Annotated in this window: 55 protein-coding genes (1 of these 55 cut by a window edge); 27 read left to right on the top strand and 28 right to left on the bottom strand. The window is 59.1% G+C overall.

Annotation, left to right across the window (positions count from 1 at the left end; all coding sequences use genetic code 11):
* Positions 1 to 707 (bottom strand): YgcG family protein (locus tag FPT12_RS22440; protein WP_145020179.1); only part of this gene is annotated, 707 nt, incomplete at its 3' end.
* A 101-nt stretch (positions 708 to 808) separates the two neighbouring features.
* Complete coding sequence (locus FPT12_RS22445) at positions 809 to 1,417, bottom strand: LemA family protein (protein WP_145020183.1); 609 nt, start codon at positions 1,415 to 1,417, stop codon at positions 809 to 811.
* Between the two features lie 240 nt (positions 1,418 to 1,657).
* Between FPT12_RS22445 and bglX the strand changes: the two genes are divergently transcribed.
* Positions 1,658 to 3,949, top strand: coding sequence for a beta-glucosidase BglX (bglX, locus tag FPT12_RS22450; RefSeq protein ID WP_145020186.1), 2,292 nt, complete (start codon positions 1,658 to 1,660; stop codon positions 3,947 to 3,949).
* 128 nt (positions 3,950 to 4,077) lie between these two features.
* On the opposite strand, the gene FPT12_RS22460 is transcribed toward bglX, so the two are convergent.
* The 4 genes from FPT12_RS22460 to FPT12_RS22475 all read right to left on the bottom strand — a co-directional run bounded on the left by FPT12_RS22460 (position 4,078) and on the right by FPT12_RS22475 (position 7,328).
* Complete coding sequence (locus FPT12_RS22460) at positions 4,078 to 5,235, bottom strand: phosphatidylserine/phosphatidylglycerophosphate/cardiolipin synthase family protein (RefSeq protein WP_145020188.1); 1,158 nt, start codon at positions 5,233 to 5,235, stop codon at positions 4,078 to 4,080.
* Between the two features lies 1 nt (position 5,236).
* On the bottom strand, positions 5,237 to 5,827 hold the full coding sequence (locus tag FPT12_RS22465) for a YceI family protein (protein ID WP_145020191.1): 591 nt from the start codon (positions 5,825 to 5,827) through the stop codon (positions 5,237 to 5,239).
* An 83-nt stretch (positions 5,828 to 5,910) separates the two neighbouring features.
* A complete protein-coding gene (locus FPT12_RS22470) occupies positions 5,911 to 6,237 on the bottom strand; it encodes an amidase (RefSeq protein WP_145020194.1) in 327 nt (108 codons plus the stop codon).
* Complete coding sequence (locus FPT12_RS22475; RefSeq protein WP_145020197.1) at positions 6,234 to 7,328, bottom strand: serine hydrolase; 1,095 nt, start codon at positions 7,326 to 7,328, stop codon at positions 6,234 to 6,236. The genes FPT12_RS22470 and FPT12_RS22475 overlap by 4 nt, the downstream gene beginning before the upstream one ends.
* 272 nt (positions 7,329 to 7,600) lie before the next feature.
* Here FPT12_RS22475 and olsB point away from each other — a divergent pair, with 272 nt between their 5' ends.
* Both olsB and FPT12_RS22485 read left to right on the top strand, forming a co-directional pair.
* A complete protein-coding gene (olsB, locus tag FPT12_RS22480) occupies positions 7,601 to 8,356 on the top strand; it encodes an L-ornithine N(alpha)-acyltransferase (RefSeq protein WP_145020200.1) in 756 nt (251 codons plus the stop codon).
* Positions 8,356 to 9,150, top strand: a complete 795-nt coding sequence (locus FPT12_RS22485; protein WP_054596059.1) for a lysophospholipid acyltransferase family protein — start codon at positions 8,356 to 8,358, stop codon at positions 9,148 to 9,150. Before olsB ends, FPT12_RS22485 begins: the two co-directional genes overlap by 1 nt.
* 99 nt (positions 9,151 to 9,249) lie before the next feature.
* Here the strand turns inward: FPT12_RS22485 and FPT12_RS22490 are convergent, their stop codons facing one another.
* Positions 9,250 to 9,837, bottom strand: coding sequence for an ACP phosphodiesterase (locus FPT12_RS22490; RefSeq protein WP_145020202.1), 588 nt, complete (start codon positions 9,835 to 9,837; stop codon positions 9,250 to 9,252).
* A gap of 154 nt (positions 9,838 to 9,991) precedes the next feature.
* Between FPT12_RS22490 and FPT12_RS22495 the strand changes: the two genes are divergently transcribed.
* The 5 genes from FPT12_RS22495 (at position 9,992) to FPT12_RS22515 (ending at position 14,214) form a co-directional block, all read left to right on the top strand.
* A complete protein-coding gene (locus tag FPT12_RS22495) occupies positions 9,992 to 10,297 on the top strand; it encodes a helix-turn-helix transcriptional regulator (protein WP_054596057.1) in 306 nt (101 codons plus the stop codon).
* 301 nt (positions 10,298 to 10,598) lie between these two features.
* A complete protein-coding gene (locus FPT12_RS22500) occupies positions 10,599 to 11,765 on the top strand; it encodes an MFS transporter (protein ID WP_145020205.1) in 1,167 nt (388 codons plus the stop codon).
* A 22-nt stretch (positions 11,766 to 11,787) separates the two neighbouring features.
* Positions 11,788 to 12,837, top strand: a complete 1,050-nt coding sequence (locus tag FPT12_RS22505; protein WP_145020208.1) for an alkene reductase — start codon at positions 11,788 to 11,790, stop codon at positions 12,835 to 12,837.
* A gap of 315 nt (positions 12,838 to 13,152) precedes the next feature.
* Positions 13,153 to 13,677, top strand: coding sequence for a hypothetical protein (locus tag FPT12_RS22510; RefSeq protein WP_145020211.1), 525 nt, complete (start codon positions 13,153 to 13,155; stop codon positions 13,675 to 13,677).
* A gap of 96 nt (positions 13,678 to 13,773) precedes the next feature.
* Positions 13,774 to 14,214, top strand: a complete 441-nt coding sequence (locus FPT12_RS22515) for a hypothetical protein (RefSeq protein ID WP_145020214.1) — start codon at positions 13,774 to 13,776, stop codon at positions 14,212 to 14,214.
* Between the two features lie 206 nt (positions 14,215 to 14,420).
* Here the strand turns inward: FPT12_RS22515 and emhR are convergent, their stop codons facing one another.
* Positions 14,421 to 15,053, bottom strand: a complete 633-nt coding sequence (gene emhR, locus FPT12_RS22520) for an efflux system transcriptional repressor EmhR (protein WP_145020218.1) — start codon at positions 15,051 to 15,053, stop codon at positions 14,421 to 14,423.
* 267 nt (positions 15,054 to 15,320) lie between these two features.
* Between emhR and emhA the strand changes: the two genes are divergently transcribed.
* The 3 genes from emhA to adeC are packed head-to-tail and all read left to right on the top strand — an operon-like array spanning position 15,321 to position 21,106.
* The gene (emhA, locus tag FPT12_RS22525; RefSeq protein ID WP_145020220.1) at positions 15,321 to 16,478 is read left to right on the top strand and encodes an efflux RND transporter periplasmic adaptor subunit EmhA; all 1,158 of its coding nucleotides are present in this window, start codon (positions 15,321 to 15,323) and stop codon (positions 16,476 to 16,478) included.
* Positions 16,479 to 16,481: 3 nt separating this feature from the next.
* Positions 16,482 to 19,649, top strand: coding sequence for an efflux RND transporter permease subunit EmhB (gene emhB / locus FPT12_RS22530; RefSeq protein ID WP_145020223.1), 3,168 nt, complete (start codon positions 16,482 to 16,484; stop codon positions 19,647 to 19,649).
* Positions 19,646 to 21,106 (top strand): AdeC/AdeK/OprM family multidrug efflux complex outer membrane factor, encoded by a 1,461-nt coding sequence (adeC, locus tag FPT12_RS22535; RefSeq protein WP_145020226.1) that lies wholly within the window; start codon positions 19,646 to 19,648, stop codon positions 21,104 to 21,106. The genes emhB and adeC overlap by 4 nt, the downstream gene beginning before the upstream one ends.
* A gap of 72 nt (positions 21,107 to 21,178) precedes the next feature.
* On the opposite strand, the gene FPT12_RS22540 is transcribed toward adeC, so the two are convergent.
* The 4 genes from FPT12_RS22540 to FPT12_RS22555 form a co-directional block, all read right to left on the bottom strand.
* On the bottom strand, positions 21,179 to 23,152 hold the full coding sequence (locus FPT12_RS22540; protein WP_145020229.1) for a DUF692 family multinuclear iron-containing protein: 1,974 nt from the start codon (positions 23,150 to 23,152) through the stop codon (positions 21,179 to 21,181).
* Between the two features lie 16 nt (positions 23,153 to 23,168).
* Complete coding sequence (locus tag FPT12_RS22545; protein ID WP_145020232.1) at positions 23,169 to 24,329, bottom strand: HEXXH motif-containing putative peptide modification protein; 1,161 nt, start codon at positions 24,327 to 24,329, stop codon at positions 23,169 to 23,171.
* A gap of 14 nt (positions 24,330 to 24,343) precedes the next feature.
* Positions 24,344 to 24,820: a GNAT family N-acetyltransferase gene (locus FPT12_RS22550; protein WP_145020235.1), complete on the bottom strand. Its 477-nt coding sequence runs from the start codon at positions 24,818 to 24,820 to the stop codon at positions 24,344 to 24,346.
* A 113-nt stretch (positions 24,821 to 24,933) separates the two neighbouring features.
* The gene (locus tag FPT12_RS22555; RefSeq protein WP_054596042.1) at positions 24,934 to 25,191 is read right to left on the bottom strand and encodes an Os1348 family RiPP precursor; all 258 of its coding nucleotides are present in this window, start codon (positions 25,189 to 25,191) and stop codon (positions 24,934 to 24,936) included.
* 622 nt (positions 25,192 to 25,813) lie between these two features.
* On the opposite strand from FPT12_RS22555, the gene FPT12_RS22560 reads away from it, so the two are divergent.
* Together FPT12_RS22560 and FPT12_RS22565 are read left to right on the top strand one after the other, a co-directional pair.
* The gene (locus FPT12_RS22560) at positions 25,814 to 27,076 is read left to right on the top strand and encodes an OprD family porin (RefSeq protein ID WP_145020238.1); all 1,263 of its coding nucleotides are present in this window, start codon (positions 25,814 to 25,816) and stop codon (positions 27,074 to 27,076) included.
* 150 nt (positions 27,077 to 27,226) lie between these two features.
* Positions 27,227 to 28,126, top strand: a complete 900-nt coding sequence (locus FPT12_RS22565; RefSeq protein WP_145020241.1) for a polysaccharide deacetylase family protein — start codon at positions 27,227 to 27,229, stop codon at positions 28,124 to 28,126.
* 57 nt (positions 28,127 to 28,183) lie between these two features.
* On the opposite strand, the gene pcaC is transcribed toward FPT12_RS22565, so the two are convergent.
* The 11 genes from pcaC to pcaR form a co-directional block, all read right to left on the bottom strand.
* A complete protein-coding gene (gene pcaC / locus FPT12_RS22570) occupies positions 28,184 to 28,576 on the bottom strand; it encodes a 4-carboxymuconolactone decarboxylase (protein WP_145020244.1) in 393 nt (130 codons plus the stop codon).
* Positions 28,577 to 28,586: 10 nt separating this feature from the next.
* The gene (gene pcaD, locus FPT12_RS22575) at positions 28,587 to 29,387 is read right to left on the bottom strand and encodes a 3-oxoadipate enol-lactonase (RefSeq protein WP_145020247.1); all 801 of its coding nucleotides are present in this window, start codon (positions 29,385 to 29,387) and stop codon (positions 28,587 to 28,589) included.
* Between the two features lie 12 nt (positions 29,388 to 29,399).
* Complete coding sequence (locus FPT12_RS22580; RefSeq protein WP_145020250.1) at positions 29,400 to 30,761, bottom strand: 3-carboxy-cis,cis-muconate cycloisomerase; 1,362 nt, start codon at positions 30,759 to 30,761, stop codon at positions 29,400 to 29,402.
* 49 nt (positions 30,762 to 30,810) lie between these two features.
* A complete protein-coding gene (locus tag FPT12_RS22585; RefSeq protein WP_145020253.1) occupies positions 30,811 to 32,106 on the bottom strand; it encodes an MFS family transporter in 1,296 nt (431 codons plus the stop codon).
* 117 nt (positions 32,107 to 32,223) lie between these two features.
* Positions 32,224 to 32,790, bottom strand: a complete 567-nt coding sequence (gene pcaG / locus FPT12_RS22590; RefSeq protein WP_145020255.1) for a protocatechuate 3,4-dioxygenase subunit alpha — start codon at positions 32,788 to 32,790, stop codon at positions 32,224 to 32,226.
* A gap of 1 nt (position 32,791) precedes the next feature.
* Complete coding sequence (gene pcaH / locus FPT12_RS22595) at positions 32,792 to 33,496, bottom strand: protocatechuate 3,4-dioxygenase subunit beta (protein ID WP_145020257.1); 705 nt, start codon at positions 33,494 to 33,496, stop codon at positions 32,792 to 32,794.
* Between the two features lie 39 nt (positions 33,497 to 33,535).
* Positions 33,536 to 34,741 carry a 3-oxoadipyl-CoA thiolase gene (gene pcaF, locus FPT12_RS22600; RefSeq protein WP_178098854.1) on the bottom strand — a complete coding sequence of 402 codons (1,206 nt, stop codon included), beginning with the start codon at positions 34,739 to 34,741 and terminating at the stop codon, positions 33,536 to 33,538.
* Entirely contained in the window at positions 34,738 to 35,520 is a 783-nt protein-coding gene (locus FPT12_RS22605) for a CoA-transferase subunit beta (protein ID WP_178098856.1), read from the bottom strand. The genes pcaF and FPT12_RS22605 overlap by 4 nt, the downstream gene beginning before the upstream one ends.
* Positions 35,517 to 36,374 (bottom strand): CoA transferase subunit A, encoded by an 858-nt coding sequence (locus FPT12_RS22610; protein WP_019692197.1) that lies wholly within the window; start codon positions 36,372 to 36,374, stop codon positions 35,517 to 35,519. The genes FPT12_RS22605 and FPT12_RS22610 overlap by 4 nt, the downstream gene beginning before the upstream one ends.
* Positions 36,375 to 36,657: 283 nt before the next feature.
* A complete protein-coding gene (locus FPT12_RS22620) occupies positions 36,658 to 38,004 on the bottom strand; it encodes an MFS transporter (protein WP_145020269.1) in 1,347 nt (448 codons plus the stop codon).
* A gap of 186 nt (positions 38,005 to 38,190) precedes the next feature.
* Positions 38,191 to 39,033 (bottom strand): pca regulon transcriptional regulator PcaR, encoded by an 843-nt coding sequence (pcaR, locus tag FPT12_RS22625; protein WP_054596029.1) that lies wholly within the window; start codon positions 39,031 to 39,033, stop codon positions 38,191 to 38,193.
* 401 nt (positions 39,034 to 39,434) lie between these two features.
* Between pcaR and FPT12_RS22630 the strand changes: the two genes are divergently transcribed.
* The 3 genes from FPT12_RS22630 to FPT12_RS22640 all read left to right on the top strand — a co-directional run bounded on the left by FPT12_RS22630 (position 39,435) and on the right by FPT12_RS22640 (position 41,797).
* The gene (locus FPT12_RS22630; RefSeq protein WP_145020272.1) at positions 39,435 to 39,740 is read left to right on the top strand and encodes a hypothetical protein; all 306 of its coding nucleotides are present in this window, start codon (positions 39,435 to 39,437) and stop codon (positions 39,738 to 39,740) included.
* A gap of 4 nt (positions 39,741 to 39,744) precedes the next feature.
* A complete protein-coding gene (locus tag FPT12_RS22635; protein WP_019692194.1) occupies positions 39,745 to 39,945 on the top strand; it encodes a hypothetical protein in 201 nt (66 codons plus the stop codon).
* A gap of 376 nt (positions 39,946 to 40,321) precedes the next feature.
* Positions 40,322 to 41,797 (top strand): inorganic phosphate transporter, encoded by a 1,476-nt coding sequence (locus FPT12_RS22640; protein ID WP_145020274.1) that lies wholly within the window; start codon positions 40,322 to 40,324, stop codon positions 41,795 to 41,797.
* Positions 41,798 to 41,980: 183 nt separating this feature from the next.
* On the opposite strand, the gene ccoM is transcribed toward FPT12_RS22640, so the two are convergent.
* From ccoM to FPT12_RS22645, 3 genes are all read right to left on the bottom strand, one after another.
* Entirely contained in the window at positions 41,981 to 42,097 is a 117-nt protein-coding gene (gene ccoM / locus FPT12_RS28230) for a cytochrome c oxidase subunit CcoM (RefSeq protein WP_007926603.1), read from the bottom strand.
* Between the two features lie 145 nt (positions 42,098 to 42,242).
* Entirely contained in the window at positions 42,243 to 42,404 is a 162-nt protein-coding gene (locus tag FPT12_RS27710) for a hypothetical protein (protein WP_007906621.1), read from the bottom strand.
* A gap of 147 nt (positions 42,405 to 42,551) precedes the next feature.
* Positions 42,552 to 42,893, bottom strand: a complete 342-nt coding sequence (locus FPT12_RS22645; RefSeq protein ID WP_145020277.1) for an aspartate-semialdehyde dehydrogenase — start codon at positions 42,891 to 42,893, stop codon at positions 42,552 to 42,554.
* Positions 42,894 to 43,155: 262 nt separating this feature from the next.
* Between FPT12_RS22645 and rapA the strand changes: the two genes are divergently transcribed.
* On the top strand, positions 43,156 to 46,002 hold the full coding sequence (gene rapA / locus FPT12_RS22650) for an RNA polymerase-associated protein RapA (RefSeq protein WP_145020280.1): 2,847 nt from the start codon (positions 43,156 to 43,158) through the stop codon (positions 46,000 to 46,002).
* A gap of 377 nt (positions 46,003 to 46,379) precedes the next feature.
* On the top strand, positions 46,380 to 48,557 hold the full coding sequence (locus FPT12_RS22655) for a hypothetical protein (protein WP_054596021.1): 2,178 nt from the start codon (positions 46,380 to 46,382) through the stop codon (positions 48,555 to 48,557).
* A gap of 311 nt (positions 48,558 to 48,868) precedes the next feature.
* Here FPT12_RS22655 and FPT12_RS22660 read toward each other — a convergent pair whose 3' ends face one another.
* Positions 48,869 to 49,174, bottom strand: a complete 306-nt coding sequence (locus FPT12_RS22660; RefSeq protein ID WP_145020282.1) for a DUF2288 domain-containing protein — start codon at positions 49,172 to 49,174, stop codon at positions 48,869 to 48,871.
* A gap of 347 nt (positions 49,175 to 49,521) precedes the next feature.
* On the opposite strand from FPT12_RS22660, the gene FPT12_RS22665 reads away from it, so the two are divergent.
* The 9 genes from FPT12_RS22665 (at position 49,522) to FPT12_RS22705 (ending at position 57,252) form a co-directional block, all read left to right on the top strand.
* Entirely contained in the window at positions 49,522 to 50,649 is a 1,128-nt protein-coding gene (locus FPT12_RS22665; protein ID WP_145020285.1) for a branched-chain amino acid ABC transporter substrate-binding protein, read from the top strand.
* Between the two features lie 231 nt (positions 50,650 to 50,880).
* Complete coding sequence (gene livH / locus FPT12_RS22670) at positions 50,881 to 51,804, top strand: high-affinity branched-chain amino acid ABC transporter permease LivH (protein ID WP_145020287.1); 924 nt, start codon at positions 50,881 to 50,883, stop codon at positions 51,802 to 51,804.
* Positions 51,801 to 53,057, top strand: a complete 1,257-nt coding sequence (locus tag FPT12_RS22675) for a high-affinity branched-chain amino acid ABC transporter permease LivM (protein WP_145020290.1) — start codon at positions 51,801 to 51,803, stop codon at positions 53,055 to 53,057. Before livH ends, FPT12_RS22675 begins: the two co-directional genes overlap by 4 nt.
* Positions 53,054 to 53,821 (top strand): high-affinity branched-chain amino acid ABC transporter ATP-binding protein LivG, encoded by a 768-nt coding sequence (gene livG / locus FPT12_RS22680; protein ID WP_054596017.1) that lies wholly within the window; start codon positions 53,054 to 53,056, stop codon positions 53,819 to 53,821. Before FPT12_RS22675 ends, livG begins: the two co-directional genes overlap by 4 nt.
* On the top strand, positions 53,822 to 54,523 hold the full coding sequence (locus FPT12_RS22685) for an ABC transporter ATP-binding protein (protein ID WP_145020292.1): 702 nt from the start codon (positions 53,822 to 53,824) through the stop codon (positions 54,521 to 54,523).
* Between the two features lie 234 nt (positions 54,524 to 54,757).
* Entirely contained in the window at positions 54,758 to 55,066 is a 309-nt protein-coding gene (locus FPT12_RS22690; protein WP_123582497.1) for a DUF2282 domain-containing protein, read from the top strand.
* Positions 55,067 to 55,088: 22 nt separating this feature from the next.
* On the top strand, positions 55,089 to 55,982 hold the full coding sequence (locus FPT12_RS22695) for a DUF692 domain-containing protein (RefSeq protein ID WP_145020295.1): 894 nt from the start codon (positions 55,089 to 55,091) through the stop codon (positions 55,980 to 55,982).
* Complete coding sequence (locus tag FPT12_RS22700; protein WP_145020298.1) at positions 55,979 to 56,752, top strand: DNA-binding domain-containing protein; 774 nt, start codon at positions 55,979 to 55,981, stop codon at positions 56,750 to 56,752. Before FPT12_RS22695 ends, FPT12_RS22700 begins: the two co-directional genes overlap by 4 nt.
* Positions 56,749 to 57,252, top strand: coding sequence for a DoxX family protein (locus FPT12_RS22705; protein ID WP_145020301.1), 504 nt, complete (start codon positions 56,749 to 56,751; stop codon positions 57,250 to 57,252). The genes FPT12_RS22700 and FPT12_RS22705 overlap by 4 nt, the downstream gene beginning before the upstream one ends.
* Here FPT12_RS22705 and FPT12_RS22710 read toward each other — a convergent pair.
* Positions 57,243 to 57,550: the 3' portion of a LysR family transcriptional regulator gene (locus tag FPT12_RS22710; protein ID WP_145020304.1), read on the bottom strand. The gene runs 607 nt beyond the window's last position; the window shows 308 of its 915 coding nt (coding positions 608-915); its start codon lies off the right edge, out of view; it ends in the stop codon at positions 57,243 to 57,245. The two genes, FPT12_RS22705 and FPT12_RS22710, sit on opposite strands and share 10 nt — an antisense overlap.

Consider the following 57,550-nt stretch of genomic DNA (forward strand, 5'->3'; position numbering starts at 1 on the left):
CCGCTGAAGCCACCGCCCCCTCCCGAGCCGCCGCCAAAGCCTCCGCCGCCAAACCCGCCGGAACCTCCGCGACCGCCGCCACGGGGCAGGACGCCGAGCATCTGCATGATAGAAATCGTCAGGATAAACAGCACCGCCAATAACACGAATACTGTCGGATGACGCCCGATAAAGTCGCTGCCCTGATCACCGCCCGAATCATAAATCGTCGACGGTTCATCCAGTGGGCTGCCGCCCAGTACCACCAGCATCGCGGCAACGCCGTCACTGATGCCTTTGCTGAAATTGCCGGACTTGAATGCCGGAGTGATCACCTGATTGATGATCACCGAACTTTGCGCATCGGTCAGCCGATCTTCCAGGCCATACCCGACTTCGATCCGCAGCTTGCGCTCGGCGCGAGCGACGATCAGCAAGGCGCCGTTGTTCTTGCCCTTCTGTCCGATGCCCCAGTAACGCCCCAGCTGATAACCATAGTCGTCGATGCTGGTGCCTTGCAGGTCCGGCAGCGTCACCACCACCAACTGCTCGCCGGTGGCCTGTTCGTGGGCCTGGAGTTGCTGAGTCAGTTGCTCGCGCACCGCAGGCTCGATCATCTGGGCGTTATCCACCACCCGACCGGTCAACGCCGGAAACTTCAGCTCGGCCTGAGTGGTGATGGCAAAGATCCAAAGCATCACCACCAGGCTGATTTTCAAAACGCGCATTGGCACCTCATCCCTAATGGCTCATGCCTCATGGCTCTTTCCTCATGATTCATGGGGTGGTATCCCGACAGCACTGAAAACCCGCCGGGAACCTGCGCTGATCAGAACTTCACTTGCGGCGCCTTGTCGGCACCCGGGCTGGTGGCCTCGAAGGTGTCGCGCAACGGCAGGTCGCTGTACAGCACGCTGTGCCACAAACGGCCTGGGAACGTCCGCAGTTCAGTGTTGTAGTTCTGCACCGCCAGGATGAAATCCCGGCGCGCCACGGCGATACGGTTTTCGGTGCCTTCAAGTTGCGATTGCAGCGCCAGGAAGTTCTGGTTCGCCTTCAGATCCGGATAACGCTCGGACACCACCATCAAACGACTGAGGGCGCCGCTGAGCTGATCCTGGGCCTGCTGGAACTGTTTGAGTTTTTCCGGGTTGTCGAGGGTGCTGGCATCAACCTGGATAGAGGTCGCCTTGGCCCGCGCTTCGACCACCGCCGTCAGAGTCTCCTCTTCATGCTTGGCGTAACCTCTGACCGTTTCCACCAGATTGGGGATCAGGTCGGCGCGACGCTGGTACTGGTTCTGCACTTGCGACCAGGCCGCCTTGGCCTGCTCGTCTAGGGTCGGTATGGTGTTGACGCCACAGCCGGCCAGAACCGTGCTGAGCAACATCAATACTGCTATTTGCCAGCCCGAACGATAGCGCTGTTGTACATTCATGCGAGTGATGCTCCCTTGCCCATTACCCTGGAAATATTCCTGCGCGCCTTCAACTCGAACTCTTGGGGCATAATCTGCCGCCGCCACTGGATTGCATCGGGCCAATCGGCTAAAAGATGCCCAGCGCTGAAAGAGTTTAGAAGTTTGCGGCATTTAGTCGAACAACAACAGACGCCCCCTAATTTTTGGCTGACCGGCGCGTAACCACTGCGTCCGTTTAGGCTTTTGAGATCACTATTCATGAAGAAGCTGTGTTTGCTGGGCCTTGCCATCGGCCTGGCCAGTCACTCTGTATGGGCCGACACAACGCCTGCACCGATTGAAAACAAGGACGCTTTCGTCAGCAACCTGATGAAGCAGATGACCCTTGAAGAAAAGATCGGCCAATTGCGCCTGATCAGCATCGGCCCGGAAATGCCCCGCGAGCTGATCCGCAAGGAAATCGCCGCCGGCAACATCGGCGGTACGTTCAACTCGATCACTCGCCCGGAAAACCGTCCGATGCAGGACGCGGCCATGCGCAGCCGGTTGAAGATCCCGATGTTCTTCGCCTATGACGTGATCCACGGCCACCGGACCATTTTCCCTATCCCTCTGGCCCTGGCCTCGAGCTGGGACATGGACGCCATCGGCCGTAGCGGGCGCATCGCCGCCAAGGAAGCCGCCGCCGACAGTCTCGACATCACCTTCGCGCCGATGGTCGACATCTCCCGCGACCCACGCTGGGGCCGCACCTCCGAAGGTTTCGGCGAAGACACCTACCTGGTCTCGCGCATCGCCAAAGTGATGGTCAAGGCCTATCAGGGCGAAACCCCGAGCGCGGCCGACAGCATCATGGCCAGCGTCAAGCACTTCGCCCTGTACGGCGCGGTCGAAGGCGGTCGCGACTACAACACCGTCGACATGAGCCCGGTGAAGATGTACCAGGACTACCTACCGCCGTACCGCGCCGCCATTGATGCCGGCGCCGGTGGGGTGATGGTTGCGCTGAACTCGATCAACGGCATTCCGGCCACCGCCAACATGTGGCTGATGCAGGACCTGCTGCGCAAGGAGTGGGGCTTCAAGGGCCTGGCGGTCAGCGACCACGGGGCGATCTTCGAGCTGATCAAGCATGGCGTGGCCCGCGACGGGCGTGAAGCGGCGAAGCTGGCGATCAAGGCCGGCATCGACATGAGCATGAACGACACCCTGTACGGCAAGGAACTGCCAGGGCTGCTGAAGTCCGGCGAAATCCAGCAGAGCGACATCGACAACGCCGTGCGTGAAGTGCTCGGCGCCAAGTACGACATGGGCCTGTTCAAGGACCCATACCTGCGTATCGGCAAGGTCGAGGATGATCCGGCCGACACCTACGCCGAAAACCGTCTGCACCGCGCCGAGGCCCGTGACGTTGCACGTCGCAGCATGGTGTTGCTGAAGAACCAGAACGAAACCCTGCCGCTGAAGAAGACCGAGAAAATCGTTCTGGTCGGCCCGCTGGCCAAGGCACCGATCGACATGATGGGCAGCTGGGCTGCCGCCGGCAAACCGGAACAGTCGGTCACCTTGCTCGATGGCATGACCCGTGCCCTGGGTGATCAGACCAAGCTGACCTACGTCCGTGGCGCCAACATCACCGAGGACAAGAAAGTCCTCGATTACCTGAACTTCCTCAACTTCGACGCTCCGGAAGTGGTGAATGACCCGCGTTCGGCGCAGGTCATGATTGACGAAGCGGTGAAAGCGGCGCAGCAGGCTGATGTGGTGGTGGCGGCAGTCGGAGAATCCCGTGGCATGTCCCACGAATCGTCGAGCCGTACCGATCTGAACATCCCGGCCAACCAGCGCGACCTGATCAAGGCCCTGAAAGCCACCGGCAAACCGCTGGTACTGGTGCTGATGAACGGCCGTCCGCTGACCATTCTCGAAGAGAAGGACCAGGCTGACGCGATTCTCGAAACCTGGTTCACCGGCACCGAAGGCGGCAACGCGATTGCCGACGTGCTGTTCGGCGACTACAACCCGTCGGGCAAGCTGCCGATCAGCATCCCGCGTTCAGTGGGGCAGATTCCGACCTACTACAACCACCTGAGCATCGGTCGCCCGTTCACTCCAGGCAAACCGGGCAACTACACTTCGCAGTATTTCGATGACACCACCGGTCCTCTGTATCCATTCGGCTACGGTCTGAGCTACACCAGCTTCAGCCTGTCGGACATGGCCCTGTCGTCGACCACGCTGAACAAGTCCGGCAAGATCGACGCCAGCGTGACCGTTAAAAACACCGGCAAGCGCGACGGCGAAACCGTGGTGCAGTTGTACATTCAGGACGTGGTCGGTTCGATGATTCGCCCGCTCAAAGAACTGAAAAACTTCCAGAAAGTGATGCTCAAGGCCGGCGAACAGAAAGTCATCCACTTCACCATCGACGAGGACGACCTGAAGTTCTACAACGCCCAGCTCAAATATGCAGCAGAACCTGGCAAGTTCAACGTACAGATCGGCCTCGATTCCGAGGACGTGACGCAGCAGAGCTTCGAGTTGCTTTAAATGAAGTACCTGTGGGAGCGAGCTTGCTCGCGATGAGGCCATAACATTCAACATCTCTGTTGACTGTTATATCGCCATCGCGAGCAAGCTCGCTCCCACACTGTTTTTTGGTGTTTGGGGGATTGTGTTCACCCCCGCCGATCCAGCAGATTCACCACCATCCGATCCACCCATCCCCACACCCGCTGCTTGACCCGTCGCCACAACGGTCGACGTTGCCATTCCTCAAGACTGACCCTTTGACTCAGGGCAAAGTCCTTCTCGAAACTTGCCGCCACCGCCAGACTCAGCGCCGGATCGTGGGCTTCCAGGTTGGCTTCCAGGTTGAAGCGCAGATTCCAGTGATCGAAATTGCATGAGCCAATGCTCACCCAGTCATCGATCAGGACCATTTTCAGGTGCAGGAAACACGGCTGGTATTCGAAGATCTTCACCCCGGACTTGAGCAAGCGCGGGTAATAACGATGCCCGGCGTAGCGCACCGACGGATGATCGGTACGCGGCCCGGTCAGCAGCAGGCGCACATCGATACCCCGCGCAGCAGCCTTGCGCAATGAGCGGCGGACTTTCCAGGTCGGCAGGAAGTAAGGCGTGGCCAGCCAGATTCGCTGCTGACCGCTATTCAATGCACGAAACAGCGATTGCAGGATATCCCGGTGCTGCCTGGCGTCGGCATACGCTACCCGGCCCATCCCCTCACCCATCGACGGCACCCGTGGCAGACGTGGCAAACCGAAGTGCGACACAGGTTTCCAGGCACGGCGGTGACGGTTGGCAATCCATTGACGGTCGAACAGCAACTGCCAGTCGAGCACCAGCGGGCCGCCGATTTCCACCATCACTTCATGCCACTCACTGGTTTCGCAACCTGGGGTCCAGAACTCGTCGGTAACGCCCGTGCCGCCGACCACCGCCAGCGTCTGATCGACCAACAGCAACTTGCGGTGGTCCCGATAAAGGTTGCGCACCCAGCGCCGCCAGCTCAGGCGATTGTAGAAACGCAGCTCCACGCCGGCCTCGATCAGGCGTCGCCGCAGACTCAGGGTGAATGCCAGGCTGCCGTAGTCATCGAACAGGCAACGCACGCGTACACCGCGCGCGGCGGCTTGCACCAGCGCCTGAACCATCGCCTCGGCACAGGCGCCCGCCTCCACCAGGTACAGCTCCACGTCAACCTGTTCCTGTGCAGCGGCAATCGCTGCCAGCATCCGTGGAAAAAACTGCGGCCCGTCGATCAACAGCTCATAGCGATTGCCTTCACGCCAGGGAAACACTGCACCGCTCATGTCAGCGCGCCGTAAAAATCAGCACCGCACCCACCGGCACCGACGAACTGATGGCCGACAGGCCGGCGACTGTGCGCAGGTTTTCCAGCCCTGGCAGCAGATCGAAATCCTCCGCTTTAATGACCAGCGGTTCCAGGGTCACCACTTGAAAACGCCGATCATCGAGGCGTGTCGCCAGCAACTCGGCGTTGTAAGCGTGCTCTTTGCCGTGAAGGCTGACCGTCAATGGCAAACGCAATTCGAGTTGCGCGCCGGGGGCCAGATCCTTGATCGGCCGCAGATCGATCTGCGTACTGATCAGCGCTTCAGGGAACGTCTTGATCTCGAACAGCTCTTTACGCATGCGCTCATCGCGCAGCGGAATGCCGCTGTTGACCGACTCCAGTTCGACCTGCACTTGCGCCTGGCCGTTGGCGTCGACCTTGCCATGCAGTACCAGAAAGCGCTGAACTTCGGAGAGGTTGGCGTTCTTGGTGGAGATAAACGACAGACGTGAAGACTCGCCGTCCAGATACCAGTCGGCGTGGGCTGGCGAGGTAACGAAAGCCAACGGCAGCAAGGCCAGGGCTGTGCAGCAAAACCGCTTGAACATAAACACTCATGGGCAAGTAAACCTGAGCCGAACCTTAGCCTGAGTGAACGCGCTTGCAAACCGCACAAGGCAAAAGACCGCCCCTATGGAGTCAACCGACACCCCTGACGAGCCCCGAGCCACGCGGCGATATGACTGCGCCCCATGCCGCTGACCGTCACGCGTTTGTTTGCAGCGTCATCGAGAAAACCGCTGATGGGCACGTACTGCGTCACATAGCCCTGGCAATAATCCGCCGGGTTGTTCTCGACATACCGGCACGAGCAATACTCCTTGGCGGTGTAGGCACTGATGATGTCGGGGAACGCCGACAACGCAACTCGCTCCTGCCACATCCAGCCAAGCAGCACAGCGATCAACAACAGCAACAAGCTGAGTCGTGGTCGACGGCGAATAAATCTGAAACTCATGGCTGCACCTTCTGCGCAAATGCCGCCAGTGCCAGTCTGAGCAATTCGTTGTGCTGGTAACTGCCGTCGCGATCATCGCCATAGCGCACGATCACCAGATTCTCACTGGGCACCACGTACAGCGCCTGCCCCCAATGGCCGAGTGCAGCGAAGGTGTCATCGGGTGCGTCCTCCCAGGGTCTTTCGGCGCCGTCGACCGCACGATTGAGCCACCAATGCCCGCCGGGAACGGCTTCATCCTGATTGGCCTTGAAGCGAATGAACGGTTGGCGGTTGAACTCGACCCAGTCCTTTGGCAGCAACTGCCGGTTACCCCAGCGACCGTCGCGTTGCATCAACAGGCCGATCCGCGCCAGATCGCGAGCCGTCATATAGGCGTAGGACGAGGCAACAAACGTCCCCGTGGCATCGGTCTCCCAAACGGCGCTGCGAATCCCCAGGGGGCCAAACAACGCGGTCCATGGATAGTCGGCGTAGCGCTGCGCACCGACCATGGTCTTCAGCGTTGCGGCCAACAGATTGCTGTCACCGCTGGAATAACGAAACGCCTGACCCGGCGGGCTGAACTCGTCTTGGCCGGCAGCGAACGCGGCGATGTCCTGGCGTCCATGGGTGTAGAGCATCGCCACTACCGAAGAATTCAGCGGCGCATATTCATAGGTTTCCTGCCAGTCCAGCCCCGAGGCCCAATGCAGCAAATCCGCGACGGATACATTCGGATGGATCTGCAAGGGTGGATAAAACTTCGCTGCCGGGTCCTGCAATTTGAACAAGCCTTCGCCATAGGCTACGCCCAGCACCGTGGCCATCAGGCTTTTACTGACGGACCAGGTCAGGTGCGGTGTGTCGGCTGTGGTTGGGCCGGCGTAGCGTTCGTAGATCAATTGCCCGTCACGAATCACCAGCAAGGCATCGGTGCGAACGCCGGTGCGGCCGCCGTCGTCGCGCGGTGCAAAGGCGTAATCCTCCAAGGCCTGAAGCGCCGGACCGCTGATTTTCGGGCCAGGCGACCATTGCTCGGCGGGCCAGTTTTCCGCCAGAACCGGAAGGCTGACCAGCAACATGAACAGCAGAGGCAGGCGTTTGAACACGACAGACACTCAAAGGGATTAACTCTCTGAGCCTAGTCGAGTCAGATGACAATTTTGAAGTTTTGGTTGTTTGTGAAATGGCCCGTGTAGAGGCCCGTCAATACACCGCAAATGCCTTGGCCAATCGCCGGGCCCATGCGCCTCAGGGGCTGTCACACAAGCATCACCAAAGCTTCATGGCGATGACACCGGGGCTACATAGCCTGACTTTGCACAACAAAGTCGATCGACTGCAACCCAAGACGGGTGAGCAGCCCGTACGGAGATTCGCAATGACTCAGATCGCCCGCATCAGCGACACCGGCAATGAACGCCGCCTGCAAGCCGAACGCCTGATCGGCGCCGAGGCGTTGCAGGAAGCCCAGGCCCTGCGCTTCAACGTTTTCAGCGGCGAGTTCAACGCCAAGCTCAAAGGCGCAGAATTGGGTCTGGACATGGATGACTATGATGTTCACTGCGCCCACATTGGTGTGCGTGATTTGAATAGCGGACGCCTGGTAGCAACCACGCGTTTGCTCGACCATCAGGCCGCCAGCAGCCTGGGGCGTTTTTACAGCGAAGAAGAGTTCAGCCTGCACGGCCTGGTCCATCTGCAAGGGCCGATCCTGGAGATCGGTCGCACCTGCGTCGACCCGGCCTACCGTAACGGCGGCACCATCGCCGTGCTCTGGGGCGAGTTGGCCGAAGTGCTGAATCAGGGCGGCTACAGCTACCTGATGGGTTGCGCGAGCATCCCGATGCAGGACGGCGGCATTCAGGCCCAGGCGATCATGCAGCGCTTGCGTGAACGCTATCTGTGCACCGAGCACCTGCGCGCCGAACCGAAGAAACCGCTGCCGACCCTCGATATCCCTTCCAACGTGATCGCTGAAATGCCGCCACTGCTCAAGGCTTACATGCGCCTGGGCGCGAAGATCTGCGGCGAGCCGTGCTGGGATGAAGACTTCCAGGTGGCCGACGTGTTCATCCTGCTCAAGCGTGACGAACTGTGCCCGCGTTACGCCAAACACTTCAAGGCGGCAGTCTGATGAGCCGGCTGCGGGTGTACGCGCGGATCGCGCGAGTGCTGCTGGTGGTCGCGCTGGGCTTGAGCATGGCCAGCGTGTTCGGGCTGTTCGAGCGCATGGGGGTGGCCAACTCGATGGTGCGGCGCCAACGCTGGTCGCGGTTTTTCATGACCCGGCTGAGCAACGCCCTGCCCTTTCGCGTAACGGTCCACGGCGAATTGCCGCAAAAGCCGATGCTCTGGGTCAGTAACCATGTGTCCTGGACCGACATTCCGCTGCTGGGCATGCTCACGCCCTTGTCCTTCCTGTCCAAGGCCGAAGTGCGTACCTGGCCGGTCGCCGGCTGGCTCGCGGCCAAGGCTGGCAGTCTGTTCATTCGTCGGGGTTCGGGTGACAGCCAACTGATCCGCAAACAGATGAGCCGCCACCTTGAGCAAGCCCATCCGCTGCTGATGTTCCCGGAAGGCACCACCACCGATGGCCGTTCGTTGCGCACCTTTCATGGTCGCTTGCTGTCCGCGGCCATTGACGCAGACGTGGCACTGCAACCGGTGGCCGTTCGTTATCTGCGCGATGGCCAGATCGACCCGCTCGCCCCGTTCATTGGCGATGACGACTTGCTCTCGCACTTGATGCGCTTGTTCGCCAACGATCAGGGCGACGTCGAGATCCATCTGCTCAAACCGATTGCCTGCCACGGTCAGGAACGCGCGGCGCTGGCGTTTGCGGCGCAACAAGCGGTGCAGAAGGCGTTGTTTGGTGACGTGGCAAAACCTGCGGAACCACGGCGCGCTGGCGAACTGATTGCCGCATGATCCCGATCCTGTAGGAGCAAAGCTTGCTCGCGATGGCGTCACCTCGGTCTATCTGATGACCGCGTCATCGTTCATCGCGAGCAAGCTTTGCTCCTACGGTTACGGATTCAGGCGCTCCAGATGGTCTTGTGCAAAATCCTGAAGCTGCGGATAGAACAACCGAAAGTCCTCGCTCAACGGCTCATACAGCCGCCGCAATTCCTCCATCGCCGCAGCCAGTTCTTCAGGCCGCGACAGGCGCCGTGAAATCCCCCGCAGCACCTGGTCCAGCACCGCAAACTCCCGATAAGAACCAAGCCAGTCATTCGCCTCCATGTGCGGGGCAATCTGCGCCAGTCGCCCCGGCAACTGCGGTTCGGCAGCCAGCACCCGGTACACATCCGAAGTGAACTGTTCCAGCGGCTGGTCCGCGTAAAGCCTCCAGTCCCGCGCCAGGCAATGGTCGAAAAACACATCGAGCACGATGCCGGCATAACGCCGTCGCGTCAGCGTAAATCGCGACAACGCCAAGTCGACCAACGGATGGCGGTCGGTAAACACGTCGATGCTGCGATGCAGCTGAATGGCCGCTTCGATCTCCGGATTGAACTGCCCTTGCAGCCGACCCTTGACGAAATCGCCATACAAACTGCCGAGCATTTGACCGGGGCGCTGGCCACCGAGATGAAGATGTGCGAGATAGTTCATGCCGCGTAGCTTAGCACTGCGCCCTCAATATCGTTATAACCCGATATACAGATTTAGGCTGTCATCAGATCAAAATCATATTTGTATATCGCGAAATACCGATTTAAAGTTCGCCTCATCGCGATATAACGTTTTACCCAACCCGAGCACTGCCATGTCCACCATTGACCTCGACGAAATAATAAAAGCCCTGGCGCACCCGGTACGGCGAGAAATCCTGCATTGGCTCAAAGACCCGACCGTCGAATTCCCCGACCAATCCCACAGCAACGAGCACGGCGTCTGTGCCGGGCAGATCGATCAACGTTGCGGTTTATCGCAGTCCACTGTTTCCGCCCATCTGGCGACCCTGCAACGCGCCGGCCTGATCAGCAGCCGCAAAGTCGGCCAGTGGCATTTTTTCAAACGCAACGAGGAAACCATTCAGGAATTCCTCCGCACCTTCAGCAAAGAGCTCTGACCCTTAGGGGGCGTTCTCAATTAGTTTCCACACCGCGCCGGGTCTGCTGTTGTGCAGGGCAAGGCGCGAGAAGCGTGGTTTGGTCGTTCCAAACAAGCTTCGAGCAACACAGCCCTGCACAACAGCAGGCCCGGCCCTTCGGGTTGAGCCTTAAAGCGGGCCATGCTGCGTTGCAGGCCTTGGAAAGGGAACAACCATTCCCAGCGGCCTGCGCCTTGCCTGGCCCGCTTTAAGGAACAACGCGGCGGGGAAACTAATTGAGAACGCCCCCTAACGTCAGTACGCCGATAAGGAATCAACAATGCCCCTCTCGCTACTCATTCTGGCCCTCAGCGCCTTCGCCATCGGTACTACCGAGTTCGTCATCATGGGCTTGCTGCCCGATGTGGCGGCCGACCTTGGTGTGTCGATCCCTGGCGCCGGCTGGCTGGTGACCGGCTATGCCCTGGGTGTCGCCGTCGGTGCACCGTTCATGGCAATGGCCACCGCCAGACTGCCACGCAAGGCTGCACTGGTCGCGTTGATGGGCATTTTCATCGTCGGCAACCTGCTCTGCGCCCTGGCCAGTGACTACCAAGTGCTGATGTTCGCCCGAGTCGTCACCGCCCTGTGCCATGGCGCGTTCTTTGGTATTGGCTCAGTGGTGGCCGCAGGTCTGGTGCCTGCCAACAAGCGGGCTTCGGCCGTCGCACTGATGTTCACCGGCCTCACCCTGGCCAACGTACTCGGCGTACCGCTGGGCACCGCGTTGGGTCAGGAAGCCGGCTGGCGTTCGACCTTCTGGGCAGTGACCGTGATCGGCGTGGTCGCGCTGATCGGTCTGATCCGCTTCCTGCCCGCCAAACGCGACGAAGAAAAACTCGATATGCGCGCCGAACTGGCGGCCCTCAAAGGCGCCGGGATCTGGCTGTCGCTGAGCATGACCGTCCTGTTCTCCGCGTCCATGTTCGCCCTCTTCACTTACGTCGCACCATTGCTGGGCGACGTCACCGGGGTTTCGCCCAAAGGCGTGACCTGGACGCTGTTGCTGATCGGCCTCGGCCTGACCGTGGGCAATATCATCGGCGGCAAGCTGGCTGACAAGCGCCTGGCCGCAACGCTGATTGGCGTGTTCATTTCGATGGCCGTGGTCTCGACCGCGCTGAGCTGGACCAGCGTCGCCGTGATTCCGACCGAAATTACGCTGTTCCTCTGGGCCACCGCCGCCTTCGCCGCTGTACCGGCGTTGCAAGTCAACGTGGTGACCTTCGGCAAAGCCGCGCCAAACCTGGTGTCGACCCTGAACATTGGCGCTTTCAACCTTGGCAACGCCTTGGGTGCCTGGGTCGGCGGTAGCGTCATCGCCCATGGTTTCGGCCTGGCCAGCGTGCCCCTCGCGGCCGCTGCGCTGGCGATCCTGGCGCTGCTGGTAACCCTGATTACTTTCCGTCAGAGCGGCAATGCCGAGCTGGCCCCTGCTACTAACTAATCATTAACGAGGGTTGTATCTCATGACGACTATTTTCGATCCGATCAAGCTGGGCGACCTGGAACTGGCGAACCGCATCATCATGGCGCCGCTGACCCGCTGCCGCGCCGACGAAGGCCGTGTGCCTAATGCACTGATGGCTGAGTACTACGTGCAGCGCGCCTCTGCCGGCCTGATCCTCAGCGAAGCCACTTCCGTCACGCCGATGGGCGTCGGCTACCCGGACACTCCAGGCATCTGGTCCAACGACCAGGTGCGTGGCTGGAGCAATGTGACCAAAGCAGTCCACGGTGCTGGCGGCAAGATCGTCCTGCAACTGTGGCATGTCGGCCGGGTTTCCCACCCTTCCTACCTGAACGGCGAAGCGCCGGTTGCACCGAGCGCTATTGCAGCAAAAGGTCATGTCAGCCTGGTTCGCCCACTGGCCGACTACCCAACACCACGCGCACTGGAAACCGCTGAAATCGCTGACATCATCGACGCCTACCGCGTCGGTGCGGAAAACGCCAAGGCTGCCGGTTTCGACGGCGTGGAAATCCACGGTGCCAACGGCTATCTGCTCGACCAATTCCTGCAAAGCAGCACCAACCAGCGCACCGACAACTACGGTGGCTCCCTGGAAAACCGTGCCCGCCTGTTGCTTGAAGTGACCGACGCAGCCATCGAAGTCTGGGGCGCGGGTCGAGTCGGTATGCACCTGGCACCACGCGCCGACTCTCACGACATGGGTGACGACAACCTGTCCGAGACCTTCACCTACGTCGCTCGCGAACTGGGCAAGCGCGGCATCGCATTCATTTGCTCCCGCGAGAAAGAAGCCGGCGACAGCCTCGGCCCACAACTGAAAGAAGCCTTCGGCGGCCCGTACATCGCCAACGAACGCTTCACCAAGGACAGCGCCAACGCCTGGCTGGCCAGCGGCAAGGCCGACGCCGTGGCATTCGGTGTGCCGTTCATTGCCAATCCGGACCTGCCGGCACGCCTGAAAGCGGATGCACCGCTTAATGAAGCGCGTCCCGAGTTGTTTTATGCCAAGGGATCGGTCGGTTATATTGATTATCCGACGATGTAAATTCGTCAAAACCAAAAAGCTCCGTTTCGAAAGATTCGGGGCTTTTTTTATTTGAACGCTCTTATGTAGTTCTATCTATGCCGGCCACCTCAAAGCAATAATATTTAGAAAGTAACATTCACTACCCAACCGTCACGCCAACATCGATACTCAACCTGCCGCACTACAAACAAACCCAAACCAAACATTTCGTCAATTACAGCAGTGAAACCGGTGATAGGCCGCCGTTCAACTTCGAGATCCTGATCACTCTGGATTGATTGATCACCCTTACTCTCTTCAGCAATACAAATCTTTATTACAGGAATAAACATCATGGACGAAACCGAATACGCCAATACCGCGAGCGACTTCCCGAATATCATTAAAGAAGCCAAGGAAGAAGAAACAGGTGTCTGGGATAACGTTAAACGCGTCACCTCTCACAGCCACGTCATGATTTACTTCTACAACGGCACTGCAGAAACATTCAATCTCACTGCTTCCAGCTGGGACACCGGCGCAGATCCGATAGAACGATATGCCATCGCCCCTTGGGATTATCTATCGTTCGTATTGAGGGAGGAAACACCCATATTTGCCAAAGGCCGAACGTCGACGCAAGCGAAACATAGCTTTACCTACAAAAGCGAAAACCATACTTTTGAGTTTTCAACACTTCTCAAAGTAAGAAAGGACTACTCTGCCTTTTCCTTTTCACCGGAAACCTTTCCGGTCAGAGAAAATAAAATCAGATCTATCGGCACGTCCCCTCTGCGTTGTTCCTCCAGAATAATTCGAATTGTCGACAGCAAGCCTTATCACTACGGCGTTGTAATCAGTCTGGGAGGAGAGTACTGATTTCTGACCAACGAAAGCACGGTTCGTACTCTGCTATCGACTCAATTGACTACACAACCGTGTCATCGATTTCACCTCCCAAGGAAGTGCAAAGCCATGGATGCCTCAGGCAAAAATACGCTCACAGCCACGCTGATCATCATCAATTTGTCGTCCTCCACTTTCTGGCGGGACGACCTCTCGGCAGAGCCAACGCACCCCGGCTTTCCCACCAAGCTGCTGGCCAACAGTCAAACGATACTGACGTTCCAGGGCAGCCCGCATCTGCCGCAGAACATCAACATCGACTATGACATAAAAAAAACAGTGTTCAGCGCACAAGCCATCTATACCAATTACAAACAGGCGTTCCGGCTGCATACCGCTTTTTTATATTGCTGGCGCAGAAGGCTCGGCTATCGAGCCCCGGAAACCGAGTTTTTTTGGGAGCACGAAGCATGCTCTATCGGGCAAGTGAAAATTGAAAGTCACTCGGCGCTGACAAAAAAAAGCACTGCTTATCCCTACCCCTATTGCATGACAGCTTACATAGGGTAATGAGAGCAGACTGCCCGCTTGGCGTTTCCTGCTGGCGAACGCCAAGGGCATTGACAGTGCGTTGCTCCGCTTGATTGGCATGCTTGATACAAAACTCCTACAAAATACGTAGGTCACTACCTATCAACCCACACCATCAACCTATATAAAGGCTGGCCTTGCCACGAAGAGTGTTGACACAATCTGTGACGATTACACATTTTGTTTCATTTGCGCAGGCTGGGGCTCAAGCGCAGCATGTCCAACCCTGTATCGACCCAACGCTCGGCTTCGGTGTGCAGTTGAAAGCTGTCGGGAGCCAACAGCCACTGATACAGGATGCCATCAATGTAAGCATGCAGGCTGATGGCCGCGCGGGCCGTGTCGAGGTTTTCCGGCATCTGCCCCCGATTTACTGCATTACTCAGGGCCAGCGCGATTCGCACATTGCAATCGAGACTGACCGTTTGGCGCTGCTGGCGCAGGTCGCACATTTCATCGGTGAATTCGCACTTGTGAAACAGAATCTCATTGATGCGTCGGGTTTTCGGGTCCAGGGCAACTTGATGAAACAAATGAATCAGCAATTTGCGCATGCAGCCCAGCGGATCCTCTTCCTCTTCACTTTCGCTCGCCTTGGCCATCTCATCCAGCGGCTCATGCAGCGTATCCAGCATGGCCTGCAACAGATCGGCCTTGTTGCTGAAATGCCAGTAGATGGCCCCACGAGTCACGCCAGCCAGGGTAGCGATATCCGCCAGCGTCGTGCGCGCCACGCCCCGCTCGTAAAAGGCTTTTTCCGCGGCTTCGAGTATCTGGCTGCGGGTTTCTTGAGCTTCCTCTTTGGTGCGACGGACCATGGCAATAAAACCTCAATCAGGAATGCTTCAGCGATGTCTGTGCACCCTCTGAACAAATGTGGGGCGAGCTCTGTAGGAGGCTCGTCCCCGGCCTACAATTCATACCTCGCGTTGACTTTTGTAACCGGATAGTTACTCCGCGAAGCTATTTACAAACAACCATGAACGTAAGTATATTCATTAGCAAGCTACTTATCCACTCAGCACAGTTTTTTTACTTTTCCACTTTTCTTGTGCGCAATTTGCGCGCCTGACCCGAGGATCTTCATGCAATTCAAGCCAGCTGTTACCGCTCTGGTTACTGCCGTCGCCCTGGCATCGCTGCTCAGCGGATGTAAAAAGGAAGAGGCGGCCCCTGCCGCTCCACCCCCTCAGGTCGGCGTCGTAACCCTTCAACCTCAAGCCTTTACCCTGACATCCGAGCTGCCGGGCCGCACAACGGCCTACCGCATCGCGGAAGTTCGCCCACAGGTCAATGGCATCATTCTCAAGCGCCTGTTCAAGGAAGGCGGTGAAGTGAAGGAAGGCCAGCAGCTTTACCAGATCGATCCTTCGGTCTATCAGGCCACCCTGAACAGCGCACAAGCCAACCTGCAATCGACCAAGTCGATTTCCGATCGCTACAAGCAATTGGTCAATGAGCAAGCCGTAAGCCGTCAGGAATACGACACCGCGGTGGCCAACCGCCTGCAATCGGAAGCCGCCCTGAAAAGCGCAGAGATCAATGTGCGCTACACCAAGGTTTACGCACCGATTTCCGGTCGCATCGGCCGCTCTTCGGTCACCGAAGGCGCGCTGGTCAACAATGGCCAGGCCGACGCCATGGCCGTGATTCAGCAACTGGACCCGATCTACGTCGACGTTACCCAGTCTTCGGTCGAACTGCTGGAGCTGCGCCGCGAACTGGAAAGCGGTCGTCTGCAAAAGGCCGGCGAGAATGCTGCCATGGTCAAGCTGACCCTCGAAGACGGCAGCCAGTACAAGCAACAGGGCAAGCTCGAGTTCTCCGAAGTGTCGGTTGACCAGACCACCGGTTCCGTGACCTTGCGCGCAGTGTTCCCGAACCCTGATCACACCTTGTTGCCGGGCATGTTCGTTCACGCCCAGCTGCAAGCCGGGGTGAACGCCGCAGCGATTCTCGCGCCGCAACAGGGCGTGACTCGCGACCTCAAAGGGACGCCGACCGCTCTGGTGGTCGGTGCAGACAACAAGGTCGAGCTGCGTCAGCTCAAGGCCAGCCGCACGGTCGGCAGCCAATGGCTGATTGAAGATGGCCTCAAGGCCGGCGATCGGCTGATCACCGAAGGTCTGCAATTCGTCAGACCTGGCGTCGAAGTCAAGGCCACTGAAGCGACTAACGTTGGCGCAAAGAACCCAGCCCCCGCACAGGCAGCTAACACTGCCGCTGGCGGTAAAGGGGAGTAAACCATGTCGAAATTTTTTATCGACCGTCCGATTTTCGCCTGGGTGATTGCCCTGGTGATCATGCTGGTCGGGGCTTTATCGATCCTCAAGTTGCCGATCAACCAGTACCCGAGCATCGCCCCGCCGGCGATCGCCATTTCCGTCACCTACCCAGGTGCTTCTGCACAAACCGTGCAGGACACCGTGGTGCAGGTGATCGAGCAGCAGCTCAACGGTATCGATAACCTGCGTTATGTGTCCTCGGAAAGTAACTCCGACGGCAGCATGACCATTACCGCGACCTTCGAGCAGGGCACCAGCTCTGACACCGCGCAGGTTCAGGTCCAGAACAAACTGAACCTGGCCACCCCGTTGCTGCCGCAAGAAGTGCAGCAACAAGGTATCCGCGTGACCAAGTCAGTGAAAAACTTCCTGATGGTCATCGGCGTGGTCTCGCGCGACGGCAGCATGACCAAGGACGACCTGTCCAACTACATCGTTTCCAACATGCAGGACCCGATCTCGCGGACTGCGGGTGTCGGTGACTTCCAGGTGTTCGGTGCCCAGTACGCGATGCGTATCTGGCTCGATCCGGCCAAGTTGAACAACTTCAACCTGACCCCGGTCGATGTCAAAACCGCCATCGCTGCGCAAAACGTCCAGGTTTCCTCCGGTCAACTCGGCGGCCTGCCCGCCCTGCCTGGTCAGCAACTGAACGCCACGATCATCGGCAAGACCCGCTTGCAGACAGCCGAGCAGTTCAAGGAAATTCTGCTCCGGGTCAACAAGGACGGCTCGCAGGTTCGCCTGTCTGACGTTGCCGATGTCGGCCTCGGTGGCGAGAACTACAGCATCAGCGCCCAGTTCAACGGCAGTCCGGCTTCCGGTCTGGCGGTGAAACTGGCCAACGGTGCCAACGCCCTCGACACCGCCAAAGCCCTGCGCAAGACCATCGACAACCTCAAGCCATTCTTCCCGGAAGGGATGGAAGTGGTGTTCCCGTACGACACCACTCCGGTGGTGACCGAGTCGATCAAGGGTGTGGTTGAAACCCTGGTCGAGGCGATCGTACTGGTGTTCCTGGTGATGTTCCTGTTCCTGCAAAACTTCCGCGCCACGGTCATCACCACCATGACCGTACCGGTGGTGCTGCTGGGTACCTTCGGGATCCTCGCGGCGTTCGGTTTCAGCATCAACACCCTGACCATGTTCGGTATGGTGCTCGCCATCGGCTTGCTGGTGGACGATGCCATCGTCGTGGTGGAAAACGTCGAACGGGTGATGAGCGAAGAAGGACTCTCGCCCAAGGAAGCCACCAAGAAATCCATGGGCCAGATCCAGGGTGCACTGGTCGGTATCGCACTGGTGCTGTCGGCGGTACTGCTGCCGATGGCGTTCTTCAGCGGTTCGACCGGGGTGATCTACAAGCAGTTCTCGATCACCATCGTTTCGGCCATGGCGTTGTCGGTCATGGTTGCCTTGATCTTCACCCCGGCGCTCTGCGCCACCATGCTCAAGGCAATTCCAAAAGGCGAGCATGGCGTTCCGAAACGCGGCTTCTTCGGCTGGTTCAACCGTAACTTCGACCGTAGCGTCAAAAGCTACGAGCGCGGTGTCGGCAACATGCTCAAGCACAAGGCGCCGTACCTGCTGGCCTACATCATCATCGTCGTCGGCATGATCTGGCTGTTCACCCGCATTCCAACGGCGTTCCTGCCGGAAGAAGACCAGGGCGTACTCTTTGCCCAGGTCCAGACCCCGGCCGGTTCTACCTCCCAGCGCACCCAAGTGGTCGTGGACGAGATGCGTGAATTCCTGCTGCGTCCTGGCAAGGACGGCGGTGAAGGCGATGCGGTGAACTCGGTGTTTACCGTGACCGGCTTCAACTTCGCCGGCCGTGGCCAGAGTTCAGGCATGGCGTTCATCATGCTCCGGCCATGGGCTGAGCGGAACGCCGACAACAGCGTGTTCAAGGTTGCGGCCCGTGCCCAACAGCACTTCTTCACCTTCCGTGACGCGATGGTGTTCGCGTTCGCGCCACCGGCGGTACTGGAGTTGGGTAACGCCACCGGTTTCGACGTGTTCCTGCAGGATCGCGCCGGCATCGGCCACGACAAGTTGATGGCTGCCCGCAACCAGTTCCTCGGTATGGCGGCGCAGAGCAAAGTGCTGTCGCAGGTCCGTCCGAACGGTCTGAACGACGAACCGCAATACCAGCTGGAAATCGACGATGAAAAGGCCAGTGCCTTGGGCATCACGATGACCGACATCAACAACACGCTGTCGATCGCGCTGGGCAGTAGCTACGTCAACGACTTCATCGACCGTGGTCGAGTGAAAAAGGTTTACGTACAAGGCCAGCCGGGTGCTCGCATGAGCCCTGAAGACCTGAAGAAATGGTACGTACGCAACAGCCAGGGCGCCATGGTTCCGTTCTCCGCGTTCGCCAAGGGCGAGTGGATCTACGGCTCGCCGAAGCTGGCGCGTTACAACGGCGTAGAAGCGATGGAAATCCTCGGGGCTCCAGCGCCTGGTTACAGTACCGGTGAAGCCATGGCCGAAGTCGAAGCCCTGGCCCAGAAGCTGCCGGCCGGTGTCGGTATTTCCTGGACCGGTCTGTCGTATGAGGAACGTCTGTCCGGCTCGCAAGCTCCGGCGCTGTACGCTTTGTCGTTGCTGATGGTCTTCCTCTGTCTGGCGGCGCTGTACGAAAGCTGGTCGATTCCGATTGCGGTGATGCTGGTTGTACCGCTGGGGATCATCGGTGCCCTGCTCGCCACGAGCCTGCGCGGTCTGTCCAACGACGTGTATTTCCAGGTGGGCCTGTTGACCACCATCGGTCTGGCGGCGAAAAACGCCATTCTGATTGTCGAATTTGCCAAGGAACTGCATGAACAAGGGCGCAGCCTGACTGACGCAGCCATCGAAGCGTGCCGGATGCGTTTGCGACCGATCATCATGACCTCGCTGGCGTTCGTCCTCGGCGTGGTACCGCTGGCCATTTCCACCGGCGCAGGTTCGGGTAGCCAGCATGCGATCGGTACCGGGGTTATCGGCGGTATGCTGACGGCCACCGTACTGGCGATCTTCTGGGTCCCACTGTTCTTTGTCACTGTGTCGTCGATGGGTCAACGCAAAACTGCGGATCAGGATGACGTCGCTATAGAAACTTCTAAAGAGGCTGGCCAATGAGCAAGTCGCTACTCTCCCTAGCCATCGCCGCGTTCGTGCTCGGTGGCTGCTCGCTGATACCGGATTATCAGCAGCCTGCCGCACCGATTGCGTCGCAATACCCGCAAGGTCCGGCGTATTCGCCGGCCCAGGCCGCAAGCCAGGCCGCCGCCGAACAAGGCTGGAAGCAGTTTTTCCGTGACCCGGCGCTGCAGCAGCTGATCCAGACCGCTCTGGAAAACAACCGCGACCTGCGTGTCGCGGCGCTGAACATCGACGCCTTTGCGGCCCAATACCGCATTTCGCGCGCCGACCTGTTCCCGGCCGTCTCGGCGACCGGCACCGGCAGCCGTCATCGGATCCCGGCGCGTGCCTCGCAGACCGGTAAAGAGAGCATCAGTGCCAGCTACTCGGCCACCGTGGGCGTCAGCGCCTATGAGCTCGACCTGTTCGGTCGTGTTCGCAGCCTGAACGAACAAGCGCTGCAAAACTACTTCGCCACTGAAGAGGCACGCCGCAGCACCCAGATCAGCCTGGTGGCCAGCGTGGCCAACGCCTACCTGACCTGGCAGGCCGACAAGGAACAGCTGAAACTGTCCCAGGACACCCTCGCCACCTTCGAAGAAAGCTACCGGCTCACCGCCCGCAGCAACGAAGTCGGCGTCGCTTCGGCGCTGGACCTGAGCCAGTCGCGTACGGCCGTGGAAACTGCCCGGGTCCAACAGGCGAAATTCACTCGCCTGGTTGCCCAGGACGAAAACAGCCTGGCGCTGCTGTTGGGTACCGGTATACCGGCCAACCTGGCCACGGGCCAACCGTTGTCCGATGACCTGCTCAGCGAAGTACCGGCCGGTCTACCGTCCGACCTGCTGCAACGTCGCCCGGATATCCTTGAAGCCGAACACAAACTCAAGGCTGCCAACGCCAACATCGGCGCGGCGCGGGCAGCGTTCTTCCCGAGCATCAGCCTGACCGCCAATGCCGGCACCCTGAGCCCGGACCTCTCCGGTCTGTTCAAGGGTGGTTCGGGGACCTGGCTGTTCCAGCCACAAATCAACCTGCCGATCTTCAATGCCGGTAGCCTGAGCGCCAGCCTGGATTACTCGAAAATCCAGAAAGACATCACGATCGCGCAGTACGAGAAGTCGATCCAGACCGCCTTCCAGGAAGTCTCCGACGGACTCGCCGCACGCCTGACCTTCAACGAACAGTTGCAGGCCCAGCGTGATCTGGTGGCCGCCAACCAGAACTACTACCGCCTGGCCGAACGTCGCTACCGCATCGGTGTCGACAGCAACCTGACCTTCCTCGACGCCCAGCGTCAGTTGTTCACTGCGCAACAATCGTTGATCACCGACCGCCTGTCGCAACTGATCAGCGAAGTGAACCTGTACAAGGCTCTGGGGGGTGGCTGGAACGCGCAAACCGCGAAGAACGAGCCGGTGAAAGAAGAAGCACCGAAGCTGAAGATGTTCTGATAACACCCGCAAAAACGAAGCCCACCATTTGGTGGGCTTTTTGTTGTCCATGAAAAAACGCGCGCCTCGGTATCACCCTCCAACTCCATTGACCAGAAACACCGGCTCCTCCAGATAGTTGAGCCCCAGCCGGTTTTCGAACAGCTCATCGCGTAATGCCGCGGTGGTGAAACAGCGTAGGCCCAAGGCGGTGGCCACCAGCGAAAAAGTCTGACTCAGATGCCCGGCATCCATTAGTGCCACTCGCAGAGCCCGGCTGAACTCGTACTTCCAGGCCATCCGCTCGACCCGCGCCGTGGACACAAACACTGCCGCTGCGTCCTTGATCCACGGCTGCTCGCCACAGGCCTCGCAGATCCAGGCTCGCGGGTCTTCCCGGGACAGCAGCTCAAGCCCGTGACGGCGGACCGAGTAGTGGTAAAGACCGCGTTCAAAACCTTGCACATTCATCAGCACCGCATACACCTCGGTACCCTGCAGCGAACCGCCGGCCGGTGAGGTTTTCTTCAGGAAATAATCCCCCATGCGGTTCTGTTCCATGACGGTCGCGCCCCAGGTGTAGTAGAGCAACAGGGACAGTTGCTGCGCGCTCAACGGCCAGTCGCTGAAGGCTCGCGACGTGCGGCGCTCGCACAGCGAGTCGAGCAATGTCGATTGGGCGATTGTGCAGGAAGGCGCGAGCAGCGGATTTTCCAGGGCCACGAAAGGATGGGAGAAATAATCCTTGAACGCCGACGGCTGATGTCGCGCCAAGGCCTTTTGCTCAAGCTGCGCTTCCAGATCGCTGACGCTGATGTAGGGCGTGTGCGACCCAGTGCGGGTGCTCAGGTAAAACTCCAGCGCCGCGTCCCAATGGGCCCAAAGGCTGGCCGGATGGCTGCGCCCAATGGAAGCGCCAGTGTCAGATGGCGTCTCGACCGGCTGCAGGACACCCTGGCTGATCAGTTCCCGCAGGAACGCCAGGTTGTCGTCCTGCTCGGGACTCTGCAAAACCCCCGGCAGCAACAAGGCACTGCTCAGCGTCTGGGGACTCAGGAAGTGACGCAGCAACGGCAGAAACATCGCACCAAATTCCAGACTCAGGTCCCACTGCCGATCCCGAATAAAAAATGACGCCGAGCCGACACTGAGCCAGGTGCTTTCCCTGAGTTTGAGCAGGGTTTGTGCACCCTCCGACTGTGTTTCTTGTTCGCCCGGCTGATCGCGCCCCTGCCAGAACAACGCCCTGGGTCTCAAGGACTTGATGGCCGTGATCAACGTCAACAGTTCTGCATCATCGGACTTGCGGGAAATATCCCACTCAAGGGTGATCGCTTTCACCGGCGATGAATCAAACAAGTGACGCAAGATGTCCCAATCCCGCCGTGGATGGCCGGTATGTATTTCAATCAGCCGGTCCAGCGGCAACGAACGCAAGTAGCTGTTCAGGTCGTAACCCAGGGTTCTGGCGGTCGCGATTGCGCTGTCGAGGTCCAGCAAAAAGCCCGAGCCACTGCGCTCCACCACCCTGGAGATGAACGCGCCTTCAGATTGTTCTTGTGCATCGTGCAACGAAAACAACCGCGGCGCGTTTTCCAGTACCAGCAGCGTTGCCGTAAGGTCACGCAGTTCAATGGCGTTGGCCACCACCGTGTCAGCCACTTCTTGGGCCAGGGTCGGCAAAATGAAGTGCTGAGTGTCGCCACCGTGGAACCGCGACCAGGAAATATGCTCGGCCAGCCAGGGCGAGCGGGTTTTCTCGCACAGCCGCCGAGTCATGTGCAGAAACTCGCGGTCCATCGCGATGCCCACACTGCCCAGGGACAAACTGGAAGAATGCAGCAAGCTCGGTACTTGCGCACCGAGCTCAAGCAGACGCGGTTCCAGAATGCAGTGCGTCGGTTGAAACTCGAGGTAATCGAAGTGTGGCAAGCCCTCGGCGAGAATCCGTTCGACGGTCGGGTCGAGCCCCTCCTCCGATGACTCATCCTGAGGCGTGTGCCGTGGCAAATGGTATTCCAGCCCGACGCCGGCCTCGGGAAATTGCGAAGCATCAAACATCGCCATGTCCGCCTCCCTGGCGTCAACCGGTCAGGCCCAGCATGCGTTTAGCCCCCGCCGCAGCGCCCGATATCGCCAACAACCCGGCGTGTTGAGTTTCCAGCGCTCTGACTTCTTTGATCAGGTTTTCCAGCAGTTGGCGGCCCTGAGGGGTGAAATCCGCGCACGCTTCGAAATCCGGTAACGCCTTGATCAAGCCTTGCAGGATGAACACCAGGCGTTTTTGTGCCCGCTGCAGTTCATGGGACGAGCGCGAACGAACCCGCTCCAGGTATTTGACCAACGCGACGTACACGAAAAACGCATGGAAATAGCCATAGAGGTCACGCTTCTGCCCCGACCACGGCAAGGTGAACAAGGCCTCCCGCGAGGCCTCATCCTTGACGACCGGGCACACTTCGACAATGTTGTAGAGCAACTGATGAGTGGCCTCATGCACCAGCGACTCTTCCAGGTCGAGTATCGAATCATCCCGGTTCGAGATGAGGATGATCCCGGTGAAGCGCGAAGCCGAACAGCTTCGAAATGAACCATCGGGTAAATAACAAATGGACTTGACCAGTTTTCTAAACTGTTCGCGACAGGCGGGCCACGTGTGTTCTATTCGCAACAGCGCAATATTCACCACATCGCAAAAGAAACTCACGGAATGACCATGACGCTCCAATTGTTTACGGGTTGCTTCATCCTCCGGAAATTCATAACTAGGCGGCGCCACTCTCGTCACCAACGGATCAACATTAAAACGATACACCGGGGGGCAATAATCATTCATGTGAACACTGTCGTTTCTTTTCACCCGCGCCAGCATCAGTGGGAATTCGATCAACATGAGTTCTAACGCATCGGTATTCGCCGCCTTTTTGGTGATGACCAGGTTGGCATAATGCGCGGTCAAAACACTCCACACTTGAAACACCGGATCATTGATAATCACGCGCTGCTCGCGGGTCGGCGGCACGATAAGATTAAACGCCTGCTCGAAAAACTCCGCCAACTGCGGAGCATTGGGAAACAGTTGAAACAGTTCAGTGTACAGCGCGACAAAACTTGTGTAGCGATTTCGACCGACACGCTCCAGCAATACTTCAAATCGTGAAGGCTCCGTGTCCGGCAGGAATGTCGTGCCCTGAAACAACTCGTCATCGGATAGCTCACGCAAACCACTGTTCCCGATTTCCATTTTTCAACCTTCCCTTAGGTAGGCGGCAACGGCTTCGCCATCGTCAGACTGGCGATGCCATACCCTGATTGTTCATAAAGACGACGCGCCGCATCGTTGCGACCAAAGACATGCAGTCGCACTTCTTCGCATCCCGCCTGGCGTGCCCATGACTCGAGGGCTAACAGTGATTGTTTTGCATAACCCTGGCGGCGCTCTCCGGGGTCAATGTAAATATCCAGAATGAAGGCGATCTTGCCGGCACCGGCGTGACGTTCGGCGACCCACAACTCGCCAATGCGACGCTCTTGGTCCTTGATCACCCAGAGTTGGTTTTTTTCAGTCCGTCGCCCGTGCGGCAACAATTGCTCGAAGACACTGCGTGCCTTTTGCATCGCGTCCTCTTGGACCCATTCGCCCGCGATGACCATACCGTCGCCATATTCAGCAACGGCTCTTTCAGCGAAAACAACAAAGTCCGCGTTATCCATTGGAGCCAAGGTGACAGACATCAGTCATTCACTCCGCGCTCGACCGTTTTGCCTCATGACATTTCATAAAGCCATTCGGCGTACCACCGTGAAAGACCCACCTTTCGGGGTACGCCAAATGGCATCACCGGCCGTTAATCCATGCGCGCTTGCTGTTGCTGGGTATCAAATATGGCACGCGTCCCCAGATTACTTCGAATACCGGCAGAGGCAGCTGACAGTTTTGCAGCATCAATGCCTTTAACCGCCGCAATTTCATCAGCACTTAAATGCACACCAATATTTTTAGCTGCCGAGGCAGGATCATTGTGAAGTGCATCGGCAAACCCCGGATCCAGCACGGCACGTCCAACAACCGTGGCCAAGGTCTGCTGATTGACTTTATTGCTCATGGTACTTCTCCTTGTTATTACGGCATGACGAAAAATGCACCCCATGACGAAGCATGAAACTTTCCTTCGCCCGCCCTGGGGACTTTGAATATAGCAAGGCCACTGCTCTTTTCCAGCCATACCCACGACTCCCTTTAAACCGTTTCACGATAATCGATAACACCGTTTCTTAAGGTTAACTGGCGATTATCGAGAGTTGTTTAATGACAACACGAACTGTAGGAAACCGCTTACAACCAAAGCAATAGATACTTCGATCAACCATGAACCCGAAGAACACAGGCGCCATTATTAGAACACCCTGCCGAATACACGCTATCACCCCGGATAACCAAGGGATTTCATTAGCAATGTTCCATACCATCAGCCCCTCGACAGGCGTCGATTAGTGTTCGTTAATCGCCCAAAACCCCGTCCGCCCGATTGAATCCCTCCATTGATCCCCCGCACCATTCCCCCCACCTACAAGAACCAATAACAACAGGTCCGGCACCATGACTGCGCACCCTACCCGCTCCGGCTGATCTCGCCCGTTCGCTTACCCGAATTCGAACTTTTGTCTGCAACCCCAGGTTGCGACTGCGTCCTGCTTCATCCCTAACAATTAGAGAGACCCGACTTCATGAAGCCTTCCACCTGTGCAAAACAGCTTTTGCCGACTCTATTGACCATCGCACTGGTCAGCGCGGCCCTGCCGGCGCTGGCCGAGGAATCGGGTTTTCTAGAAGGCGCCCAAGCCAACCTGAACCTGCGCAACTTCTACTTCAACCGCAACTTCACCAACCCGACCCATGCGCAGGGCACGGCGGCAGAATGGACGCACAGCTTCATCCTCGATGCCAAATCCGGGTTCACCCAGGGCACTGTCGGTTTCGGCATGGACGTATTGGGCCTGTACTCGGTGAAACTCGATGGCGGACGCGGCACCGGCGGGACGCAGCTGTTGCCGCTGGACCACGATGGTCGCCCCGCCGATGACTTCGGGCGTCTGGGCGTGGCGTTCAAGGCAAAGCTTTCCCAGACCGAGTTGAAAGTCGGTGAATGGATGCCGGTGTTGCCGATCCTGCGTTCGGACGATGGGCGTTCGTTGCCGCAAACGTTTCGCGGTGGCCAGGTCACCTCGAAGGAAATCGACGGCCTGACGCTCTACGGCGGTCAGTTCCGCGGCAACAGCCCGCGTGACGACAGCAGCATGAGTGACCTGTCGATGACCGGCAAACCGGCAGTCACCTCCGACCGTTTCAACTTCGAGGGCGCCGAATACAGCTTTAACGACAAGCGCACGCAAATCGGGGTGTGGAATGCCCAACTGAAGGACATCTACAGCCAGCAATTTATCAACCTGGTCCACACCCAGCCACTGGGCGACTGGACGCTGGGCGCCAACCTTGGCTTCTTCTATGGCAAGGAAGATGGCAGCGCACGGGCCGGTGACCTCGATAACAAAACCTGGTCCGGGCTGTTCTCGGCCAAATATGGCGGCAACACCTTCTATGTCGGCTTGCAGAAACTCACCGGCGACAGTGCCTGGATGCGGGTCAACGGCACCAGCGGCGGGACGCTGGCCAACGACAGTTACAACTCGAGCTACGACAACGCCCGGGAGAAATCCTGGCAACTGCGCCACGATTACAATTTCGCCGCCGCCGGTATTCCCGGCCTGACCCTGATGAACCGCTACATCAGCGGCGACAACGTGCATACCGGGACCGTCACCAACGGCAAGGAATGGGGACGCGAGAGCGAAATCGGCTACACCGTGCAAAGCGGCAGCCTGAAAAACCTCAACGTCAGGTGGCGCAACTCGACCATGCGTCGGGACTACAGCAACAATGAATTCGACGAAAACCGTCTGATCGTCAGCTATCCGATCAGCCTGCTCTGACGCAATAAAAATACCGCGAGGACATGAACCGTTCAGCACCGTTATGCTCCTATGGAGACTTCCATGGGAGCGACGGTCTTGCGGTGCGGTGAATCACTGCGCGCCGACAGTCTGCATTCATCCTGATCTGTCGTAGGCCAAAGCAAACACATGAAACTGATCGCTGCTGTCTTATCCGTCCTTGCCGTTACGGTCGGCCTCAGCGGCTGCATTGGCCCGCCGATCGAACTGACCCCGAAGACCGAGCAGATTCTGCGCTCGACCCCGCCGATCCGCTTTCTGCTGACCTTCGATGACGGTCCAAGCGCGTCCAGTTTTTTCAATCCGACCAGTGCCGTTCTCGACGTACTCGCCAACAACCCGATTGAACCGGGTATCAAGGCCGTGTTCTTCGTGCAGACACAAGCCCCCCGGGCCGGTGGCAGCGAACTGGGCAAAAAAATCATGCAGCGTGAACATGCCGAGGGCCAGACCCTGGGCTTCCACACCGCCACGCAGTGGCATACCAATCACCGCTCGCTCTCCCCGGAAGAACTCGAACAGTCGCTCACCCAAGGCTCTGCGGACATTGCGGCGATCACCGGCGCGGCGCCGGTACTGTTGCGACCGCCGTTCTGGAATTACGACAAACGCACGTTCGCCGCGTATCAACAACATGGCTTGCAGGTGTTGCTGACCGATCTGAGCGCCAATGACGGCAAGATATGGGGCTTCAATGGCAGCCCACGCCGGCGTTCCAACATGCTCAGGCAAATGTCCGAGGTGCGCGAACGGATTGCGGCCGGCGAACTGCCGACGGTCGACGGTGTGATTCCAGTGGTGGTGACGTTTCACGACCTCAATCGCTACACGTCCTGGCATATGGGGGAGTATCTACAGATTCTGCTCGACAGCGCCCGCGAGACCGGTGTGACAACCGCCGCTAAACCGTTTTACGACGACCAGGCAGCCGTGCAACGCGCCGCCATGGCCCGCACCGTGCGCGATGCCAACCAAACGGTGCATTTGCCTGGCGTGTGGAGCTGGTTCTGGGACAGCAACTCTCATTGAGGCACGCCACCGTCGCTTAAGCGTTGCGGCCCTGACAGTCGTGTCAGGGCCTGATTACTACTCGCGCGATTCGACACCCAACTCATCCCACACCGACTCGGCCAGGTGGAAGGTTGCATTGGCCGCCGGGATGCCGCAGTAGATCGCGCTCTGCATCAGCACTTCCTTGATCTCGGCGCGGGTGACGCCATTGTTCGCCGCGCAACGCAGGTGCAGTTTCAGCTCTTCGTTGCGGTTCATGCCGATCAGCATGGCGATGGTGATCAGGCTGCGGGTGTGGCGTGGCAAGCCAGGGCGGGTCCAGATGTCACCCCAGGCGTGGCGGGTGATCATGTCCTGAAACTCCGAATTGAACTCGGTCAGGGTCGCCAGACTGCGATCGACATGGGCATCGCCGAGCACTGCGCGACGCACTTGCATGCCGTCGGCGTAACGTTGTTTCTCGTCCACAAATCGCTCCTCAGATAGACTTTTCAGCCAACAAAAAACTCAGCACCCGGTCACTGAACGCACTACCGGCCTGAACGTTGGACAAATGGGCGGCGTAGAACTCGGCGTACTCGGCGCCTCTCACCCGCTCTTGAATAAAGTGCCCGCCGGAAGGTGGCGTGACCGCGTCTTCGGTGCCAGCGACGACCAGGGTCGGCACCGTGATCGATGCCAGTTGCTCGCGGAAATCGGCATCGCGTACCGCCGCGCAATTGGCGGCATAACCTTGCGCTGAAGTGGCGGCGAGCATGTCGGTGATCTGCTTCGCCAGCGCCGGATTGGCTTGGGCAAAATCCGGGGTAAACCATCGGGCAATCGACGCATCGCGCAGTGCGACCATCGCCGCCGGACCGTCGCGCAGCACGGTTTCGATACGCGGGTTCCACACAGTAGGATCACCGATCTTCGCCGCGGTATTGCACACCACCAGTTTGTGCAGACGCTCGCCGGCGTTGATCCCCAGCCACTGACCGATCAACCCGCCCATGGACAGACCGCAAAAATGAGCGCGCTCGATGTTCAGGGCATCCAGCAACGCCAGCACGTCACGGCCCAACTGCTCGATGCTGTACGGCCCCGGCGTCACCAGCGAACGACCATGACCGCGGGTGTCGAAACGCAGCACCCGAAAGTGTTGGGTGAACGCCGGAATCTGCGCGTCCCACATGTGCAGGTCGGTGCCCAGCGAGTTGGACAGCACCAGCACCGGAGCGTGTTCCGGACCGTCGAGTTGGTAGTTCAGTTCGCCGTCGGCGAGTTGTACGAATCCCACAGAAATTCTCCTTCAGGCAGTCAGGGCAACATGTTCGGCCAGCGCACGCTCGACCCAGGTCTGAGCCTGACCGAGGTAGTGCGCAGGGTTCATCAATTGATCGAGTTCAGCGCTCGATAGCTCGGCGGTCACGTGCGGTTCATCACCGAGCACCGAGCGCAAATGTCGCTGCTCGGCCACCGCGCGTTTGCAGCACAGTTCCAACAGATGGTGGGCTTTATCGCGACCGATCCGTTGGGCGAGGACGATGCTCACTGCTTCGGCCAGCACCAGGCCTTGGGTCAAATCGAGGTTCTGTGCCATGCGCTCGGCGTCGACCTCCAGCCCTTCTGTAATCAACAGCGCTTGCTGCAAGGCACCGGACACCAGGCAGCAGATCTCTGGCAAGGTTTCCCACTCGGCATGCCACAACCCCAGGCTGCGTTCGTGCTCTTGCGGCATGGCGCTGAACAGGGTCGACAGCAATCCGGGAATGCGGGTCGCAGCACCGATCAACACCGCCGCGCCCACCGGGTTGCGTTTGTGCGGCATGGTCGAGGAACCGCCCTTGCCCGGAGCCGAAGGTTCGAAGACTTCCGCCGCCTCGGTCTGCATCAGCAGGCTGATGTCGCGGCCCAGTTTGCCGAGGCTGCCGGCGATCAGGCCAAGCGCTGCGCCAAACTCCACCAGCCGGTCGCGCTGGGTGTGCCAGGGTTGCTCCGGCAACGTGAGCTGCAGCTCCTGCGCCAGCGCTTCGGCAATCGGCATGGCCTGCTCGCCGAGGGCTGCGAGGGTTCCGCTGGCGCCACCAAATTGCAGCACCAGCAGGCGCGGTTTGAGTGCGTGCAGACGTTGTCGACTGCGCGTCACCGCCCCCAGCCAACCGGCGATTTTCATCCCCAGCGTGACCGGCGTCGCATGTTGCAGCCAGGTACGTCCGGCCAGTGGCGTGACCGCATGGCGCCGGGCCTGGATCGCCAACGCTTCGCCGAGTCGCGCCAGATCGCTGTCGATCAAGTGCAGTGCCTGGCGCACTTGCAGCACCAGCCCGGTGTCCATCACATCCTGACTGGTTGCGCCCAGATGCACGTAACGTTCGGCGTCCTGATCATGCGCGGCGATCTGCTTGCCCAACACCTTGACCAACGGAATCGCCGAGTTACCGGCAATCGCAATCGCCTCGCCAAGGGCCGCAAAGTCATAGTATTCGGCCCGGCAAGCCGCCTCGATCGGGGCAACGGCAGACGCCGGAATCAGCCCGACCCGCGCCTCGGCCCGAGCCAATGCGGCTTCAAAATCGAGCATGGCCTGAACCCGGCCCTGATCACTGAACACCTCACGCATATTTCGAGCCGTGAAATAGGCATCGAACAATTGATTGCCCGGTCGTTGCATAGGGGATTCCTTACGCGGCGCGCGCCCGATTCAGGCGCGCGCCGACAAGTCAAAGATCGTTTTCCAGATACGCCGCCTGTTTAGGCAAACGCAGGCTGAAGAGGAAGGCGACCACCATCATCGCCGTCACGTACCAGTAGAAGGAGTTTTCCATGTCGAACGATTTCAGGCTCAAGGCCACGTACTCGGCTGAACCGCCGAAGATCGCATTGGCCACCGCGTAGGCCAGGCCCACCCCCAGCGCACGGACTTGCGGCGGGAACATTTCGGCTTTCACCAGACCGCTGATCGAGGTGTAGAAACTGACGATTGCCAGTGCCACGGTGATCAGCCCAAACGCCAGGAACGGGTTGGTCACCGACTTCAAGGTCAGCAGGATCGGCACGGTGAACAGTGTTCCCAGGGCACCGAACCAAAGCATCGAGTTACGCCGGCCGATCTTGTCGGCGAGCGTGCCGAACAACGGCTGCATGCACATATAAAGGAACAGTGCGCCGGTCATGATGTAACTGGCGGTCTTGGCGGGCATCCCGGCGGTGTTCACCAGGTACTTCTGCATATAGGTGGTGAAGGTGTAGAAAATCAGCGAACCACCGGCGGTGAAGCCGAGCACGGTAATAAAGGCGGCGGTGTTGTTCTTGAACAACGCGGCCATGCTGCCGGCATCTTTGTTTGCACGCATTTCCTTGCTGGTGGTTTCTTTCAGCGAACGACGCAGGAACAGCGAAATCAATGCGGCAAGCGCACCAACCACAAACGGAATCCTCCAACCCCAGGCACGCAGGTCGTCCTCAGTCAGAAACTGTTGCAGGATCACCACCAACGACACTGCCAGCAGTTGGCCACCGATCAAGGTCACGTACTGGAACGAGGCGAAGAAACCGCGCTGGCCCTTGAGCGCGACTTCACTCATGTAGGTCGCGGTGGTGCCGTATTCACCGCCCACCGACACGCCCTGGATCAGGCGAGCCACCAGCAGCAGGAGCGGTGCCCAGACGCCGATGTCCTTGTAGGTCGGCAGGCAGGCGATCAGCAATGAGCCGAAGCACATCATCAGCACCGAAATCATCATGGAGTTCTTGCGCCCGTGCCTGTCGGCCACCCGGCCAAACAGCCAGCCGCCGATGGGACGCATCAAAAACCCTGCGGCGAACACCCCGGCGGTGTTAACCAGTTGCACCGTGGGGTTGTCGGAAGGGAAAAACGCCGGGGCAAAATAGATCGCGCAGAAGGCGTAGACATAGAAGTCGAACCACTCGACCAGGTTGCCGGAAGACGCCCCGACAATTGCAAAGATCCTTTTGCCACGCTCTTCAGCGGTGTAGAGACTGGTTTTTGTTGTCATGGTTTATCACTCGATGGGGACAGTGAGAGTCTAGACATACTTTGCAACAGCCCCGCTCCACAGAACAAACCCTGAGAGATCGTTCCCACGCTCTGCGTGGGAACGATCTCTCTTCGATCAATAATCGAAAAACACCGTCTCGGCCTCGGTGCCCTGCAGGATCACGTTCCACTGCAACGCGCCCGTCCCGTTGGCTTTTGCCATCAAGGTCGTGCGGCGCTCTTCAGGCACACAGGCCAGCAGCGGGTCACCGGTGTTGGCCGGCTCACCGTCGAAGTAGATTCGCGTCAGCAAGTGCTTGACCAGGCCTCGGGCAAACACCAGCACCACCAGATGCGGCGCCTGCGTGCGGCCCTTAAGGCCCTGCACAGTCCCCGGCTTGATGGTGGTGAAACGGAATCGCCCTTCTGCGTCCACCGGCACTCGGCCAAACCCTTCGAAGTTCGGGTCCAGCGGTTTGTCCTGCTGATCTTCCGGGTGGTCATACTTGCCGGCGGCATTGGCCTGCCAGACTTCCAGCATCGCGTCGTTGACGAAATCGCCATTGCCATCGACCACTTGCCCGGTGATCGTCACACGCTCGCCGAGGGTTTGTTCAACGGTCAGGTTTTCACGGTTCAACCAGGTCAGGCCGATGTGGTAATACGGCCCGACTGTGTGGGACGTCGTCGCGTTCAGCGTCATCTTATTTCTCCATCGGCGTGGCATCGCGGCCGCGCAAAACGATGTCCCAGCGATAACCGAGGGCGTAGGACGGGATGGTTTTTTCCAGGTCAAAACTGGCGATCAAGCGCTCTTTGGCGCTGGTATCGGGTACGCAGTTGTAAATCGGGTCGTAGGCCAGCAACGGATCACCCGGAAAGTACATCTGCGTGACCAGGCGCGTCAGAATGCTCGGCCCGAACAGCGAGAAATGGATATGCGCCGGGCGCCAGGCGTTGTGGTGGTTGCCCCACGGATAAGCACCAGGCTTGATGGTCTGGAACTGGTACCAGCCATCGGCGTCGGTCACGGTGCGGCCAGTGCCGGTGAAGTTCGGGTCCAGCGGCGCGTCATGCAGGTCACGGTCGTGGTTATAGCGGCCAGCGGCGTTGGCCTGCCAGATTTCCAGCAGAATCCCCGGCACCGGCAGGCCGTTCTCATCCAGCACACGGCCGTGAATGATGATCCGCTCACCCAATGGCGCGCCCTGATGCTGGGCGGTCAGGTCATTGTCCCGTTCTTGCAGCGACTCGGCGCCAATGGTCGGGCCGGTAATTTCCGACAATGAGTGAGGCAAAAACACCAACGGCTTGGACGGCGAACGGCGGTTGGTCGATTGATAGGCCGGATGCAAATATTCCGGCTGGGTGCCCGCTTGCGGGCGACGGTAACCAGGCTTGTCAGTCATGAAACCTCCTCTTCTCTTGTTCGATAGCGCGGCGGCGCATCAGACCCGTTCGATGGCCAGTGCCAGCCCTTGGCCAACGCCAACGCACATGGTCGCCAGCGCTTTCTTGCCGCCGGTTTTTTCCAACTGATGCAGCGCCGTCAGTACCAGCCGCGCACCACTCATGCCCAACGGATGACCCAACGCAATGGCGCCACCGTTCGGGTTGACCTGCGCTGCGTCGTCGGCCAGACCGAGTTCACGCAATACCGCCAAGCCCTGGCTGGCAAAGGCTTCATTGAGTTCGATCACGTCAAAATCGCTGACCGCTACGCCCAGGCGTTCGGTCAACTTGCGCACCGCCGGCACCGGGCCGATGCCCATCACCCGTGGCGCGACACCAGCGCTGGCCATGCCCAATACCCGAGCGCGGGCGGTCAGACCGTGTTTTTTCACCGCTTCGGCAGACGCGAGAATCAGCGCCGCGGCACCGTCGTTCACGCCCGAGGCGTTGCCAGCGGTGACGGTTTTGTCCGGGCCATTGACTGGTTTGAGTTTGCTCAGGGTTTCCAGGGTGGTGTCGGCGCGTGGATGCTCGTCCTGCTCGACCACGCTTTCGCCCTTCTTGTGGGCAATGCGCACCGGGACGATTTCTTCGGCGAAATAGCCGGCAGCTTGCGCGGCCGCCGTCCGTTGCTGACTGCGCAGTGCGAAAGCATCCTGATCAGCGCGGGAAACCGCGTAATCGTCGGCCACGTTGTCGGCCGTCTGCGGCATCGCATCGACGCCGTACTGAGCCTTCATCACCGGGTTGATGAAGCGCCAGCCGATGGTGGTGTCTTCGAGTTTCATGTTGCGCGAGAACGCCGCATCGGCCTTGCCCATCACGAACGGTGCGCGAGACATCGACTCGACACCGCCGGCAATCGCCAGCTCCATCTCACCGCTGGCAATTGCCCGGAACGCCGTGCCGATGGCGTCCATGCCCGAGGCGCACAAACGATTGAGGGTCACGCCGGGAATACTGTCCGGCAACCCGGCCAGCAGCAATGCCATGCGCGCCACGTTGCGGTTGTCTTCACCGGCCTGGTTGGCGCAACCGAGGAACACTTCGTCCACGGCGCTCCAATCGACGCTCGGGTTGCGCTCCATCAGCGCCTTGATCGGCACGGCAGCCAGATCGTCAGCGCGAACCGCCGACAAACCACCGCCAAAACGGCCGATGGGGGTGCGAATCGCATCGCAGATGTAAACCTCGCGCATCAGGCTTCTCCCGGTGCTTGGCCGTGGGCGGCAGCAGTACGCGCTTCAAGATCACGCAGTGCGGCCAATTCGATGGCGGTCGGTTCGGCGGTGTGTTCCAGCTGATCGGCAAAGCGGACAGCCCAACCGGTGGCGGCGATCACTTGCTCGCGGGTCACGCCCGGGTGCAGCGCGGTGACCACGAATTCGTTGCTGCCGGCTTCCGGTTCCATGATGCACAGGTCAGTGATGATCCCCACGGGACCGGCGCCGGGCAGGCCGAGACGCTTGCGCGAGTCGCCGCCTTCGCCATGGCCGACCGAGGTAATAAAGTCGAGTTTGTCGACAAACGAGCGAGCCGACTGCTTAAGGATGATCAACACGCTTTTCGCCGAGCCGGCAATCTCCGGCGCACCGCCGGCACCTGGCAGGCGGACTTTCGGCTGATGGTAATCGCCGACCACGGTGGTGTTGATGTTGCCAAAACGGTCGACCTGAGCGGCACCGAGAAAGCCGACGTCAATGCGCCCGCCTTGCAGCCAGTAGCGAAAAATCTCACCGGTCGGGACGACGGTGTCGGCGGTTTCCGCCAGCTCGCCGTCACCGATCGACAGCGGCAATACCGTCGGCTTGGCACCGATCGGACCCGATTCATAGATCAGGACCACATCTGGAGAGGAAGTCAGACGCGCCAGGTTGGCCGCTTTCGACGGCAGGCCGATGCCGACGAAGCACACCGAGCCATTCTTCAGGCGGCGAGCGGCGGCGACGGTCATCATTTCATTGGTGGAGTAAGCCATTATTGAGCCTCCATTGCAGCGGCCAGCTTGGCCTGGAATTCACTGAAGTCAGCACTGCCGTGGATGTATTCGTTGATCCACGCGGTGAAGGTTTCACGGTCGCGAGCAATCGGGTCCCAGGCCTGATAGAAGCGGTTGTCGCGCTCGGTGTAACCGTGGGCGTAGGACGGATGCGCACCACCGGGCACATGGCACACCGCGCTCAAGGCCCAGGTCGGCAAGACGCAGGCGTTCATCGGCGCCTTCAGGTCGTCGACGATTTCTTCAACGGTGACGATGCAGCGCTTGGCGGCTAATGCGGCCTCTTTCTGCACCCCAAGAATGCCCCAGAGCAAGACATTGCCCTTGCGATCGGCCTTTTGCGCGTGGATCACCGTGACGTCCGGGCGCACCGATGGCACCGCCGCCAGCACTTCACCGGTAAACGGGCAGGTCACGCTTTTGATCAACGGGTTGACCTTCGGCAAGTCGGAACCGGCGTAGGCCCGCAGCACTGCGAACGGCAGGCCGGAGGCGCCCGCAACGTAGGCATTGGCCAGGTCGGCGTGGCTGTGCTCTTCGATTTCCAGCGCATGCGGCCACTGTTTCTCGACGGCATCGCGCAGGCGGTGCAAAGAACCCACGCCCGGGTTACCACCCCAGGAGAAAATCAGCTTGCGAGCGCAACCGGCACCGATCAACTGGTCGTAGACCAGATCAGGGGTCATGCGCACCAGCGTCAGGTCCTTCTTGCCCTGACGAATGATTTCATGACCCGCTGCGGTCGGAATCAAGTGCGTGAAGCCTTCAAGCGCGACGGTATCGCCGTCGTTGACGAATTGCTTCACCGCGTCGTGCAGCGAAAGGATTTCAGCCATGGGGTTGGACTCCCGATTCTCAGTAAACCGATGTGGAGGACAAGGCGCGATGAGCAGCGCCGGAATGACTGAAGGTTAAGCCGCCGAAAAACCCCAAACAATCCGATAATCGACTAAGTGTTCGTTTATCGAACAGATTGTTATCTCCCTATCGTTCCCACGCTCCGCGTGGGAATGCAGCCAGGGACGCTCCGCGTCCCAAGAGCGGACGCAGAGCCTCCATTGAGGCATTCCTTTGCTGCGCATGGGAACGATCAACATTCAGTGTGGGAACGATCGCGGCTCAGGTCGCATCCGCATGGCTGACCATGCCTTTGATCACCACCGCCGTGGTGGCCAGCGCGGCCGGAATCACCAATGCCGTCAGCACCTGTTCGAAATTCCAGCCCAGGCCCAACAACGTCGCCCCCATCCAGGCACCGAGAATCGCACCGAAACGGCCAATTCCGAGCATCCACGACACGCCCGTGGCCCGACCTTGAGTCGGATAGAAGCGCGCCGCCAGCGACGGCATCGCCGATTGCGCGCCGTTGACGCACATGCCGGCGACCAGCACCAATGTTGCAAGCAGTGTGATGTTGCCCAGGCTTTGCCCTACCGCGTAGGCAAACACCCCGGCCAACAAGTAGAAAGTGCCGATCACCTTGTGCGGATTGAACCGGTCCATCGCCCACCCCACCGCCACCGCACTCAGCACGCCGCCAAACTGGAACAGCGCACCAATGAAGGCCGCCTGCTCCATGCTCGCGCCGCTGTCACGCATCAAGGTCGGCAGCCAACTGGTCAACAGGTAGACAATGACCAACCCCATGAAATAGGTCAGCCACAGCAACAACGTACCGGTGCTGTAAGTGCCGGAGAAAATCACCGCGAATACGTTGCGGGCCTTCACGGTTTTTTGTTCGGGTACGCTGAAGCTCGATGCCTGGGCGATAGTCGCCGGATCAATCGGCGCCAGCGCCTTGCGCACTTTATCGGTGCCGCGATTGCGCACTACCAGGTAACGCGCCGACTCCGGCAGCCACAGCAACAGCACCACGCCGAGAATCAACGGCAGAATCCCGCCAATCAGCAACAGACTGTGCCAGCCAAACGCAGGGATCAGCTTGGCGGAGATGAAACCACCACCGGCCATGCCCAGGTTGAAGCCGCAGAACATGCTGGTCACCAGCAGGGATTTTTTGCGCTCCGGGGTGTACTCCGAGAGCAGCGTGGTGGCGTTCGGCATGCCGGCGCCCAGGCCAAGCCCGGTCAGGAAACGCAGCACCAGCAGTTGCTCGACATTCGTGCTGTAAGCCGAGGCCAGACTGAAAGCGCCGAACAACAGCACCGCGCCGACCAGTACGATTTTTCGTCCAAAACGGTCAGCCAGCGGTCCTGAGCCCAGCGCGCCGAAGACCATGCCGATCAGCGCGGCACTCATCACCGGGCCGAGGCTGGCGCGGTCGATCCCCCAATCCTGAGACAGCGCCGGTGCGATAAAACCCATGGCCGCGGTGTCCAGGCCATCGAGAAACACAATCAGGAAACACAGGATCACCACCCGCCATTGATAGCGTGACAGCGGTTGGGCATTGATAAAGGACTGCACATCGAGGCAGTTCCCGACAGCGGATTGAGGCTGGTTCATTATTTTTATTCCAGGCAAGAAATGCAGGCGAACACGTGCAGGCAATCGCCTCTTCATTATTATTCGGTCGTCTTCCGGCGCCTGGCACAGTGGCCAACAGCAGCGGATGACGCTGCCGCGACATTAATGAGGCAAAGGAAACAGCGTCAATTCACCAAACGCGACTCTGTGCGTTTATCGAACAGCTTACGCAAACAGCTGGGCACTCAATTCACGGCTGGCACTCAACAACCCGGGCAAAAAGCGCTGCTCCAGTTCGTTGCGGCTGACCCGCCCGGCGTGTGTGCTGACATTCAGCGCAGCCAGCACCTGACCGGATGCGTCGTACACCGGAACGGCAATCGAGCGCAGGCCTTGCTCGAGTTCCTGGTCGACAATGCACCAGCCTTGCTGCCGAACCTCCTGGAGACATTCGAGCAACGACTCGCGCGTATGCAGGGTGCGGCTGGTCTTGGCCTGCAATTCGGCATGTTCGAGGTAATCGTGCAGCGATGCATCGTCCAGCGCGGCCAAGAGAATCCGCCCCATGGAGGTGCAGTAAGCCGGCAAACGCCCGCCCACCGACAGATCGACCGAGATCAGACGCTGGGTGGTTGCCGAACGGGCGATGTACAAGATGTCATCCCCTTCCAGCGTGGCCATGTTGCACGCCTCGTGCAGTTGTTCGCTCATGCGGTCCAGATAAGGCTGGGCCGACACCGCCAGCGGCGTCGAGGACAGATAGGCATGGCCAAGGGTCAGGACCTTGGGTAGCAGCGAATAGGTTCGACCGTCAGTGGTCGCGTAGCCGAGCTTGATCAGCGTATGCAGGCAACGGCGTACGGCGGCGCGGGGAATTTCCGTACGGTGGCTGATTTGCGCGATGGTCAGATGCCGCTTGCGCTCCTGGAACGCCTGGACCACCGCCAAGCCGCGGGCCAGGGAAGTCATGAAGTCCGGATCGCCAGTGAATGCCTGAATCCGCTTGGCCGGGGAAGCAACGATCGGCGGCGCCACTGAAGCAAAGGAATTGCGCAATTGATCGTTCATTTCAGGTCATTCCCCAGAATTCGATAGCTATTACAAGCTGCTCCGGAGCTTGTGCACAAGCATCGGCAGCCAAGGTTGGGCGATTATCGAACCATTAATCGATAATCGCAATCAACTGACGCACGACCAAATGGCATGAGGACTGCGGTACATTTTCCGATAAGACCGGGAACCGCTCATTACAGATTTTGACACTTTAGCTGACACTGAATAACAACCACGTTCTAATCCACTCAACTTGTACGACTTAATGGCGCCAGGAAATGGGCTTGTTAAAGACGCAGCCCAAAAGTGCACTGCACACACGACTTGCGGGTGACAAAACAAATTCACAGAACGAAGCACTTTTAAGTTATTCGAGATAGTGTTCTGCCAATCGGCCGCTATAATGCAACTCAGTGATGACCGTGCTTGCTGGCAACTACGGGGGCCAATCACTCAGGCAGCGCGAGGTTTCAACCCTGCTTCCTGCTGGCAAACGCCTGACGCTCATTTCGAATGCCCGACCCATGCGTTTGCAAAAAACAAAGAAACTGATGCTACGTCAGTGGTTCTACTCTGGTGCCGTGGCCGCCTGCACGAAGGAAGCTGTCAAGCACAACGCTGTCGCAATGGGTGCCTTCCCGGACACTCTGTTCGGTATGCGTGTGACCGACACAACGAATGCAGTGCGTATCACCAGAATTTATCTCAACTCAATTAGGTAACACTGTGACGAAAGAAGAACTGCGCGCGGAACTTGAGCGCCAGGAACAACGTTACAAGGAAGTTTACGGCGGGGAAGTCACCACCTACGCCGCTCAGCCCGACCCGGAACGCAAACCTTGGCGTAAACGCGCCAGCATCCTCGACCAGGCCTTTACCCAGGAACTGCAGAAGATGGAAAAGGAACTCAAAGCCGAAGAGCCATAATCGCGAAGGTTTGAGTTTTCAGGGCCTGCGCCGCCTTCAGCTACACGCTGAATGAGTTGGCGTCCCATATCGCGCCTGCTAAAAGCCGGCGATTGCCACCTCACTCCTACCGGATGAGGTTATTGGCGCTTGGCTGGCCCTCCTTACAGATATTTCACACACCCCGTTCAGCCCCCCATCGAAGTCGCTGAAATGCCGGCGCGTGCCACAACACCCAATGAAATCAAAGGCTTGAAAAACCTACGGCAACACTGGGACTTAGGGCCTTGTTACACACTAAATCGTTGAAGAATGTAACCGATGAGCAGCAAGTGCATTGATTAGCAGGGTTTTCTGGCATAATCGCGCCCCCTTATGACCGGGTCAGAAAACCTTCATGATCGATTTATTCAGCGGACTGGATGCTTGGGTGCTTGTGAGCCTCTTGCTCGCCCTGGCCTTTGTCCTCGCCTTCGAGTTCATCAACGGCTTTCATGACACCGCTAACGCGGTTGCCACTGTTATCTACACCAAAGCCATGCCGCCTCATCTGGCAGTGTTCTTTTCCGGTGTGTTCAATTTCCTCGGCGTATTGCTGGGCGGCGTTGGCGTGGCGTATGCCATCGTCCACCTGCTGCCGGTAGAGTTGCTGATCAATGTGAATACCGGCCACGGGCTGGCGATGGTGTTCTCGTTGCTCGCTGCGGCCATCACCTGGAACCTGGGGACCTGGTACTTCGGTATCCCTGCCTCCAGTTCTCATACCCTGATCGGTTCGATCCTCGGTGTGGGTCTGGCGAACGCCCTGATCAACGACATTCCATTGGCTGACGGTGTCAACTGGCAGAAAGCGATCGATATCGGCGCCTCGTTGGTGTTCTCGCCAATAGCCGGCTTCCTGGTAGCCGCGCTGGTGCTGATTGGCCTGAAATGGTGGCGTCCGCTGTCCAAGATGCACAAGACACCGGACCAGCGCCGCAAACTTGACGACAAGAAACACCCGCCGTTCTGGAACCGTCTGGTTCTGGTGATCTCGGCAATGGCTGTCAGCTTTGTTCACGGTTCCAACGATGGCCAGAAAGGCATCGGCCTGATCATGCTGGTATTGATCGGTATCGTGCCGGCACAGTTTGTACTCGACCTGAGCAGTACCACCTACCAGATCGAACGGACTCGCGATGCGACCCTGCACCTGAGCCAGTTCTATAAGCGCAATGCCGATACCCTGGGTGAGTTCCTGGCCTTGGGCAAAAGCCTGGATGGCGATTTGCCGGAGAAATTCCGCTGCAACCCGCAACAGACCGAGCCGACCATCACCGCCCTGCTCGGCACCCTCAAGGGTGTAGCGGACTACCATTCGCTGTCGCAAGAAAGCCGCATTGAAGTGCGTCGTTACCTGCTCTGCCTGGACGATACGGCGAAAAAGGTCGGCAAGTTGCCTGGCCTCGATGCCCGCGAAAAGGCTGACCTGGACAAACTGCGCAAAGACCTGACCACCACCACCGAATATGCCCCGTTCTGGGTGATTCTGGCGGTCGCCCTGGCACTCGGCCTGGGCACCATGGTTGGCTGGAAACGCGTGGTACTGACCATCGGCGAGAAAATCGGCAAGCAAGGCATGACTTACGCTCAAGGCATGTCGGCACAAATCACCACTGCGGGCATGATCGGTCTGGCGAACATCTTCAGCCTGCCGGTATCAACCACCCACGTGCTGTCTTCGGGTGTGGCCGGGACCATGATCGCCAACAAAAGTGGCCTGCAAGGCGGCACCGTGAAAACCATCCTGCTGGCCTGGGTCCTGACCCTGCCGGCAACGGTGGCCCTGTCGGCCGGCCTGTTCTGGCTGGCATCGAAGGCACTCGGCAGCTGATTCATCGCCGAACAAAAAGGCGCGCCCTCCTGGAGGTCGCGCCTTTTTTATTGCCCACATGTTTAGCAAAGCTTTGATCGTTCCCACGCTCTGCGTGGGAACGATCTTCACTTTTCGCAGGCAAAAAAAAAGGGCGACCGAAGTCGCCCAAAATGCCTTGCGTGCTCGTGCTTCCAGAAAGACCTAAGGCTTTTTACGCTTATGTGCGTCTTTCCAGATAAAAAATCCAAACCCGGCAAAAAACAGAACCATGAGGCCGACAGTCAGCACTCCGGCGATCACCACATTATCGAAAAACATGACTGGCCTCCTGCACTTGCCCTGTTGCGATGGGGCTAAGTTAACCAATCAGGCACGAGAGAAAATTGACCGGGATCAATGCCGCCCAAGGCCGGGCGTAAAAGGAAGGGAAATAACTGACCTGCATCAATGGAAACAGCGAGGATCAACGCTTTTTCGGTTTGTTTTTCGGCTTTTTCTTCGCTTTACCCAAAGGCATGGCCTGCTCAAAAGCCTGACGCACTTCGTTCAGGCGCTTTTCATTAAGGTCATGCACGCGCTTGGCACGCTCGGTGTTGAGGTCGATCAGCTTGTCGTCTTGGCTCATGGCGTGGCTTACATCTTCGTAGTCGATACAGGCGTAGCAAAGCGACCACTGTCACCCTGCCCGCTCAAGGTTTGCCAATAATGCGGCCAATAGCCGGCGCTGACCAGTCGCCAGCCGCATCAGAGCGCAACAAATAGTGTGCGAGCTTCAGACCTCGATATCGACCCACAACCCCTGACGCGGCTGATCCTCCATCAGCGGGACCACCGGCACCGTGTTGTCGGCGTTCAACTCGTCACCCGGCACGGCCAGGTGCTCTTGCGGATCCTCTTCGGCCTCGCGGCGACGCCTGTCGCGTTCTTGCTGACGCCGCTGCTCTTCGCGCAACAACTGCGCCGACTCTTCGGCATGGCGCTTGTGCAGGTCGATCGTACTTTCACTGGAGCTCGCCTCCACCGGCACCACCGGCGGAATATCCGGTCGCTGGCGAATCGGATCCTGCTGGGAAGTAATCGGCACGGCACTCAAGGGGAGCATCGGTGGCAGCATGGTTAATAGTCTCCTGACGGCAGGCTGTCGGCTGCTGGAGGGGCGACTTGAGCCATCGGTCGCAAACTTGCGACCCGGTTGACACTCACAATCGACAATCGCCTCCGTGCGCTACGGTAAGACTAGGGCCTGTCATCGGTTATTTCCTGCGGCACAGGAAATAACCGATGACAGGCCCTCGCAGTTTTTATGAGAGTCCTTTGGCTCTGAAGGCACTGATCCGTTAAGATAGTCGGCTTTTTCAAGGCGGGAGTCAGGCAGCATGGCGCAGCAGTATCAACCGGGGCAACGCTGGATTAGTGACAGCGAAGCCGAGCTAGGTTTAGGCACCGTTCTGGCACAGGACGGTCGCTTGCTGACCGTGCTCTATCCGGCCACTGGCGACACTCGCCAGTACGCGCTACGGAATGCGCCCCTCACTCGCGTGAGGTTTTCGCCGGGTGACATGATCACTCACTTCGAAGGCTGGAAAATGACCGTGCGCGAAGTCGACGACGTCGACGGCCTGCTGGTCTACCACGGGCTCAACGCGCAGAACGAAGTAGTGACGCTGCCTGAGACCCAACTGTCGAACTTCATCCAGTTCCGTCTGGCCAGCGACCGTTTGTTCGCCGGGCAGATCGACCCACTGGCCTGGTTCTCCCTGCGCTATCACACCCTGGAACACACCAGCCGCCAGTTGCAATCCTCGCTCTGGGGCCTGGGTGGCGTGCGTGCGCAGCCAATCGCTCACCAATTGCACATCGCCCGTGAAGTCGCTGACCGTATCGCGCCGCGGGTTCTGCTGGCGGACGAAGTCGGTTTGGGTAAAACCATCGAAGCCGGTCTGGTGATCCATCGCCAACTGCTCTCGGGCCGCGCCAACCGCGTGCTGATCCTGGTGCCGGAAAACCTCCAGCACCAGTGGCTGGTGGAGATGCGCCGTCGTTTCAACCTGCAAGTCGCGCTGTTCGACGAAGAACGCTTCATCGAAAGCGATGCCGGCAACCCGTTCGAAGACACCCAGCTCGCACTGGTCGCTCTGGAATGGCTGGTGGACGACGAAAAGGCCCAAGACGCACTGTTCGCTGCCGGCTGGGACCTGCTGGTGGTCGACGAAGCGCACCACCTGGTGTGGCACGAAGATCAGGTCAGCCCCGAGTATTCGCTGGTCGAGCAACTCGCCGAAACCATTCCCGGTGTGCTGCTGCTGACCGCGACCCCGGAGCAACTGGGTCAGGACAGCCACTTCGCGCGCCTGCGCCTGCTCGATCCAAACCGTTTCCATGACCTGAAGGCCTTCCGCGCCGAGAGCGAAAACTATCGCCCGGTAGCCGAAGCCGTTCAGGAGCTGATGGACCAGGGGCGCTTGTCCCCGGCCGCACACAAAACCATCCAGGGTTTCCTCGGTGATGAGGGCGAAGCGCTGCTGACGGCCGTCAACGCTGGCGACGCCGAGGCCAGCGCCCGTCTGGTCCGCGAATTGCTGGACCGCCACGGCACTGGCCGCGTGCTGTTCCGCAACACCCGCGCCGCGGTGCAAGGCTTCCCGGAACGTAAACTGCACCCGTACCCACTGCCGTGCCCGGACGAATACCTCGAACTGCCGCTGGGCGAACACGCAGAGCTGTACCCGGAAGTCAGCTTCCAGGCGCAACCGGATATCGATGAAGAACAACGCTGGTGGCGCTTCGACCCACGGGTCGAGTGGCTGATCGACCAGCTGAAAATGCTCAAGCGCACCAAAGTGCTGGTGATCTGTGCCCACGCCGAAACCGCGATGGACCTGGAAGACGCCCTGCGCGTACGTTCCGGCATCCCGGCCACGGTGTTCCACGAAGGCATGAACATCCTCGAGCGTGACCGCGCGGCGGCTTACTTCGCTGACGAAGAATTCGGCGCCCAGGTACTGATCTGCTCGGAAATCGGCAGTGAAGGTCGCAACTTCCAGTTCTCCCACCACCTGGTGCTGTTCGACCTGCCATCGCACCCGGACCTGCTGGAACAGCGGATCGGGCGTCTCGACCGGATCGGTCAGAAACACGTCATCGAACTGCACGTGCCGTACCTGGAAACCAGCCCGCAAGAGCGCCTGTTCCAGTGGTACCACGAAGCGCTGAACGCGTTCCTCAACACCTGCCCGACCGGTAACGCCTTGCAGCATCAGTTCGGCCCACGCCTGCTGCCGCTGCTGGAAAACGCCGATGACGGTGAGTGGCAAGCGCTGATCGACGAAGCCCGTACCACCCGTGAAAACCTCGAAGCCGAGTTGCACAGCGGCCGTGACCGCCTGCTGGAGCTCAACTCCGGCGGCGCGGGCGAAGGTGACGCGCTGGTAGAGGCAATCCTTGAGCAAGACGATCAGTTCGCCCTGCCGATCTACATGGAAACCCTGTTCGACGCGTTCGGCATCGACAGCGAAGACCATTCGGAAAACGCACTGATCCTCAAGCCGAGCGAAAAAATGCTCGACGCCAGCTTCCCGCTGGGCGACGACGAAGGCGTGACCATCACCTACGACCGCAACCAGGCACTGTCTCGCGAAGACATGCAATTCATCACCTGGGAGCACCCGATGGTTCAGGGCGGCATGGACCTGGTGCTGTCCGGCTCGATGGGCAACACCGCCGTGGCGCTGATCAAGAACAAGGCACTCAAGCCTGGCACCGTGTTGCTCGAACTGCTCTATGTCAGCGAAGTGGTTGCCCCGCGCTCGCTGCAACTGGGCCGTTACCTGCCGCCGGCTGCGCTGCGCTGCCTGCTCGATACCAACGGCAACGACCTGGCGGGCCGCGTCTCGTTCGAAACCCTCAACGACCAGCTCGAAAGCGTGCCACGCGCCAGCGCCAACAAATTTGTCCAGGCCCAGCGTGATCAACTGACACCGCGCATCAATGCCGGTGAAGAGAAGATCACTCCGCGCCACGCCGAACGTGTAGCCGAAGCGCAACGCCGCCTGGCCGCCGACACCGATGAAGAACTGGCGCGCCTGACCGCCCTGCAAGCGGTCAACCCGACCGTGCGCGACAGCGAACTGGTTGCCCTGCGCCAGCAGCGCGAGCAAGGCTTGGCCATGCTCGACAAAGCGGCACTGCGACTGGAAGCGATCCGGGTGCTGGTGGCGGGTTAAGCCCCCCTCTACCCCGTTAAAACAAAAGGCCCGCAGCGATGCGGGCCTTTTTTGTTTTCTGAACAATAGACGCCAGGCATTCGCCGCTTGGGTCGAGTTCTGCGTAGCTCCGTCTCTTTTATTGTTATGAGGGCTTCACTGCCGACTCCAGCGAACGCGAGCGAAGGTAACGCTGCCATCAAATTGCCTCTGTTCGATTAAAGATCGCGAAATTTTGGCCGATTCATCATGACTCAGGAAAGGATTCCCCCTAGCGATACTCAGGTAAAGCCCTATCGCTGGGGACAATATCGCGCTGTAAAGTCGCGAGCTTCTTATTCGTGATGGCTTGATGATATCTCGCCACCGAACCAACCAGTCCAGGCACATGGCGCACAATGACTTCTAAAAATAATCCTGCCCCAGCGGTATCCGAACTGACGCTCACCGCCGCCACGGATAAACCCTCAGTCCCGAAGCCATTGACCAGCTCGCGCCCGCTTGCGACCCAGCAGTACCTGTACTTTACCGAGACCAACACCGATCGCATCCTCGACAACCTCGATGGCCTGCGCGATCTGGTGTTCCCCAAGCCGCCGCACCTGGAAGACGCCCACGAACTGCATCAGCAGGAATTCCCTTCGGTATGCCTGATCGGGCTGGGTCGCTGCGGTTCGAACATTGCGCTGGACGTCGCGGAGCTGGTGTACAACGCCCGCAAGTTCTACCTCAACGAGTTCAACAACGAAGACAAGCCCTATGCTGAAAAGGGCTACAGCCCTGCGCAATGGATTCGTAACAACCTCAAACTGGGTGTCGGCAAGGCCACCAAACCGGTGTTCCTGGTCGAGCCACTGGTGATGCTCGGCGACCTCGACAAAGACATTGCCGGACGTATCCGTTTCTCGCGCAAGGGCGAAAAAAGCGGCTTCCTGCGCGACTACAGCAAAATGAAGATCATGGACCTCTCGGAAGTCCACGCCGGTGGCGCCGGTAACGCGCCGATCCTCGGCCAGTACCTGGCGAAGATCATCCTGAACAAGGACACCCAGCGTTTCTCCAGCCCCGACTGGAAGATGATCCACTCGTACCTGATCGACAGCTGCGGCATCAAGGCCAACCAGTCGCGCCTGTATTTCTCAATCTTCAGCGCCGGCGGCGGTACCGGTTCGGGCATGGCCTCGGAGTTCGGGCTGGCCCAGCAACACTCGTACATGAACAAGACGTTCGACACCAAACCGGTGGACGAGCACGACAGCAAGAGCGGTCATTCCTTCGTTTTCGAACCGATCTTCACCAGCGGCATTTGCGTACTGCCGAACATTTCCGATCACCGCAGCGAAATGTCTGAAGCGCTGCACATCAACGCCGGCCGTCTGTTGTGCAAGTACCTGTCGGAAGAATGGGATTTCTCGTACAACTTCGCCAACGAAGACAGCAGCGAAGCCAGCGTCATGGGCCGCATCCGCCCATGGAACGCAATGATGCTGATCTCCAACGACATCATGCGTTACGCCGAAGAGAACGATGACGGCAATATCCAGAACATTGATGTCAATGCCATGGAAAAGCACGCCAACCAGTACATCTCGCAGCAGATCTTCAACATTCTGACGGCCCAGGCAGTCACCACCGACTACGACCAGAACTACTTCCGTAGGGCCGGTATCGATATCGGCGAAACCATTCGCCTGGACGCCAACGACCTGTTCATGAGTCTGGCCGGGCCAGTGGCGATTGCCTACGCCGAGTCGGTAGTACCAGAACAACCGGCACCGAGCAGCGACAAGTTCAAGGTGTTCGACAAAGAGCCGCAGCGCCTGAACATCGACGACCTGTTCTTCCGCTCCATCGACCTGCCGCACTTCAACAAAGTGACCCAGGCCATCGAAGGCATCAGCCTGTTGCCAATCGAGTCCAAGCGCTATCGTGCGTCGCTGGAGCAATACAAGAACTCGGGTTACGACGCTGCCGCGCTGCATGACCTGCACTTCTTCAAGAACTGCTCGTCGGTGGTGTCGATCGTGTCGCTGCCCAAGGATTACAAGCTGTCCTACATGGACCTGAACCGGTTGAAGACCCACCTCAACAGCCTGTTCCCCAACACCACGCTCAAGCGTTATGCACTGGTGATCGGCGCCTCGGCCAACCTTTCGCTGACCACCCTGATCGCCAAGAGCCCGTGCCTGTCAGACGATTTCCTGACCTTGATCGTGGCGTTCATCAAGCGCTGCTTCGCCCGCAACCCGTACCGTTTCGACGAAACCCTGGACAACTCGATCCTCGACTTCATCATTCATGAAGACTTCGACGAGGCCAAAATCGACGAGCTGCTCAACGAGTTCGAAAACCCGGCGAAGATCCTCGACACCAACTGGTACGCGATCAAGCCGATGTACGAGAAGAAGTACCGCGAGCTAATCAACGACAAAGACAAGTTTGTCTCGATCAACGATATCCGCCTGTCGCGCGATTGCGTGAAAAAAGCCATCAAGTACCTGCGCGAGATCTACCGTCACCGCATCGGCAAGACCAAGGTCATTTCGCTGAATAACCATACGGGCAAGACGGCCTGATACCCTTCGATCGTTCCCACGCGCAGCAAAGGAATGCATCCCGTGACGCTCCGCGTCACATTCAGGAGCGGACGCAGAGCGACCGTTGCGGCGTTCCCACGCGGGAGCGTGGGAACGATCATCAGATTCAGACCTGCCAACATCCAGAAACAATTAAGCAGCCATTCGGCTGCTTATTAAACTGTTCCCGTTACGTTTACGTAACCTTCCCCTCCGCCTGCCTGTGGCATTTCTCTACGGCAACCTGCCATCACGCTACTCGGCTACACACTTTTACCCGAACGCCATCAGCACCAAATCGGTGCATAGCTTCAGGCCTGCGCCCTTTCCTGGATCAGAATCCACGGCGAAACGACCACGGCCCACAACTCCGGGTCACGCTCGAAAAGATCCAGCGCCCGCGTTTCAGAGAGCTTGGCGAGTTTGTCGGCAGCCAGCCAGGCAGCCACTTTCTCGCCTTCGTCCAGGGCAACCGCCTCAGCGGCAGCGATCAAATCCAGGTCGGGATCGACCCACAATAGGGCACCCTTGGCGAAGAACGGTTCGAGTTCCTTCCAGGTAATAGATGCGGTTTCACCAAGCAGCTTGGCATAGAGGGTGCTAGGTTCTTGAGTCATGGGCCCTGTCCGGAATTGAAATCGGCGCAATCATAACGTCGGCGCTCTGGCAGAAAAACCCGGATGCAATAGAGTCATTGATCGAGAACTGCAGGAAAGCAAGGATAGCCGCTGAATCGGGTTACTACGCAGCCAAAATCCCGCCGCAATTCTGTCTTTTTCTTTCAAAAATGCGACACCCTCAGGTTTTGCCCCTGAGCGCCAGCTTTCCAAGCGAACAACCGGCGCTCTACACTGTACCGGTACAGTTGCCGGGGGCATTTCCGGGGGATATCCAAGATATCGATCCGGTTCTGTGGCTCAGGCTGCCAGGACTATAAAAAATACAACAGTAAGAGTGGAGCACTATGAATAAGGCTACTAAGCAGATTTCCAAACTGTTTGCCGCTATGGTTCTGGCCGGGGTTGCCAGCCATTCGTTCGCAGCTGACACCATCAAGATCGGCATCGCCGGCCCTAAAACCGGTCCAGTGACCCAGTACGGTGACATGCAGTTCATCGGCGCTAAAATGGCCATCGAGCAGATCAACGCCAAGGGCGGTGTCAACGGCAAGATGCTCGAAGCCAAGGAATACGATGACGCCTGCGACCCTAAACAGGCCGTTGCCGTTGCCAACAAAGTGGTCAACGACGGCGTCAAGTTCGTGGTCGGTCACCTCTGCTCCAGCTCCACTCAGCCAGCGTCCGATATCTATGAAGACGAAGGCGTGATCATGATCACCCCGGCCGCCACCAGCCCGGACATCACCAACCGTGGCTACAAAATGGTGTTCCGCACCATCGGCCTGGACAGCGCCCAGGGTCCTGCCGCCGGTAACTACATCGCCGATCACGTAAAGCCGAAAATCGTTGCCGTTCTGCACGACAAACAGCAATACGGTGAAGGCATCGCCACCGCCGTGAAGAAAACCCTCGAAGGCAAAGGCGTCAAGGTTGCCGTGTTCGAAGGCCTGAACGCCGGCGACAAGGACTTCTCCTCGATCATCCAGAAACTCAAGCAAGCCAACGTCGACTTCGTCTACTACGGCGGCTACCACCCGGAGCTTGGCCTGATCCTGCGTCAGGCCAAGGAAAAAGGCCTGAACGCCAAGTTCATGGGGCCAGAAGGCGTCGGCAACGAATCCATCTCGCAGATCGCCCAGGACGCTTCCGAAGGCCTGTTGGTGACCCTGCCGAAATCTTTCGACCAGGACCCGGCCAACAAGGCACTGGTTGAAGCATTCGCTGCCAAGAAGCAGGACCCGACCGGTCCGTTCGTGTTCCCGGCCTACTCGGCTGTTGAAGTCATCGCCGGCGGCATCACTGCTGCCAAAAGCGAAGACACTGCCAAAGTGGCTGCAGCCATCCACGCAGGTACTTTCAAAACCCCTACTGGCGACCTGAGCTACGACGCCAAGGGCGACCTGAAAGACTTCAAGTTCGTGGTTTACCAGTGGCACTTTGGCAAACCTAAAACCGAAGTTTCGCCTCAGTAAGGCGCTGCCTGACTGACTGCCAATAAAGCCCACGGCGTGCCGTGGGCTTTATTTTACGAGGTAATGGGCCGTGCCTCCGTGATCCGGAAGCCTCCCCACCTGAAAATCTCAAAACCGTCATCAGCGGTTCGCTGGCAAACCTCACGTTCGAAGTGGATGCAGATCCATGGGGCCTGAGCGGGAAAATGACTCCACCAGTGAAATGCGTATCAGGTTTTTAGGAGCGCAGTAATGCCTGAGATCTATCACTTTTTCCAACAGCTGGTTAATGGTCTGACCATTGGCAGCACATATGCCCTGATCGCCATCGGCTATACGATGGTTTACGGCATCATTGGAATGATTAACTTCGCCCACGGCGAGGTCTACATGATCGGTTCCTATGTGGCCTTCATCGTCCTTGCCGGACTGGCCATGCTGGGTATCCATTCCCTACCGTTGTTGATGACCGCCGCATTCCTGGCGACCATCGTTGTCACCAGTGCCTATGGCTACAGCATCGAACGGATCGCCTACCGCCCTCTGCGGGGCAGTAACCGCCTGATCCCGCTGATCTCGGCCATCGGCATGTCGATCTTTCTGCAAAACACCGTACTGCTCTCGCAGGACTCCAAGGACAAATCAATTCCCAACCTGATTCCGGGCAGCTTCACCTTCGGTCCAGGCGGGGCCCAGGAAGTGCTGATCTCCTACATGCAGGTCCTGGTATTCGTAGTGACCCTGGTGGTGATGCTCTGCCTGACCACGTTCATTTCGCGTTCACGTCTGGGACGTGCCTGCCGGGCCTGCGCCGAAGACATCAGGATGGCCAACCTGCTGGGCATCAACACCAACAACATCATCGCCCTGACCTTCGTCATCGGTGCGGCCCTGGCGGCCGTGGCGGCTGTACTGCTGAGCATGCAGTACGGCGTGATCAACCCGAACGCCGGATTCCTGGTGGGTCTCAAGGCCTTTACCGCGGCGGTTCTGGGCGGCATCGGGAGTATTCCGGGCGCCATGCTCGGAGGTCTGGTGCTGGGGGTGGCCGAAGCATTCGGCGCCGATATATTCGGTGACCAGTACAAGGACGTGGTGGCTTTCGGCCTTCTGGTTCTGGTGTTGTTATTCCGGCCAACCGGCCTGTTGGGCCGTCCGGAGGTTGAGAAAGTATGATCAGGAATCTTAAACAGGCGCTCTTCAGCGCGCTATTGGTCTGGGCTGTGGCGTATCCGGTACTCGGCCTGAAACTGTCCATCGCCGGCATCAACCTTGAAGTACAGGGTGCCACGACCTCCACGCTGCTGATCATCGCCGCCTGCTCGGTGTTGATGTTCCTGCGCGTGCTGTTCGATCGCGAATACACCGCGGCCATGCGCTCCGTGCCCAAAGGTAAATTGATCCCGGCCAGTGCGAGCAATTTCCTGACCCTGCCCAGTACCCAGCGCTGGGTCATCATGGGATTGATCGTCATCGCTCTGGTCTGGCCGTTCTTCGGTTCGCGCGGTGCGGTGGATATCGCCACGTTGATTCTGATCTATGTGCTGCTCGGTCTGGGCCTGAACATCGTGGTCGGTCTGGCGGGGCTGCTCGACCTGGGCTACGTCGGTTTCTACGCCGTGGGCGCCTACAGCTATGCGCTGCTGTCGCACTACTACGGCCTGAGCTTCTGGATCTGCCTGCCCATCGCCGGCTTGATGGCGGCAACCTTCGGCTTCTTGCTGGGCTTCCCGGTGCTGCGTCTGCGCGGTGACTATCTGGCGATCGTGACCCTGGGCTTCGGTGAGATCATCCGTCTGTTCCTGCGGAACCTGACAGGCCTCACGGGCGGACCGAACGGCATCAGCAACATTCCCAAACCGACGCTGTTCGGCCTGAGCTTCGAGAGAACGGCCGCTGAAGGCATGCAGACCTTCCACGAGTTCTTCGGCCTGACGTACAACCCGGTCAGCAAAGTGGTTTTCCTCTACCTGGTGGCGCTGTTGCTGGCACTGTTCGCGCTGTTCGTGATCAACCGTCTGCTGCGCATGCCGATCGGCCGTGCCTGGGAAGCGCTGCGTGAAGACGAAATCGCCTGCCGGGCCCTGGGCCTGAACCCGACCGTGATCAAGCTGTCGGCCTTCACCCTGGGTGCCTGCTTCGCCGGTTTTGCCGGTAGCTTCTTCGCCGCGCGCCAGGGTCTGGTCACGCCGGAGTCGTTCACCTTCATCGAGTCGGCCACCATCCTCGCCATCGTGGTGCTGGGCGGCATGGGCTCGCAACTCGGCGTGGTCCTCGCGGCTGTCGTGATGATCCTGTTGCCCGAGCTGATGCGTGACTTCAGCGAATACCGCATGTTGATGTTCGGCGCCTTGATGGTGCTGATGATGATCTGGCGTCCTCAAGGTCTGCTGCCCATGCAACGTCCTCACATGGAGCTGCGCAAATGAGCAGAGAGATCCTGAAAGTAGAAGGCCTGAGCATGCGCTTTGGCGGCTTGCTGGCGGTCAATAGCGTTGCCCTGAGCGTGAAAGAGAAACAGGTGGTGTCGATGATCGGCCCTAACGGCGCCGGCAAGACCACCGTGTTCAACTGCCTGACCGGTTTCTACAAGCCCACTGCTGGCACTATCCAGCTCAACGGTGAAGCGATCGAAGGCCTGCCCGGTCACAAGATCGCCGGTAAAGGCGTGGTGCGCACGTTCCAGAACGTGCGGTTGTTCAAGGAAATGACCGCCGTGGAAAACCTGCTGATTGCTCAGCACCGGCACCTGAATACCAACTTCCTGGCCGGTCTGTTCAAGACGCCGGCGTTTCGCCGCAGCGAACGCGAGGCCATGGAATACGCCGAGTTCTGGCTCGACAAGGTCAACCTCAAGGAGTTTGCCAACCGTCCGGCCGGCACCCTGGCCTACGGTCAGCAGCGCCGCCTGGAAATCGCCCGTTGCATGATGACCCGTCCAAGCATCCTGATGCTCGACGAACCGGCCGCCGGCCTCAACCCGCGGGAAACCGACGACCTCAAGGCGCTGATCGGCACCCTGCGTGAAGAGCATAACGTCACCGTGCTATTGATCGAACACGACATGAAACTGGTCATGAGCATCTCCGACCACATTTTCGTGATCAACCAGGGCACACCTCTGGCCAACGGCACGCCGGAACAGATCCGCGACAATCCTGAAGTGATCAAAGCCTACCTGGGGGAAGCGTAAATGCTGCAGTTCGAAAACGTTTCCACCTTCTACGGCAAGATCCAGGCCCTGCACAGCGTCAACGTCGAAGTCCGTCAGGGCGAGATCGTCACGCTGATCGGGGCCAACGGCGCCGGCAAATCCACCCTGCTGATGACCCTGTGCGGTTCGCCGCAAGCCCATAGCGGCAGCATTCGCTACATGGGCGAAGAACTGGTCGGCCAGGACTCCGCGCGAATCATGCGTAAAAGCATCGCCGTGGTCCCGGAAGGTCGTCGGGTGTTTGCCCGTCTGACCGTGGAAGAAAACCTCGCCATGGGCGGTTTCTTCACCGAGAAGGGCGATTACCAGGAGCAAATGGACAAGGTCCTGGGGTTGTTCCCGCGACTCAAGGAACGCTTCAACCAGCGCGGCGGCACCATGTCGGGTGGCGAGCAGCAGATGCTTGCCATCGGCCGGGCGCTGATGAGCAAACCCAAGCTGCTGCTGCTCGACGAGCCGTCGCTGGGGTTGGCGCCGATCATCATCCAGCAGATCTTCGACATCATCGAACAGCTGCGCAAGGATGGTGTGACGGTGTTTCTGGTTGAACAGAATGCTAACCAGGCGTTGAAGGTTGCCGACCGTGCCTATGTGCTGGAAAACGGCCGGGTGGTGATGCAAGGCACCGGTGCAGCCCTGCTGAGCGACCCTAAAGTGCGCGACGCCTACCTGGGCGGCTAAGCACTGCTGCAACAAAAAACGGCCTGCGGGCCGTTTTTTTTGCCTTGTAGGAGCACGGCTTACCGGCGATGGTGCCTGGAAGAACGCCATTGCCGGCAAGCCGTGCTCCTACAGGATTGTGTCGTGTACAAAAGTTTTTTTACACGCGCTGTAACGAACCGCAGTGACCTTTCTCTAGAGGGGTAAGCAAGCACCAACGCTTACTTGAACCCACCCCTTGTTTGGAGAAACACCATGACTGCTACTACTCGCACCCTGTCCGCCGCCGCCCTCGCCCTGGCCCTGGGTTCCGCTTTGAGCATCGCAGCTCTGCCGACCACTGCCCACGCCGCAGCCACTGACATGGAAAAATGCTTTGGCGTCGCCATGAAAGGCAAGAACGATTGCGCCGCAGGTGCAGGCACTACCTGCGCGGGCACCTCGAAAGTCGACTACGAGAGCAACCACTTCAAACTGGTACCAAAAGGCACTTGCGAGAAGACTGCCAGCCCGACCTCACCAACCGGCTTCGGTCAAATGGCCGCCTACAAAGCCAAGTCGTAATCCCTCCTCTGCCTGAGTGTTGATGATGACCACTTCAGCGCTGCACACCGTACATTCTCACACTCAGGCATTGGCGTCCGAGCTCCCGCCCCGCGCGGGGCTGGGGCTCAAGACCGAGCACTTTGGCGCAGTACTCGGTACTCGCCCGGACATCGGTTTCTTCGAAGTCCACGCCGAAAACTACATGGTGGCCGGCGGCCCGTTTCATCATTACCTGGGTTTGATCCGCGAGCAGTATCCGCTGTCGCTGCATGGCGTCGGTCTATCGATCGGCGGCGAAGGTCCGCTGAACGTCGAGCACCTTGCCCGGCTCGCCCATCTGATCGAACGCTATCAACCCCAATCCTTTTCCGAACACCTGGCCTGGTCGAGCCACGGCCCGGTGTTTCTCAATGACCTGCTTCCATTGGCCTATGACCCATCGACACTGCAGCGTGTCTGCGAGCATATCGACCAGGTCCAGCAGCATCTGAAACGCCCCATGCTGCTGGAAAACCCGGCGACTTACTTGCAGTTCCAGCGCTCCGGCATGGAAGAAGCCTGTTTCATCTCTGAAGTCATCCGCCGCACCGGCTGCGGTTTGCTGCTGGATGTGAACAACGTCTACGTCTCCTGCATCAATCATCAGCGCGATCCATTAGCCTACCTCGACGCTCTGCCACTGCACGCCGTGGGCGAGATCCATCTGGCCGGATTTGCCGAAGACACCGATAGCCTCGGCGATCGCCTGCTGATCGACGATCACGGCGCCCCCATCGATAACGCCGTGTGGGCGCTGTACACACATGTTCTTGAGCGCGTCGGGCCGGTGGCCACGCTGATTGAGCGCGACAATCAGGTACCCGCATTTTCCGTGCTGCACGCCGAGGCCCGTCAGGCCGATGAACTGCTGGGTTACACCGGGGTTCGCCGATGAGCACTCCAGCCGATTTCGCCGCCGCCCTGCTTGATCCTCAACGGCCCTGCCCTGACGGGTTGTTCAGCGCCAACGGGGCTGATCCGGCCAGCCGTTTCGCGGTGTATCGCAATAACGTGCAGAGCTCGCTGATCAACGCCTTGGCCGACAGTTATCCAGTGGTTTCGCAGTTGGTCGGCGATGAATTCTTCCGGGCCATGGCCCAGCTCTATGTGCGAGATTTCCCACCGACCAGTGCGCTGATCAACGACTACGGCAGTGACTTCGCCAGTTTCATCGAGCACTTTGCACCGGCCGCTTCAGTGCCTTATCTCGCAGATGTTGCGCGCCTGGAACGCTTGCGGGTGATGGCCTATCACGCAGCGGATGCCAATGCCGTCGAGCCTGCCCGGATTGCTGCTGCGTTGGCTGCTCCCGAAGCGCTCGCACAGCTGCACATCCATCTGCATCCCTCAACGTTCACGCTGAGTTCGCCGTACGCCACCGTTGCGCTATGGGCCGCCCACCAGACTGACACACCGCCCCGGAACCTCGAGCCGTATCACCCGCAAAGCGCGCTGGTGCTGCGCAACGGCCTGGAGGTTGAGGTCTTTGCGATCGATGTCGGCACTGCGACCTTCATCCACAGCCTGCAAAACAACCACCCTCTAGGGCAAGCAGTAGCCGATGCCCTGAACGCCGCACCGGCGTTCGACCCGAGTCAGTGCCTGGCGCTGCTGATCGGCCACAACGCCATCATCCACCTGCAACACGACAAGGTATCGCCATGAACACCCGCACCGAACACCCGAACGCCATCACTCGTCTGATCGAGCAAATCATCGAACTGTTCGAGAAAATCCCCCACAGCCTGATCGCCTTCGTTGCACGTTTCTCCATTGCCGCGGTGTTCTGGAAGTCCGGGCAAACCAAGGTCGAGGGCCTGGCCATCGACCTGTTCGACGGTACCTTCCAGCTCGGTATTCCGCACCTCGCGGACTCGACCATTCCGTTGTTCCAAAGCGAATACCACGTGCCGTTGCTGTCCCCGGAACTGGCGGCGCACATGGCGGCCTTCGCCGAGCACTTCTTCCCGATCCTGATCCTCGTCGGCTTCGCCACTCGCTTCTCGGCCCTGGCGCTGCTGGGCATGACCCTGACCATTCAAACCTTTGTCTACCCGGACGCCTACCCGACTCACGGTACCTGGGCGGCCATTCTGTTGTACCTGATGGCCAGAGGGCCGGGCGTGCTATCGATCGATCATCTGATCGCCAAACGTTATCGCTGAAGCCGATCCAGCGCTTCGCCGCTGCGCTTGAACCATCTCATCAGGTAGTCGGCCAATACTTGCGTGCGCTTGGGCAAGCCGCCCTGATACGGGTGCACCAGATACATCGGCATTCTGCGCGTCTGATAGTCGCGCAGCAGCCAGCGCAAACGGCCATCGGCCAGCTCAGCCTGCAGCAAATAAGAAGGCAGGCGCGCGATCCCCGCGTGGGCAAGCGCAGCCTTCTTCAGCAGGTTGTAGTGGTTACTGGCGAACGGCCCCGAGACCCGCACCCGCAACAGTTCATGTTGCTGGTGAT

Source organism: Pseudomonas sp. H3(2019) (assembly GCF_007713465.1).
In the GTDB taxonomy this organism is placed as follows: domain Bacteria; phylum Pseudomonadota; class Gammaproteobacteria; order Pseudomonadales; family Pseudomonadaceae; genus Aquipseudomonas.

Coding starts and splice junctions, on each gene's coding strand:
- FPT12_RS22445 (WP_145020183.1), bottom strand. CDS start 1,417: ATGAATGTACAACAGCGCTATCGTTCGGGCTGGCAAATAGCAGTATTG.
- bglX (WP_145020186.1), top strand. CDS start 1,658: ATGAAGAAGCTGTGTTTGCTGGGCCTTGCCATCGGCCTGGCCAGTCAC.
- FPT12_RS22460 (WP_145020188.1), bottom strand. CDS start 5,235: ATGAGCGGTGCAGTGTTTCCCTGGCGTGAAGGCAATCGCTATGAGCTG.
- FPT12_RS22465 (WP_145020191.1), bottom strand. CDS start 5,827: ATGTTCAAGCGGTTTTGCTGCACAGCCCTGGCCTTGCTGCCGTTGGCT.
- FPT12_RS22470 (WP_145020194.1), bottom strand. CDS start 6,237: ATGAGTTTCAGATTTATTCGCCGTCGACCACGACTCAGCTTGTTGCTG.
- olsB (WP_145020200.1), top strand. CDS start 7,601: ATGACTCAGATCGCCCGCATCAGCGACACCGGCAATGAACGCCGCCTG.
- FPT12_RS22485 (WP_054596059.1), top strand. CDS start 8,356: ATGAGCCGGCTGCGGGTGTACGCGCGGATCGCGCGAGTGCTGCTGGTG.
- FPT12_RS22490 (WP_145020202.1), bottom strand. CDS start 9,837: ATGAACTATCTCGCACATCTTCATCTCGGTGGCCAGCGCCCCGGTCAA.
- FPT12_RS22495 (WP_054596057.1), top strand. CDS start 9,992: ATGTCCACCATTGACCTCGACGAAATAATAAAAGCCCTGGCGCACCCG.
- FPT12_RS22500 (WP_145020205.1), top strand. CDS start 10,599: ATGCCCCTCTCGCTACTCATTCTGGCCCTCAGCGCCTTCGCCATCGGT.
- FPT12_RS22505 (WP_145020208.1), top strand. CDS start 11,788: ATGACGACTATTTTCGATCCGATCAAGCTGGGCGACCTGGAACTGGCG.
- FPT12_RS22510 (WP_145020211.1), top strand. CDS start 13,153: ATGGACGAAACCGAATACGCCAATACCGCGAGCGACTTCCCGAATATC.
- FPT12_RS22515 (WP_145020214.1), top strand. CDS start 13,774: ATGGATGCCTCAGGCAAAAATACGCTCACAGCCACGCTGATCATCATC.
- emhR (WP_145020218.1), bottom strand. CDS start 15,053: ATGGTCCGTCGCACCAAAGAGGAAGCTCAAGAAACCCGCAGCCAGATA.
- emhA (WP_145020220.1), top strand. CDS start 15,321: ATGCAATTCAAGCCAGCTGTTACCGCTCTGGTTACTGCCGTCGCCCTG.
- emhB (WP_145020223.1), top strand. CDS start 16,482: ATGTCGAAATTTTTTATCGACCGTCCGATTTTCGCCTGGGTGATTGCC.
- adeC (WP_145020226.1), top strand. CDS start 19,646: ATGAGCAAGTCGCTACTCTCCCTAGCCATCGCCGCGTTCGTGCTCGGT.
- FPT12_RS22540 (WP_145020229.1), bottom strand. CDS start 23,152: ATGGCGATGTTTGATGCTTCGCAATTTCCCGAGGCCGGCGTCGGGCTG.
- FPT12_RS22545 (WP_145020232.1), bottom strand. CDS start 24,329: ATGGAAATCGGGAACAGTGGTTTGCGTGAGCTATCCGATGACGAGTTG.
- FPT12_RS22550 (WP_145020235.1), bottom strand. CDS start 24,820: ATGTCTGTCACCTTGGCTCCAATGGATAACGCGGACTTTGTTGTTTTC.
- FPT12_RS22555 (WP_054596042.1), bottom strand. CDS start 25,191: ATGAGCAATAAAGTCAATCAGCAGACCTTGGCCACGGTTGTTGGACGT.
- FPT12_RS22560 (WP_145020238.1), top strand. CDS start 25,814: ATGAAGCCTTCCACCTGTGCAAAACAGCTTTTGCCGACTCTATTGACC.
- FPT12_RS22565 (WP_145020241.1), top strand. CDS start 27,227: ATGAAACTGATCGCTGCTGTCTTATCCGTCCTTGCCGTTACGGTCGGC.
- FPT12_RS22580 (WP_145020250.1), bottom strand. CDS start 30,761: ATGCAACGACCGGGCAATCAATTGTTCGATGCCTATTTCACGGCTCGA.
- FPT12_RS22585 (WP_145020253.1), bottom strand. CDS start 32,106: ATGACAACAAAAACCAGTCTCTACACCGCTGAAGAGCGTGGCAAAAGG.
- pcaG (WP_145020255.1), bottom strand. CDS start 32,790: ATGACGCTGAACGCGACGACGTCCCACACAGTCGGGCCGTATTACCAC.
- pcaH (WP_145020257.1), bottom strand. CDS start 33,496: ATGACTGACAAGCCTGGTTACCGTCGCCCGCAAGCGGGCACCCAGCCG.
- FPT12_RS22610 (WP_019692197.1), bottom strand. CDS start 36,374: ATGGCTGAAATCCTTTCGCTGCACGACGCGGTGAAGCAATTCGTCAAC.
- FPT12_RS22620 (WP_145020269.1), bottom strand. CDS start 38,004: ATGAACCAGCCTCAATCCGCTGTCGGGAACTGCCTCGATGTGCAGTCC.
- pcaR (WP_054596029.1), bottom strand. CDS start 39,033: ATGAACGATCAATTGCGCAATTCCTTTGCTTCAGTGGCGCCGCCGATC.
- FPT12_RS22630 (WP_145020272.1), top strand. CDS start 39,435: ATGACCGTGCTTGCTGGCAACTACGGGGGCCAATCACTCAGGCAGCGC.
- FPT12_RS22640 (WP_145020274.1), top strand. CDS start 40,322: ATGATCGATTTATTCAGCGGACTGGATGCTTGGGTGCTTGTGAGCCTC.
- ccoM (WP_007926603.1), bottom strand. CDS start 42,097: ATGTTTTTCGATAATGTGGTGATCGCCGGAGTGCTGACTGTCGGCCTC.
- FPT12_RS27710 (WP_007906621.1), bottom strand. CDS start 42,404: ATGAGCCAAGACGACAAGCTGATCGACCTCAACACCGAGCGTGCCAAG.
- FPT12_RS22645 (WP_145020277.1), bottom strand. CDS start 42,893: ATGCTGCCACCGATGCTCCCCTTGAGTGCCGTGCCGATTACTTCCCAG.
- rapA (WP_145020280.1), top strand. CDS start 43,156: ATGGCGCAGCAGTATCAACCGGGGCAACGCTGGATTAGTGACAGCGAA.
- FPT12_RS22655 (WP_054596021.1), top strand. CDS start 46,380: ATGACTTCTAAAAATAATCCTGCCCCAGCGGTATCCGAACTGACGCTC.
- FPT12_RS22660 (WP_145020282.1), bottom strand. CDS start 49,174: ATGACTCAAGAACCTAGCACCCTCTATGCCAAGCTGCTTGGTGAAACC.
- FPT12_RS22665 (WP_145020285.1), top strand. CDS start 49,522: ATGAATAAGGCTACTAAGCAGATTTCCAAACTGTTTGCCGCTATGGTT.
- livH (WP_145020287.1), top strand. CDS start 50,881: ATGCCTGAGATCTATCACTTTTTCCAACAGCTGGTTAATGGTCTGACC.
- FPT12_RS22675 (WP_145020290.1), top strand. CDS start 51,801: ATGATCAGGAATCTTAAACAGGCGCTCTTCAGCGCGCTATTGGTCTGG.
- livG (WP_054596017.1), top strand. CDS start 53,054: ATGAGCAGAGAGATCCTGAAAGTAGAAGGCCTGAGCATGCGCTTTGGC.
- FPT12_RS22685 (WP_145020292.1), top strand. CDS start 53,822: ATGCTGCAGTTCGAAAACGTTTCCACCTTCTACGGCAAGATCCAGGCC.
- FPT12_RS22690 (WP_123582497.1), top strand. CDS start 54,758: ATGACTGCTACTACTCGCACCCTGTCCGCCGCCGCCCTCGCCCTGGCC.
- FPT12_RS22695 (WP_145020295.1), top strand. CDS start 55,089: ATGATGACCACTTCAGCGCTGCACACCGTACATTCTCACACTCAGGCA.
- FPT12_RS22700 (WP_145020298.1), top strand. CDS start 55,979: ATGAGCACTCCAGCCGATTTCGCCGCCGCCCTGCTTGATCCTCAACGG.
- FPT12_RS22705 (WP_145020301.1), top strand. CDS start 56,749: ATGAACACCCGCACCGAACACCCGAACGCCATCACTCGTCTGATCGAG.